Raw genomic sequence first — 55,663 nt, forward strand, 5'->3', positions numbered from 1 at the left:
ACACGGTGGGCCGCCCCGACCCGTTCCCGCCCGCGCATCCGCAGCCGCCCGGCCCCGCCTGTTCCTGCCTGCGGGCTCATGACTGCCCGGTCACGCCTGCCCGGTCACGCCTGCCCGGTCTCGAAGCGGGTCACCTTGCCGTCCTCGACGGTGAACCGCCAGGCGGTCCGCATCTCGCCCCAGGTCTCGTTGCGGAAGTTCGCCACCAGCGCCCGACCGCCGTCCGACTCCGACTGCACCTCCATGTGCCCGTGCGAGTCGAAGATCTCCCGGTCGATCCACGCCTCCAGCTCCCGGTCCGAGCCGTCGTCCGACATCGTCGCGTCCGGCGCCAACAGCTCCAGGAACGCCGCCCGGTCACCGGCGTTGACCGCGGTCACCACCGCCCGCACGATGGGGTCGGACAGCTTGGCTGGTGCGATGGTCATCTGACGCCTCCTCAGGTCCTCGTGGTACGGCAACCATGACACGGCGGCGCCCGATCCCCCGCGGATCACCGAGCGCTACCGGTCATCCCACGCCGTCAACAACTCCTCCGGCCCAACGTGCCGCACCCCGGGTGCGCTGCACCCGCTCCGCGCGACCGCGAGCAACGGAACGTCCGCATCGGCGCCGGGCAACCGGGAGCGGTGAACCGTCAGCTCTGCCAGGTCGTGCGCGTCGAACGGCCGACGCTCCTGCCACTTGATCGACCCGACCGCGGTGATCCGACCGGCGACCGGGGAGCGGTCGGCCGCGACCAGGTCGATCTCGACGTCGTTGCTGCGGGTCCAGTAGCCGCCGACGGCACCGGTGCCCTCCGGCAGCACGTCAGGTCCGAGCCGGTGCAGCGCTTCCCGGATCACCGGCTCGATCGCGCGTCCCCGCCACGCCGTCCAGTCCTTCTTGATCCGCGCCAGCACCAAGTCACCGCGTCCGCGCTCGATTTCGGGGAGGTACGGCCCCAGGAAGCGCAGCCAGAAGCGCAGATGGGGATCGGCGACCAGGTAGCGGGTCTCCTTGGAGGGCTGCGTGGAGAGCGGGCTGGTCGCTGCCACGACCCGCTTGGCGGCCAGCAGTTGGAGCGCACGCGCGAGTGAGGCCTGCGCGAGTCCGCCGGCGGCCCGCCCGATCAACGTGAAGGTCCGCTCGCCCGAGCCGACGGCGGACAGCACCTGCCGCGCCTGCGCCTCCACCGGGAACTCCGCGGCCAGTGAGCGCTCCGCGCTGACCAGCAGGGCGGAGGTCGGATCCCGCACCGCGTCCTCGAGGTAGTCGAAGACGGTCGCCCCGGTCGGCCACTCCTCGAGCACCAGCGGCAGACCGCCGCTGACCAGGTAGGCGTCGAAGGCATCCTGGGCGGGCAGTCGCAGTATCCGCCCGACCGCAGCGGGATCCAGCGGCAACACCACCATCTCACTCGCCCTCTGGTGGAACGGCCGCCCGTACTGGTTGAGCGATTCCATCATCGCGAGGTCCGAGCCGATGCCGATCACCAGCACCCGGCGCCTGGCGAACTCGCGATCGAACAGCTTCTGCAGCGCGCCCTCGAACCCGGGGTCATTGGCGATCAGGTACGGCAACTCGTCGAGAACCACGATGCTCGGGCCATCGGCCGGAAGCGCAGTGGCCAGGAGAGCGAACGCCGCATCCCAATCCCGCGGCGCCTGCCCCTGGAAGATCTCCGCTCCGGGAAGCGAAGAGACCGCCACCGCTTCGGTGAACAGCCGGAGGTCATCGGCCAGGGTGGGGCGCGCTGATGCGGTGAAGAACAGGTGGGGCACCTTGGCGCGCTCGACGAACTCCTCCGCCAGCCGCGATTTGCCGACCCGCCGCCGGCCCCGCATCAGCACAGCCCGCCCTGGGCGCCCGGCCCTGCCTCCCTCCCGGACACGCTGGAGAAGGCCGGAGAGCTGCCGAAGCTCGCGGTCGCGGCCGATGAAGTCGTCCATGGCCACATACTCCCAGAAAAGTTACTCTCACCAGCGAGAGTATCATTGGTGAGAGTGTTGCACCCCACAGCGGATGGAAGGAGTGCTCGGCCAGGCCTACCCCAGCTGGCCGACCTGGTAGTCGCCGGCGGGCTGCTGGACGATCACGTTCAGCCGGTTGAAGGCGTTGATGACGGCGATCTGGGCGACCAGGGCGGCGAGCTGCTCCGCGTCGTAGTACTTGGCCGCGTTCGCCCAGACCTCGTCGGGGACCCCACCCGCCGCATCGGCGAGCCGGGTGCCCTGCTCCGCCAGCTCCAGCGCCGCCCGCTCGGCGTCGGTGAACACCGTCGCCTCCCGCCACGCCGCGACCAGGTTGAGCCGCACCGAGGTCTCACCGGCGGCCGCGGCCTCCTTGGTGTGCATGTCCAGGCAGCCGCCGCAGCCGTTGATCTGGCTGGCGCGGATCTTCACCAGCTCCTGCGTGGCAGCCGGCAGGGTCGAACCCGCCAGCTCCTTGCCCGCCGCGATGAGGTGCTTCACGGCCTTGCCCGCCACCGGGCTGCCGAGGATCTCCATGACGTTCAAACGGGCGCTCATCGTCTGCTCCTCATGTCGTCGCCACTGTCGCTCGCCACTTGGTTCGCGACTGCCTTGCACACACGAGACACCGCGGCTCGGCCGGCTGTGACAAGTGCGAGCGTGTGACGTGCGTCTCTCCCCCGGTTCACGGCGTCGGCGTACGCCGCCGGCATCGGTGGACGACTCGTGGTCGACAGGCATCAGCTTGGTTCCATGGCGGACGCGACGAGCAAGGTCGTCCAGCAGGCCCGCGACCGGCTCGCCGCCCTGGCCGCAGCCGGCGGAACGACCACCGGCGGCCAGGTCGCCATGCTCGTGGAACGGCAGCCCACGCCGGAGCAGATGGTGGAACGCGTAGCCGAGGGCCGTCGACTGCTGCGGGCGCACTTCGGCATGACCCTCACCGACGATGAACTCGACCACGGACCCGACCTGCTGCGGCGCGTGTACGACATCGCCGCAGAGGACGTTCGGGACGAGCTCCCCCCGAGGCCTACCGGGTGATCCTTCCCAGCAGCAGCTCCCTAACCACGCCGGCTGCCGGCCACCGGTCGTGCCCGTCTCCACCCTGATCGTCGCCGGTGGCCGGCCTGGTTAGCGATGGCCATGGCGGCCCCGACATCGCTCAGGCCATCGCGACCTGCCTGCCCACCCCGCTGCGCCCCACGCAGCACCTCGTCCTGACGGCCGACCAGGAGCTCTACCCCCCGGGCATCGCCACCGTCGACATCGACGACCCGCGCCTGGAGTCGTAGCAGCCCCGCTCCCGCCGGGCCCCGGACTAGACGATCGTCGCCTTGGTGATCACGATGTCGTCGACCGGGACGTCCGAGTGGCCGCCCTTGCTGGTGGTTCGGACGGTCCCCAACTCGTCGACCACGTTCTTCCCCTCGACCACCTTGCCGAAGACGCAGTAGCCGAAGCCCTGCGGGTTCGGCGCGGTGTAGTCGAGGAAGTCGTTGTCGCTGAAGTTGATGAAGAACTGCGCGGTCGCGGAGTGCGGGTCGGGTGTCCGGGCCATCGCCACGGTGTACCGGAGGTTCTTCAGACCGTTGCCGGCCTCGTTCTTGACCGGCGGTTTGGTCGGCTTCTGCTTCATGCCGGGGAGGAAGCCACCGCCCTGGGCCATGAAGCCGGGGATGATCCGGTGGAAGATCGTGCCGTCGTAGTGCCCGTCGCGGACGTAGGCCAGGAAGTTCTCGACCGTCTCGGGGGCCTTCGCTTCGTCGAGCTCAAGGACGATGGCGCCTTGGGTGGTGTCGAGTTGGACCTTGGTGGACATGGGCGTTCCTTTCACGAGCCGTGCGACGTGGTTCGGCTCGAAGCCTGACCCCGCCGGGTGGGGCAGTCGACGACATTGCTCCGATCGTGGCGTGTCGTTCGGCCGGCCCCACCGAATCCCTTTTCAGGCCTCGCCGAGGAACCCCGGGTCGGCCGGGCCCAGGCGGCGAGCGAAGTCGGCGGCGATCCCGAGGAGCTCGCTCATCGGCACCGGGCGCCGGGTCGTGCCGGCGAGATCGGCGTGCGCCTCCTCGGACCACAGGAACGGGTACACCGCGATGCCCTGCGCGTGCGTCAGCGCTGCGGTCTCCTCGCGCCAGCCCGGCCAGCGCAGGCCTTCGTAGAACTGCTCCGACTTGCCGGCCAGCAGCCAGGAGACCCACGCGGAGTGGCCCATGTCCAGCGCTTCCCAGGCCAGCGTGTCCGGGGCGAAGTAGGTCAACTGCCCAGGGGCACCGGGACGGCCGGACGCCGCCGGGTCGTGGCCGTTCAGCGCGAACACCCCGCCGAGCACGTCCTGCCCGACGACCAGGCCGGCCGCGGGGTGCCACGCCGGGTCGAACGAGCCCGGGAACCCGTTCACCTGCGCCAGGCTCGGCAGCCCCCCGTCCGCCCGCGAACCGCCGCCGAACACCCGCACCCACCCGTCGTCCAGCACCAGCCCGCCGGTGTTCAGCGCCAAGCCGCCGAGCACCGAGCGCGCGGTGACCTGCATCTGCAGCAGGCTCCGGGCACCCTCCACCGGGTCGGCAGGCAGCACCCGCACGGGCACGGCACTCGCAGCCACCGCCCGTTGCAGCTCGGGCCACGCCGGGCCATCCACGTTCACCAGCTCATCGATCGCGCGCATCACGGCATCATCGCAACACCGTCAGCCCGGCCTCCTCGCCGGGCGGCGACAAGGCCCGGCTCCGCCCCGCACAGCTGCAGGACGGAGCCGCCCGACAGCTACGCGGCAGGGCTCACCGAGGGTGCCAGGCCATGGAGTTCGGCCAGGTGCTCACGCCACAGGATGCGGACGTCGACCGCGAACGACTCGTCGTCGTTCGCGAGGACGATCCTCTCCAGCGTTCGGAACCTCTGGCAGTCGGAGCACCCGGGCTGGGCCTCCGGGGGCAGCAACTCGCCACGCACGGCGGCGGCGATCGAGGGGGCGGGTTCCTGGGACATGGGCACTCCTCAGTGCGATCACGACCTGGGGTGGGCGCTTCTTGCGCGCCCGGAGACTTACTGCCGGGCAGCATCGGCTCACGTTGGTGCTGCCAAGACAGGACCTGACGAGACATCAGTGATTCGCGTCACTCCCACGGTAGAGCCAAGGGAGCACTATTGCTACCCATTGCGTAGTCACTCATTAGTGGAGAGCTGCCACGCTGGTTTGACTCAAGGACCTCAGTGGACCTCGTCGACGATCACGCGGCAGACTGGCGACACCCACAAGAAGGGGCTGGAACACATGCCGCCGCGATCAGCACCGACCCAGCGCCAGCTGCGCATTGGGGTCGAGATGCGAAAGATGCGCATGCTCGCGGGGATGACTCCACGGGACATGGCCGACGCCCTCGATACCGATACGACGAAGATCAGTCAGATCGAACTCGGGAGGTTCGGCGTCAGCCCGGATCGCATCCGCTCCTGGGCAGACGCCGCCAAGTGCACCAATGGACAGCTCATCGATGCCTTGGTGTCGATGGTTCAGGAGCGCCGAGGGAGGCGATGGTTCGACGAGTACCGCGAGCAGCTCCCATCCGGCTTCATCGACATCGCCGAGCTCGAGTACTACGCCGATCCTCGTCGTGGGCTCACTACCTGGGGAACGACCTACATCCCGGGGCTCGTCCAGACCAGCGGATACGCAGGCGGCGTCTTCGCCAGGGTCAGGCCCGCACTTCCGCGCCATGATCTGGAGGTCCGAACGGCGTTCCGAGTCATGCGCCAGCGCCTCGTCCTCGATGGCAAGCCGTACACCGCGTACATCCACGAAGCCGCGCTCCGCATGCAGTTCGGCGGACCGATCGTGCTCCGCGAACAACTGGCAAGCCTGCTCGACGACTCTGAGCGGCCGAACGTCTGCATCCGCGCAGTGCCGTTCGACATCGCCACCTTCCCGGGTGCCGGAGAGAACCACACCCTGGCGGCCGGCGCGATCCCCGAGCTCGACACCGTGCAGATCGACCTGACACGCGGCCCGCAGTTCATCCACCACGAACCCGATCTACGGGCCTACCGCACAATGATCGCGGAGATTGAGGAGAGCGCGCTCTCGCCTGAACGGTCCCGCGACTTCATCCACAAGCTGATGAAAGAACTGAAGGGCTAGGACCGCCATGTCCGACTGGCAGAAGTCATCGTTCAGCGGCAGCGCCAACGAGTGCGTCGAGGTCCGCACCGTGGAGGGCATGGTCGAGCTGCGCGAGTCCGACTCACCCGAGGTCATCGCCCGGACGACTCCCAAGAGGTGGGCGCGGTTCCTCCAGGGCGTCCGCGCCGGAGAGTTCGACCGGCACGGGGACTTCTCAGGTTGATCAACTCAACCAGTGCTGCGGGTAAAGCTTCAACGCGGGCGCCAAGTTGGTTCAACCGCACGAGAAGTCGACTCGACCGACGTTTCCGTGCCCCAGACGCAGGGCCTCACGGCTGTCATGCATCGCGCTGGATACTCCAACTGCCACCGCGCTGGTCCCACTACCGGGCGTTCGCGTCGACGTGGCGTGCCTGCTACCGCAAGCCGGTCCACCAATCGGTGCACTCGGCGATCAGTTGCGACAGCAAGCTGCATCGGCTTACTCAACTCGGATGGCATGACGATGCGGGCTGGAGACGCAGACAGCTACTCGAGACCCAGAGCACCCAGTCCGGTCAATATGAGAGCAAAACAACCTATTTACCCGACATTTGTACCAGGCTCTAGCATCCGCTCATCAGTTCAACTCGAGACCGCAACTGCCAGCCCCGGAAGCACGGAAAGCCCCAAGGAGTTCCCGGGGCTCCGTGCGCGTATCGTTGCCCAGACAGCTGGACGATGAGTTCAGGCCAAAGTCAGCTCGTGCAACACCGCAGGTCAGTGAGTGCTGATGATGGCACCCTTGGGGCCCACGGAGCTGAGATCAGGCTCCTCGGTGGAGGTCGGAGCAGTGACTGTGGGCCGGTGGGCCGCATCAGTAGTGGGCTCATCAGGCTCAATGTGCTGGTCGGCAGCCTGTGCTGTCGTCTGGACGGCACCGGCCAGAGTTGCCTCCGCCTCATCGGTCTGCTCGGGGAGAGCGATCGAAGTCTCGTTGTCGGCCATAGCCGGACCACCTCTCAAGGGGTGTGCACTGAACCGCCCCGGTCGGTCTGCCCGCGGCGTGGGGACAGTATCGTAGGGCTCGTTAAATGTCTTATAAACGGCCCTCCTAGTGCACAATCTGCCCCTTTTGCCCTTCCTGACCTGGCATTACAGCCTGAGCATGGAGGGCAGCACTTCGAGGTTCGAAGTATCCGGCCTTCGGGGGACCCTCATGGAGCTTCAGGTAACGCCGCACAATGCCGTGCTGCGCTTCCAGGTGCTCGGACCCGTCCAGGCATGGCGTGACGGGCAGTCACTCGCACTTGGTTCACCGCAGCAGCAGGCCGTGCTCAGCACATTGCTGCTGCACCGTGGTCGACCCGTCACCACTCAAGAGTTGGTGGACGGCCTCTGGGGCGACCGCCCGCCGCCGCAGGCGGTGGCTGCTCTACGCACGTACATCTCCCGCTTGCGAACCGTCATCGAGCCTGGACGAGAGGCACGGACCCCCGCGCGGCTACTGGTTTCAGTGCGAGACGGCTACGCCTTGCACATTCCGGACGAGTCGCTCGATCTAGCGGTCTTCGAGTCGCTGCTCGCCGAGGCGGCTCTTGGCCGTCAGGAAGGCAGCCTGGAGAAAGCTCACCAACTGCTGAACTCCGCAGTCGCACTGTGGAGTGGCCAACCACTGGCCGGCCTCCCTGGCCCGTACGCAGATGCCCAGCGGCAGAGCCTGATAGAGCTCCACATAGCAGCCCGAGAGGAGCGCTGCGCGGTTGCACTTGAGATCGGGTTGCACGCCGAGATCGTCTCGGAACTGAACCACCTCACCTCGGAGCATCCACTGCGTGAGCGCCTGCGGGAGCTGCTCATGCTGGCGCTGTACCGCGGCGGCCGGCAGGCTGATGCGCTCAACGTTTATTCGGCAACCCGGAAGCTACTGATCGACGAGCTCGGCGTGGAGCCCGGCGCCGGTTTGGCCGCTATGCACTCGCGGATCCTCTCGGCCGATCCGACACTGATGAATTCACTTGGGGAGTCGCGAATTCCGGTCAGTGACTCCGCAGCAGTTGCAACCCCCACCCCACCAGCCCAGCTGCCCGCTGACGTCTCCGACTTCAGTGGACGAACCGCGCTTGTCTCGGATCTACGCGCGCTGCTACAAGGCGCCTCCGGCCAGGCGGTCGTGGTGACTTCGCTGGCAGGCATCGGAGGCGTCGGCAAGACCACTCTGGCCGTTCACGTCGCCCACAGCGTGCGCTCCGAGTTCCCAGACGGGCAGCTCTACGTGGACCTCCGTGGGGTCAGTGCGACCCCTGCCGACCCCGCCGTCGTCCTGGGCGACTTCCTCTTCGCCCTCGGCACGACCGAACCCCCGGAGTCCTTCGAGCAGCGCGTCGCGCTCTACCGCTCGACACTGGCTGACCGGCGCATGCTGATCATGCTCGACAACGCCCATGACGTTCAGCAGGTCACCCCGCTGATCCCCGGTGTAGCCGGGTGCGCGGTGCTGGTCACCAGCCGTTCCCGACTGGCCGGCATCCCGGGCGCCCACCTGTTCGACGTCGAGGAGCTCACCCCCGAGGAGGCGCTTCAGCTCTTCGGCGCAATCGCCGGGCAGCACCGGGTGGAGGCCGAGCCCGACGCAGCCATGGCCGTGGTCACCTCGTGCGGGTTCCTGCCACTCGCGGTCCGTATCGCGGCCGCCCGACTGGCCAGCCGCCCGCGCTGGACTGTCGCGGATCTCGCTCGACGGTTAGCTGACCAGCGGCGCCGCCTGGACGAGTTGCAACTGGGCAACCTCGCGGTCGAAACCACTCTGGGTCTCGGCTACGGGCAGCTCAGCCCTGCCGAGGCGCGCGCCTTCCGCCTGCTCGCCCTGGTGGACTGCCCCGATCTGCCGCTCTCCGCCGTTGCCGCGCTGCTCGGCACCTCCGAGGACGAGGCCGAGGAGATCGCCGAGGCGCTGGTTGAAGCGAACATGCTGGAGTGCTTCACCCCTGGGCGCTACCGGTACCACGACCTGCTGCGGCTGTTCGCGCAGAAGCAGCGGGAGAAGTTCCCCGATCTGGCGGGGACTCAGGCGGCGCTGCTGCGGCTGCTCGCATTGCTAGTGTCAACGGTGCGCAACGCCGCACAGGTTCTGGAGCCGGATGATCTGCCGATCGAATTGCTGCAACCTTCCCTGCATCCCGGCGAGCGCCTGTCGAGTGCAGACTCAGCCCGCGCCTGGCTGAGGACCGAACTCGCGCTCATGCTTAGCGCCATCGACGGCTCCTTCGAGGGTTCACCGGAGCTGCTGCGTACCGCAGTGGACCTCCTGATGACACTCAACACGTTGGTCGAGGAGCCGAACCACGCGGCGCGGATCCGGCGGACACTGGCAGCAGCCAACAGCGCGGCAGCCGAATGCTCCGACAACGCGGCGCTCGCCCGTGTGCGTTACTCCCTCGCCTTCTTCGCCTACATGACGGGCGACTACAAGGAGGCCGAACAGTCCTTCCGAGAGTGTCTTGCGCTGCTTGACGATGAGACCCATGGCATCCGCTCAGCTGCCAGCAGCGCGCTCGGCACTGTCCTGACAGCCAGTCGGCCCGCCGAGGCGCTCCCATTCCTGACTGATGCCCGTGACCTCTCAAATGCGCTGGCGGCGAATGGGAGCTCGGCACGTATCCAAGGCAACATCGCCCGCGTACACCTGATGCTCGGCCAGGAAGGCGCCGCCGTCGACTCGGCACGTGCCGCTGTAATACTGGCACGTGAGTCCGGAACCGCGCCGGCGCTCGCCGACACGCTGTACCAGCTTGGCGTGGTGCTCCGGGCCACCGGCTCGCCGGCCGAGGCCGCGCAGCACCTGGGTGAGGCTTACCGGCTGTACCAGGGCCAGCAGCAACGACTGCGCGAGGGACTCTCGCTCGCTCGCCTTGCCGACTGCCTGCTGGCCGATCAGCAGGTAGCGGAGGCCGCGGCGGCTGCTGAGGAAGCCCTGAAGATCGCTCAGGAGCTGGACTCCGCCGCCTACTGCCAAGGCCTGGCCAACGCCGCCCTGGGCGAGGCCCTCCTGCGCCTGGGCCACCCGTCCCGGGGGCTGGCGTGCCTCACCGAGGCCTACGAGGTGTTCACGCGGCTCGGTGTGCCCGAGGGCCAAGCAGTCCGGGTCCTCATTGACGAGCAGCACACCGAGCCTCCTTCTTCCTCCGCAGCGCCGTAGCCACCAGGGTGTCCCCCGACGGAGCCCCCGCGCTCCGCCCTCCCCCGATTCCCTGGTGCTCCCCCGGTCCCCCCTGGGAAGCGCTGTTCCCCCCGATGAGTGGAGCCCCCGCAGCCCCCCGGCTGCGGGAGCACCTCTCCGCGCTTCCCCGGCGCTGAGAAGACTCTGACACTCGGGGATTGACGTTCAATAAACGACGGCGGCAACCCGTTCGGTCAGGCGTGCGGGGCGCGTGAGCAGGGGCGCACCACCCTGATCGCCCCGGTGTGCTACCGCGAGCAGGCCCGATGAGCCGTCCGGGTGGCCGCAATGCAACCCGAAAGGGGGGATCAGCCACGGATTGGCCGGAAACGGCCTCCATCACCGGGTGATCACGCATATTCTCAAAGGCCAGGTGGCACGCGCGGGCGTCAATACACAGGTGGCACGCGCGAGTGCCCCGTGCCCCGAGCAGGTGAGGACCGTTCGAGCGGGGCCAGCTGAGCAGGGACGGAGCGGGCGAAGGTCGGAGAGACGGGTGCGGCGGCGGAAAGGTGCCTCTCGAATCGTGACGACGGGACAGATATCGGATCCGGCCCGGGGTGTGGCGCGGCCTGGGCCCATGCGCCGCAGTGCTGCGCGCGCGCTGCAGGCGGTGGCCTTCGACGCGATCGGTACCCGGTACGGCGAGGCGTTCCCGGCCAAGAACGGCCAGCTCGCGGCGGGCCGTCGGCTGCTCGACGAGTTGGCGCCCGGCGACCGGGTGCTGGACATCGGCTGCGGCACCGGCGACCCGACCGTCCGCCAGCTCGCCGAGGCCGGCATGGCGGTGACCGCGATCGACCTGAGCGACGGCATGCTCTCGCTGGCTCGCCGCACCCTGCCCGGTGCCGCCGCCTACCACCGGATGGACCTGTACGACCTGTCCACCGACCGGGCCGAGAGCGCCTGGGGCGTGCCCGAGCTCGGGCCGGCCGGGGCGCGGAGCTTCGCGGCGGCCACCGCCTTCTTCTCGCTGATCATGCTGCCGCAGCAGGAGATAAGGGTGGCGCTCGGCCGGATCCGCAAGCTGCTGCGGCCGGGCGGCCTGCTGGTGCTGGGGTTGGTGGAGGCGGATCTGGACGACTGTCCGATGGTCTTCCTGGACCAGCAGCTGCGGATCAGCGGGTTCCTGCGCGAGGAGCTGGCCACGGCGCTGCACCGGGTGGGTTTCACCGTGGAGCAGCTGAACGGACGGCCGTACGCGCCGGCCTGCACCGCGCTGCCCCCGGAGGAGCAGCTCTTCCTGCACTGTCGACGGACCAACTGAGCCACTCCGAGCAGCACCTGGCACCCAGCACGCGACAGACCGCCAACGTCACCCACGCCACCAACGTCAGCCACGCCACCCACGCCACCACCGTCACCCCGACCAGTAAGAACAGGCAGCCGTGCTCGACCTTCCCTCCCCCCAGGCCGGCCGCTCCCCCGCCGTCCCGACCCAGCGTCACCCACCACCCGTCGCCGGCCTGCCCGCCGCCCCTGCCGGGACCGCACCCGACACGACGGCCACTCCCGCCACGACCGCACCCGCCACGACCGCCCCCGACCCCGCAGCGACCGCACCCGTCCCCGCCGCCCCTGCCGTCCCCGCCGTGCCCACCGGGATCGCACCCGACGCCTCCCAGCACCTACGGGTCCGGCAGGCGCTCACCGAGCGGCTGGCCTATCTGAACAACGCCACCCGGCAGATCACCACCAGCCTGGATCCGGCGGCCACGGTCCGCAGCCTGACCGGGGCCCTGGTCCCGTCGCTGGCCGACGCCGCGCTGGTGCACCTGTGCAGCTGGCGTCCCGACCCGGTGCGGGACCGGGAGCGCGAGGAGCCCCCGGAGCTGTCGCTGCACCGGGCCGTGGGGACCCGGTTGGGCGTCGGCAAGCCCGCGGTGGCGGTGCGGCCGGGTGGTGCGCTGGAGCGCCTGATGCGCGGCGAGACGGTGCCCGTTCCGGTGGTGCTGGGCAGCGCCGAGGGCGAGGAGCTGCGGCCTGCGCTGACCGAGCTGTACGGCGCCCGGTCGCTCGCCGCCCTGCCGCGCGGCACCGCCCTGCTCGCGCTGCCGCTGCAGGGCCGGGCGGCCGGAAAGGCGACCCAGCCACGGACCAGGAGGGCCGCCACCCCCGACCCGGAGTCGCTGCTCGGCGTGCTGGTGCTGCTCCGCCGGCCGGTGGCACCCGGCAAGGAGCCGGCCCGGTTCGATCCGACGGACACCCAGACGGCCGCCCACCTCGCCACCGTGGCGGGCCTGGCGGTGGACACCGCGCACCGCTACACCCGCGAGTCGGAGATCGCCGACGGCTTGCAGCGCAGCATGCTCCCGACCCATCTGCCGCAGCCGCACGGCGTCCGGCTGGCGCACCGGTACCTGCCGGGCGAGAGCGAGGCGCAGGTGGGCGGCGACTGGTACGACGCGATCCCGCTGCCCGGCAACCGGGTGGCGTTGATCGTCGGCGACGTGATGGGCCATTCACTGACCTCGGCCGCGATCATGGGGCAGCTGCGGACCAGTGCGCAGACGCTGGCGGCGCTGGACCTGCCGCCGCACGAGGTGCTCTACCACCTGGACGAGCAGGCGCAGCGGCTGGGCCGCGAGGAGCATCTGGCCACCTGTGTCTTCGCGGTCTACGACCCGATCGCCAACCGGATCGTGGTGGCCAACGCGGGGCACATGCCGCCTGCGCTGATCCATCCGGACGGCCGGGCCGAGCTGCTGGAGAACCTGCCGGCGGGCGCGCCGATCGGGGTGGGCGGGGTGGACTTCGCCTCCGCGGAGCTGGACGCACCGCCCGGCTCGGCGCTGCTGCTGTTCACCGACGGACTGGTGGAGAACCCGCGCCGGCCGATCAGCACCGGCCTGGAACGGCTGCGCCGACGGCTCTCCGCCACCCATCACCACTCCCCCGAGCAGATCTGCCAGGAGGCGCTGCGGATCCTGCCGCAGGCCGAACGGGCCGATGACATCGCACTGCTGGCGGCGGCCTTCGACGGGATCCCGGCGGAGGACGTGGCCTACTGGTACCTCCAGCCGCGCAATGAGACGCCCGGGCGGGCCCGCCGGCTGGCCGGTCACGCGCTGCGCCGCTGGGGCTTGGAGGAGCTGGCGGAGAGCACCGAGCTGATGGTCAGTGAGCTGGTGACCAACGCGGTGCAGCACGCCAAGAAACCGGTGACGCTGCGGTTGGTCCGCACCTCGGTGCTGCGCTGCGAGGTGGGGGACGACAGCCCGGCGCTGCCGCGTCGGCGGCGGCCCGGACCGCACGACGAGCGCGGGCGGGGCCTGGAGTTGGTGGCCAAGTGCGCGGACGGCTGGGGGGCAACCCGGTTGGGCGGTGGCAAGGTGGTCTGGTTCGAGCAGCGGTTGCCGTTCCGCCTGAAGCGCGGCTGACGGGCCGCCGACAAGACGGCCCGTCAGCCGGCAGTCAGCACGCGAAAAATTCAGCGGCGCAGCTTTCGCCCATCGAGCGGCGCCGCCTTCGCCACTTCAGCGGTGCCGCTTTCGCCACAGCGGGTGCGGCACCATCCGCGGGCCCAGGCGAATTGTCACCCGAACTGTCACCCGAACAGCGGTTTGCTAAGGGTTCACGATCCGCACCGGCAGATCGCAAAGCACACTCCGCAGCGAGTCGGCGAACCGGTCGTACTCGGCGGCCCGGGCCGAGCCCGGGCGGGTGGCCAGGCCGATCCGCCGGCCGGGCGCCGGGTCGGCGAACCGGACGGCGGCCAGCCGGTCGGCCCGCCCCGCCTCCACCTCCAGGGCGGTCGCGGGCAGCAGGGTCACCCCCAGGCCGCCGGCCACCAGCTGCACCAGGGTGGAGAGCCCGGCGGCCCGGGTGGAGCCGCCCGAGGGTTCCGCCCCGACCTCCCGGCACAGGTCGAGCGCCTGGTCCCGCAGGCAGTGCCCCTCCTCCAGCAGCAGCACCTCGAGGTCGAGCAGCGCGTCCCTGGGCACGTCGGTGCGCCCGGCCAGTTGGTGGTCAGGCGGAGTGAGCAGCACGAAGTCCTCGTCGAACAGCGGGATGTCCCGGGTCGGCGTGGTGCCGCCGGCCGGCAGGGCGAGCAGCAGCACGTCGAGCCGGCCGGCCGCCAGGCCGTCCAGCAGCGAGGGGGTGCGCTCCTCGTGCACGTGCAGGTCCAGGTCCGGGTAGCTCTCCCGGACCAGCCGCAGCACGGTGGGCAGCAGGTAGGGCGCGACGGTCGGGATCACCCCGAGGTGCAGCGGGCCGGTGAACGGCAGCCGGGCGGCCTCGACCTCCTCGGTGAGGCTGTTCAGCGCGGCCAGGGCCCGGCGCGCGTGGGCGGCCACCCGCTCCCCCAGTGGAGTGATGATGACTTTCCGTGTCGTACGCTCCACCAGCTGGGCGCCGAGCGCCTCCTCCAGGGCGGCCAGTGCTCCGGAGAGGGCCGGCTGACTGGTGCCGATGGCGTTGGCGGCCGCTCTGAAGTGCAGGTGTTCGGCCACGGCCACGAAGGCGCGCAGCTGGGCGACGCTGGGGGTGCGGGGTCTCTGCGAGGGGGTATTGATAGCTCTCTCCGATCAGATGCATCGAGTCTAGCTATTTCCCTGATCAGTTGGGGCTATGGCATGTTTGATCACGTCTGGATTCCGAACCAGAGGCAATCCAGGCCTTCGACCTCAGAATCCCGACCCAGGAGTCACGAGCATGCTCACGATCGGTGACAAGTTCCCCGAGTTCAACCTCACCGCCTGCGTCGACCTGGACGCTGCCAAGGCCTTCGCCGAGATCGACCACAAGACCTACGAGGGCAAGTGGAAGATCGTCTTCTTCTGGCCCAAGGACTTCACCTTCGTCTGTCCGACCGAGATCGCGGCGTTCGGCAAGCTGAACGACGAGTTCGCCGACCGTGACGCGCAGGTCCTGGGCGTGTCCGGTGACTCGGAGTTCGTGCACCACGCCTGGCGCAAGAACCACGACGACCTGCGCGACCTGCCGTTCCCGATGCTGGCCGACATCAAGCACGAGCTGATGCAGGCCTGCGGCGTGCAGGCCGAGGACGGCACCGCCCAGCGCGCCGTCTTCATCGTCGACCCGAACAACGAGATCCAGTTCGTCATGGTGACCGCCGGCTCGGTCGGCCGTAACCCGAAGGAGGTCCTGCGGGTGCTGGACGCCCTGCAGACCGACGAGCTGTGCCCCTGCAACTGGAACAAGGGCGACGACACCCTCGACGCCGCCTCGCTGCTGGCGGGCTGATCACCATGGCGCTCGACGAACTGAAGGCCGCGCTGCCCGACTACGCCAAGGACCTGAAGCTCAACCTGGGCTCGGTGATCGGCAACTCCGACCTGCCGCAGCAGCAGCTCTGGGGCACCGTGCTGGCGTGCGCGATGGCCACCGGCAGCAAGTCGGTGCTGGGCGAGCTGGAGCCGCAGGCCAAGGAGCTGCTGTCGGCCGAGGCGTACACCGCCGCCAAGGCGGCCGCCGCCGTGATGGCGATGAACAACGTCTACTACCGCACGCTGCACCTGCTCTCCGACAAGGAGTACGGCACGCTGCGGACCGGTCTGCGGATGAACATCATCGGCAACCCGGGCGTTGAGAAGGTCGACTTCGAGCTGTGGAGCTTCGCGGTCTCCGCGATCAACGGCTGCGGCCAGTGCCTGGACTCGCACGAGCAGGTGCTGCGCAAGGCCGGCGTCGAGCGCGAGGTCGTCCAGGCCGCGGCGAAGATCGCCGCGGTGGTGCAGGCGGTGGCGTCGGTGCTGGACGCCGAGGCCGCGATCGCCTGAGGCGCCGCTACCTCCTGACGGGGCCCCACTTGGCCGAGTGGGGCCCCGTCAGCACGTTCAGGCCCGCCACCGCCTCGGCCCCGAAGACCAGCACGGCCCGTGGCGCGGTGCGCAGCCGCAGCATCTCGTAGAGCACGTCGGCGAACGGCTGCACCGCCAGCGCCTGCGCCACCTCGCGGGCTTCGGTCACCTCGCCGTGCTCGGTCAGCCGGGCCAGGTCGCGCAGCATCGAGCGGCAGCGCACGTAGGCGTGGGCCCGGCCGCGCTCCAGCACCGGGCGGTCCAGGCCGAAGATCCGGATGGTCTCCCGACCCTTGGCGGTGCGCGCCCGGTAGGCGCCGGTGGCCAGCACCAGGTCCAGGTGGTCGGCCGGCTCGTCGCTGGTCGGGTCGATCAGCAGGGCCCGGCCCTGGCGGTCGGTGGGGTAGAGGTCGCGCTTCTGGTTGCTGTTGCAGAAGGCGCAGGCCCACAGGTGGTTGAGCCAGTCGAAGGCGCGCTGCGGGGCCATCGCGATCGGCTGGAAGTGGTCGATGCTGGTGCCCTCGCTGTCCCCGCAGTACATGCACCGGGACAGGCCGGCCGACATCGCGATCAGGTGGACGGCCAAGTCCCGCCGGATGGTCCTGGCATCCCGCCAGGACTCCCGGGCGCCGCCGCGGTGTTCGCCGATCCGCTCGGTGCGGGCCGCCATCCGGGCGGTCAACTCCGCCGGTAACGGTCCGCGTTGCAGCGGGATCATCTACGGTCTCCGGCCGAGCCGGGCCGACACCTCGTCGACCCGGGCGCTCAGCGAACTCATCAGCCGCTCGGTCAGCTCCTGGTACTCCGCCAGCTCCGCGTCGTCGGCCGCGCCGGAGAGCACCCGGCCCTCCAGGTCGCCGATCCGGCGGCGGGCGTCCTCGGCCCGCGCCGAGTAGGGGGACTCCAGGCCGAAGAGGGCGGAGAGCACGGCGTCGTCCCCGCTGCCGTAGACGACGCGGTGGTAGAGGTCCTCGCTCACCGGCTCCGGCCCGGCCGTCTCGTCCGGTCCCGGTATCCGGATCAGCCCGCCCGGGTCGGCCGCCTGGCAGATGTACGGGCTGTGGGTGGAGACGATGAACTGCACCAGCGGGAAGTGCGCCTTGAGCCAGGGGCCGATCCGCTGCTGCCAGCTGACGTGCAGATGGGCGTCGACCTCGTCGATCAGCACCACGCCGGGCAGCTGGACCGCGCCCGAGGGGCCGTCCGGCAGCCGGCCGTAGCAGCTCTCGAACTGCCGCACCAGGTCGAGAACCAGGGCGGTGACCGTGCGGTAGCCGTCGCTCAGCTCCCGAAGCGGGAAGTCGGGGCCGTCGCCACGGCGCACCCAGAGGCCGTCGGCGTCGACCCGGCCCACCCGGTAGCCGTCCGGCAGCAACCCGTCGGAGAGCAGCGCGGTGACCACGTCCAGGGTCCGCTGCGCGCCCGGTCGGCCTTCGAGGCGTCGGACGTGCTGGTCGATCAGCCAGCTGACGCCCTCGGCCAGCGAGGCCTCCTCGTGGAACAGGGTGGCGAGCCGGCCGACCGGACCGGCCGCCAGCATCAGCCGCCGGCTCTCCCCCGCGCCGCCGAGCAGCCGGCGGAACGGACCGTAGCCGGCGAAGAACCAGCCCTGCGGGTTCTCCGCCCAGGGGCCGAGCTCGGGGTTCGGCGAGCCGAAGGCCTCCAACTCGGGCCGCGGGCCGTCACTCGGCCGGCTCCAGCGCAGGCCCAGCTCCAGTTCGGGCTCGGCCCCGGCCGGCTGGTCGGCCGCCGCGTCGGGCCGCACCCAGGCCCGCACCCAGCCGGTGTCCTCACCCGTGGTCAGCCAGCCGGAGAAGTCGCTGACCAGGCTGCGCGCCACCGAGGGCCCGCCGAGCGCCAGCGCCAGCGCCCGCAGCAGGGTGGTCTTGCCGGAGCCGTTGCGCCCGGCCAGCACCGTCCAGCCCGCCCTGGGCAGCTCCAGCTGCCGCACCTCCCGGACCGGGGCGAACCCCCTGACCCCCGAAATGCCCAGCCTGGTCACATACATGACGGCAGTTTAGGAGGTGACCGCCTGGTCGCGGGAGAAGTCGGCGGAGGCGGAGTCCGGCACGGCCTCCGTGGCGGCAGCCGTCTCGGCGGCCTCGGCCGCCTCCTGGGCGGCCTCCACCGCCGCGAACACCTCGTCGGCCGCCGCGTGCCGCTGCCGCAGGTGGCCGACCACGGTGTTGGTGACCGCGATCAGCGGGACGGCGACGACCGCGCCGCCGATCCCGCCGACGATCGACCCGGCGGCCACGCCGAGCACCACGGCCAGCGGGTGCACCCGCACCGCCCGGCCCAGGATCAGCGGCTGCAGCAGGTGCCCCTCGATCTGCATCACGGCCACCAGCACCACCAGCACCATGCCGGCGGTGTAGATGTCCTTGGTGACCAGCGCGATCAGCACCGCCAGGGTCCCGGTGACCAGCGCGCCGACCAGCGGGATGAAGGCACCCAGGAAGATGAGCACCGCCAGCGGCACGGCCAGCGGTACCCCGAGCAGGTAGATCCCGATGCCGATGCAGAGCGCGTCGATGAAGGCGACGGCGACCGTGCCGCGCACGTAGGCGGTCAGCGTGGTCCAGGCCTTGGGGCCGGCCCCCGCGATCGCGTAGCGGGACTGCCGGGGCAGCCCGCGCAGCACCCAGTTCCAGATCCGGGCGCCGTCGTAGAGCAGGAAGTAGGTGGTGAACGCGGCCAGCAGCACTCCGGTCACCACCTCGATCACGAAGCTCACGGTGGTGAAACCGAGCGAGGTGATCTGGCTGGTGTTGTTGCCGATGGCGGTCTGCAGCTGTTTGGTGAAGTCGGTCAACTGCTGGTGCGTCAGGTGCATCGGGCCCCTGAGCAGCCAGTTGTGGATGTTCCCGATGCCCGTCTGGGCCTTGCTGGAGACGGCCGAGATGTTGTCGCTCACCTGCCAGACCACGAACCAGCCGACCAGCGCGATACCGCAGAGGCCGGCCAGGAAGGTCACCAGCGCGGCCAGCGACCGGGGCACCCCGTGCCGGCGCAGCCAGGAGACGGTGGGTTCGAGCAGCGCCGAGATCAGCACTCCGGCCAGCAGCGCGTAGGCGACCAGCCGCAGCTGGTCCACCACATTGAAGATCACGTAGAGCGCGCCGCCGATCAGCAGCAGCCGCCAGGTCGACTCAGCCGCCACCCGCAGCCCCCAGGGCACGGCCTCGGCGGGGGTGGCCGGCCGCGGGCCGCGGTACCGCTCGCGCGGCAGCGGGGGCGGATCGGCATGGGTGGGGTGCGGAGGGTCGGCCACCACGGCGGGCCGGACGGCCGGCGGTAGCGGCTCGTTCACCGGTTCGCCCTCTTCGCGGGCTGCCGCAGCCCGCCGGGCCAACGCGGTACTCCACCTCGCGACCGTGGAGAGTACCCGGTCGCGCCGTTCGCCGCGTGCCATCTGCGCTCCATCCTGCTGGTGCGCCGCGCACCACGGCACGGCCCTGTGGGCTCACCGTACCCAAACCGGTCACCCGTTCGGCGCACCGGCCCGCAAAACGGCCGAAGCCCTCGGCTGAGAAGGCCGAGGGCTGTCGGTGATCCGGTCCGGATCAGTACCAGCTGTGCGCCTGCCAGAACGACCAGGCGCCGCACGGGCTGCCGTACCGGTCGTTCATGTAGCCGAGGCCCCACTTGATCTGGGTGGCGGGGTTGGTGCGCCAGTCCGCACCGGCCGAGGCCATCTTGGAACCGGGCAGCGCCTGCACCAGGCCGTAGGACCCGGACGACGGGTTGACGGCCGTGTAGTTCCAGCCGCTCTCGCGCGTCACGATGTTGCTGAAGCACTGGAACTGGGTGTTGTCGCCGATGATGCCCGCGGCGAGCGCCTGCACCGAGCCGGCGCTGTACGAGGCGGCGGGCGTCGAGTCGGAGGAGCTCGACGAGTCCGACGAGTCCGACGTGCTCGTGACGGCCAGCTGGGAGCGGGCCTTGGCGCGGTTGGCGGCCTCCTGCTGCGCCTGGGCGGCAGCCTGGGCCTTGGCGGCGGCATCGGCGGCGGCCTTGTCGGCGTCGGCCTTGGCCTGCGCGTCGGCGGCGGCCTTCACGCGGGCGGCCTCGGCGGCGGCCTGCTTGGCCGCGGCGTCGGCCTGCTGCTGCTGAGCCGTCGCCTGCTGGCCGATGTTGTCGCTGATGACCTGCGCGTCGGTGCCCGACGGCACGTCGGCGAGCAGCGTGGCACCCGTGATGTCCGCGGCCTGAACCGGCTTGGCTTCGCTACCGGAGGCCATGCCGACCACGGCACCGACAGCGGTGACCGCGGTGGCGGAGGCCACGGCAACTCCCCGGACCGAGATCCGAGTCACATGGATTCCTTCCAGCGTCGCCCCCGCGTGACCGTGAGGACGCAACATGCCCCTGGTCACTGGCCTCCACCTGCTGCTGGTCACGGGAGACACTGGCCCGGTGTCCTCCCCGGCAGGCCGGAGCTGACATGAAGATCGGGCGGCGTACGGTCCGTCCATATTCAGTTGACGCCCAATACAGGGGCCGTACGCGGGGCCTGACAGAACCCACACCATGCCCCAAGGGGACGCGGCTGCGCAATTCCCGGTTGCGTGGCGAAGCTCACACGGCATCCCGATAGGTGAATTGACAGTTCGCCGGACAGTACGCGCCCCGATGTGCTGACAATCCGCCCGGCGCGGGCCGAAACCCTTGCGCCGGACGGATCGTTCGACTACCCGACGATCGACTGCGGAGCCGTCAGGGCTGGATGTCCTCCAGCATCTCGGTCACCAGTGCGGCGATCGGGGAGCGCTCGGAGCGCGTGAGGGTGATGTGCGCGAACAGCGGATGCCCCTTCAGCTTCTCCACCACCGCCACCACTCCGTCGTAGCGCCCCACCCTGAGGTTGTCCCGCTGCGCCACATCGTGGGTGAGCACCACCCGCGACCCCTGGCCGATCCGGGAGAGCACCGTGAGCAGCACGTTCCGTTCCAGCGACTGGGCCTCGTCCACGATCACGAAGGCGTCGTGCAGCGACCGGCCCCGGATGTGGGTGAGCGGCAGCACCTCCAGCATCCCGCGAGCGATCACCTCCTCTATGACCGCGGGCGTGGTGACCGCCCCGAGGGTGTCGAAGACCGCCTGGGACCAGGGGTTCATCTTCTCGGCCTCGGTGCCCGGCAGGTAGCCCAGCTCCTGGCCGCCGACCGCGTACAGCGGCCGGAACACCATCACCTTGCGGTGCTGGCGGCGCTCCAGCACGGCCTCCAGCCCGGCGCAGAGCGCCAGGGCGGACTTGCCGGTGCCGGCCCGGCCGCCGAGCGAGACGATCCCCACCTCGGGATCGAGCAGCACGTCGAGCGCCACCCGCTGCTCGGCGCTGCGCCCGCGCAGCCCGAACGCCTCCCGGTCACCGCGCACCAGCTTGACCCGGCCGTCCACGGTGACCCGGCCCAGTGCCCGGCCGCGCTCCGAGCTGAGCACCAGTCCGGTGTGGACCGGCAGCTCCTCGGCGCCGTCGACCACGACGGCGGTGTCGTGCGGCGCGCCGAACAGTTCGTCAACCTGGTCGGCCGAGACGGACAGTTCCGACATTCCGGTCCAACCGGAGGTGATCGCCAGCTCCGCCCGGTACTCCTCGGCGAGCAGCCCGACCGCGCTCGCCTTGATCCGCATCGGCAGGTCCTTGGAGACGACCGTGACGTCGTACCCCTCGGCCTGCAGGTTGCGGGCGACCGCGAGGATCCGGGTGTCCGCCTCGCCGCCGCCGAGCCGGTAGCCGGCCGGCAGCACCGAAGGGTCCGAATGGTTGAGCTCGACCCGGATCGAGCCGCCGAAGTCGCCGACCGGGATCGGCTCGTCGAGCCGGCCGTGGCGGATCCGGTAGTCGTCGAGCAGGCGCAGGGCCTGGCGGGCGAAGTAACCCAGTTCTGGATGGTGGCGCTTGGCCTCCAGCTCGGTGACCACGACCACCGGGAGCACCACCTCGTGCTCCGCGAACCGGGTCATGGCCAGCGGGTCGGCCAGGAGCACGCTGGTGTCAAGGACGTACGTGCGCCGGTCTGGTGTCCGGCGGCTCTTGGTACTGACCACTAGGCCTCCAGGGCGGGTGACCCTGCGTCACCCGCAGCTCACCGGCCCCCGCGCCCCTGTTGGTCAGGGGTGCCGGTCTGCCATAGGTATGCCCTGACGACTTGTCGGACATGCCCGCGAGAAGCCAAGACGTTGATCAGTGCACGTGAATTCTTGGTGACGCGGCGGACCGGACGCCGAGGTCAGCGGCTCTGCGGACGAGGTCAGCCGCCGTAGCGGCGGTGCCGCTGCTCGTAGGCGCGCAGCGCGCGCAGGAAGTCCACCTTGCGGAAGGCCGGCCAGTATGCCTCGCAGAAGTAGAACTCGCTGTGCGCGCTCTGCCAGAGCAGGAAGCCGCTGAGCCGCTGCTCGCCGGAGGTGCGGATGACCAGGTCGGGGTCGGGCTGGCCCTTGGTGTAGAGCCGCTCGGCGATGTGCTCCACGTCCAGGATCTCCACCAGCTCCTCGATCGAGGTGCCGCGGTCGGCGTGCTCCTGGAGCAGCGAGCGGACGGCGTCGGCGATCTCGTGGCGACCGCCGTAGCCCACCGCCACGTTGACCGTGATGCCCTCCAGGTGCTCGGTGGCGCCCGCGGCCTCCTTGAGGATCTTCGCGGTCCTCGCCGGCAGCAGGTCCAGGGTGCCGATCGGGTTGACCTTGTACCGCTTCAGCTCGGCCAACCCGGTCACCGCGTCCTCGATGATGCCGAGCAGCGGCACCAGCTCGTCCGCCGGGCGGGAGAGGTTGTCGGTGGAGAGCATCCAGAGGGTGACGACCTCGATGTTGGTCTCGTCGCACCACCCGAGGAACTCGACGATCTTGTCGGCGCCGCGCTGGTGGCCGTAGGCGGTGGTGCCGCCCGCCTCCTTGGCCCAACGGCGGTTGCCGTCCATGATCACGCCCACGTGGTGCGGCGTCTTGCCGAGGTTGACCTCGACCCGCTGGCCGTACAGCCGGTACAGGCCGCCGAGCATGGTGCGCAGCCCTGGAGTGCGCTCGGCGACATCGCGCAGACCCATGTGTTTCCAGCTCCTCCGAGCACTACCCCCTGGACCCCGGCCCTGGCTGCCGCGGGTCCCGGGGCAGCGTACTCCCGACCGCCCACCTGCGGGAAAGTCACCGGTCGAACGCCCGGCCGAGCACCGTCCCGTTCAGGGAGACGATCAACCACCCGACCGCTCGGCCGCCGGGCACCCCCTCTTGCGGTCCCGTCGCCCGCTGGGTGTATGACTGTCACACTGATTCTTCATCATGTGGGGGGCACGCAACCATGCGTCACACCATGCTCAAGCGGCTCGGCATCGGGCTGCTGGGTGCCGCCGCAGCACTCGGAACGGTCGCCGCGCCGGGTGCGTCGGCCGGCGCCGGGCCGTCGACCTGTCCGACCAAGCCGGCCCCGGTCCGGATCGCCACCGGCCAGGCGTTCGGCGCCGGCCAGCGGCTCACCTCCGGCGACACCGCACTGACCATGCAGTCCGACGGCAACCTGGTGCAGTACCTGGTGCGTCCCGACTGCCAGAACGGCCCGGTGCTCTGGGCGAGCAACACCTACGGCAACCCCGGCGCCTACGCGATCATGCAGTCGGACGGCAACTTCGTGGTCTACCGCGCCGGCGGCGCCGGTGCCCTGTGGTCCTCCGGCACCTGGAACCAGAGCGGCGCGACCGCCTCGCTGGACGGCGGTGCCCTGCGGGTGCACAACGGGACCGGCGTGTCCTGGCAGGACGTCAGCGGCTACCTGCCCGCGCACGACGCCGACAACAACCCGCTGCCGCAGGTCAGCAGCCGGCTCCAGCCCGGCTTCCAGATGGGCAACGGCAGCTGGGCGGAGTCCGGCTCGGTGTGGCTGGTGCAGCAGAACGACGGCAACCTGGTGCTCTACCGCAAGCGGGACGGCGCCGCGCTGTGGAGCACCAACACCTGGGGCCACCCGGGTGCGCACACCGACGTCACCTCCGCCGGCAGGCTGGAGGTCGCCCAGAACGGCTCGCAGGTCTGGGCGGAGGGCGCGCCGCCCGTCCCCGGTTCCTACCTCCAGGTGCAGGACGACGCCAACGTGGTGCTCTACCGTCCCAACGCCACCAGCAGCGCCGACGCCCTCTGGTCCACCGGGACCTACGGCAAGGGCTGACCGAGCCTCAGCCGACTGAGGCCAGGACCCCCAGCAGTGCGCCCAGCAGCATGCACGGGCCGAACGGCAGGGGGTCCTTGGCCTTGGCCCGGCCGGTCACCAGCAGCGCGACGCCCCACAGGGCCGCCAGCAGGAAGCCGGCCAGCCAGCCCTGGAACAGGGTGCGCCAGCCGTACCAGGCGAGCAGCGCGCCGAGGGTGGGGGCCAGCTTGGCGTCGCCCAGGCCCATCGGGCCGGCCAGCGCCATCGCGCCGTAGACCAGCAGGAAGAGCAGCGCACCGAGCAGGCAGCGGGTGAGCGCTCCGGTCCGCTGCGTCAGCAGACCGGCCGCCACCAGCAGCACCGCCGTGCCGACCGCCAGCGGCAGGGTCAGCGCGTCGGGCAGCCGGTGCACCGCGACGTCCACGAAGCCCAGCACCACTCCGAACAGCGCGACCCAGCAGAGCACCGGCGCGATCGGCCAGCTCGCCGCCGAGCCGATCGCCGCACCCGCCGCCACCGCGGCCAGCTCCACCGTCGCGGGCCGGGCCCCGACCGCCGTCCCGCAGCCGCGGCAGCGCCCGGTGGGTGGCAGCGCCTGCAGCCCGCGCCCGCAGCCGGGACAGCGCGCCGACGGCTCCCCGTACCCGACGGCGTGGCGCGCCGCCGCCCCCCGCAGCCAGGGCGCGGCGACCGCGCCCGCGAGCATTCCGCCGACCAGTCCGATCACGCAGACCCCTCTACCCGTCCGGGCGCCGGCCACGCCCGCCGGGCGGCGAACCGTGATCCGTGTCGCTCCCGCTCCGCGAACCGCGCGGCGCCGCCCGGCGGGCCCGTACAGTTTGCGCATGCAGGTCACCCAGTCCAGCAAGCTCGCCAATGTCTGCTACGACATCCGCGGCCCGGTGCTCGACGAGGCGATGCGACTGGAAGGCCAGGGGCATCGCATCCTCAAGCTCAACACCGGCAACCCGGCCGCCTTCGGTTTCGAGGCCCCGCCCGAGATCCTGCACGACATCCTGCAGAACCTCGCCTCGGCGCACGGCTACGGCGACTCCAAGGGCCTGCTGGCGGCCCGCCGCGCGGTGGTGATGCACTACGAGGAGCGCGGCCTGCAGGGACTCCGCGTCGACGACGTCTTCCTGGGCAACGGCGTCTCGGAGCTGATCCAGCTCGCCATGACGGCGCTGCTGGACCACGGCGACGAGGTGCTGGTGCCCGCACCCGACTACCCGCTGTGGACCGCCTCGGTCTCGCTGGCCGGCGGCACCGCGGTGCACTACCGCTGCGACGAGCAGGCCGAGTGGTACCCGGACCTGGACGACATCGCGGCCAGGATCACCCCTCGCACCAAGGCGATCGTGGTGATCAACCCCAACAACCCGACCGGCGCGGTCTACCCCCGCGAGGTGCTGGAGGGGATCGTCGAGCTGGCCCGCCGGCACCGGCTGGTGATCTACGCGGACGAGATCTACGACAAGATCCTCTACGACGGCGTGGAGCACGTGCCGCTGGCCACCCTGGCGCCCGACCTGTTCTGCGTCACCTTCAACGGCATGTCCAAGTCCTACCGGGTGGCGGGCTTCCGCTCCGGCTGGATGGTGCTCTCCGGCGACCGGCAGCGGGCCGCCAACTACATCGAGGGCCTGAACGTGCTGGCCAGCATGCGGCTGTGCGCCAACATGCCGGCCCAGCACGCGGTGGCGGCGGCGCTCGGCGGCCGGCAGTCGATCAAGGACCTGGTGCTGCCCGGCGGGCGGCTGCTGGAGTCCCGCGACGCCGCCCACCGGCTGCTCAACGAGATCCCCGGGGTGAGCTGCGTCAAGCCGCGCGGGGCGCTCTACGCCTTCCCGCGGCTGGACCCCTCGGTCTACAAGATCAAGGACGATGCGCGGATGGTGCTGGACCTGCTGCGCTCCCAGCGGATCCTGATCGTGCAGGGCACCGGCTTCAACTGGCCCGAGCCGGACCACTTCCGGCTGGTCACGCTGCCGCGCCCGGAGGAGATCGAGGACGCGGTCACCCGGATCGGCGAGTTCCTCGCGGGATACGTCCAGACCTGACCCCGCACGGCCTTTCCGGGGGCGAGCCGCCACGGGCCTCAGCCCAGGCGCTTCACCAGCGCGTTGTACTCGTCCCAGAGCGCCTCGGGGGTGTGCTCACCGAACATCTCCAGGTGGGCCGGGATCAGCGCGGCCTCCTGGCGCCAGATGTCGGCGTCCACCGAGAAGAGCAGCTCACGGTCGGCGTCGGAGATCTCCAGGCCGTCCAGGTCGAAGCCCTCGACCTTCGGCAGCACGCCGATCGGGGTCTCGACGCCCTCGGCGGTGCCCTCCAGGCGGTCGACGATCCACTTCAGCACGCGGCTGTTCTCGCCGTAGCCCGGCCAGACGAACTTGCCGTCGCCGTTCTTGCGGAACCAGTTGACGTAGTAGATCTTCGGCAGCTTGGCGGCGTCGGCCTCGGCACCGATCTTCAGCCAGTGGGCGAAGTAGTCGCCCATGTTGTAGCCGCAGAACGGCAGCATCGCGAACGGGTCGCGGCGCAGCTCACCGACCGTGCCCTCGGCGGCGGCGGTCTTCTCGGAGGCGATGTTGGCGCCCAGGAAGACGCCGTGCTGCCAGTCGAAGGACTCGGTCACCAGCGGGACGGCGGTGGCCCGGCGGCCGCCGAACAGGATCGCCGAGATCGGCACGCCCGCCGGGTCCTCCCACTCGGGGGCGATGGTCGGGCACTGCGCGGCCGGGACGGCGAACCGCGCGTTGGGGTGGGCGGCCGGGGTGTCGGAGGCCGGGGTCCAGTCGTTGCCGCGCCAGTCGGTCAGGTGCGCCGGGGGCTCCTCGGTGAGGCCCTCCCACCAGACGTCACCGTCGTCGGTCAGCGCGACGTTGGTGAAGACGGTGTTGCCCCAGAGGGTCTTGATCGCGTTGGCGTTGGTGTCCTCGCCGGTGCCCGGAGCCACGCCGAAGAAGCCGGCCTCCGGGTTGATCGCGTAGAGGCGGCCGTCGGCGCCGAACCGCATCCAGGCGATGTCGTCACCGATGGTCTCCACCTTCCAGCCCGGGATGGTGGGCTGGAGCATGGCGAGGTTGGTCTTGCCGCAGGCCGACGGGAAGGCGGCGGCGACGTACCTGGCCTCGCCGCTCGGCGGGGTGAGCTTGAGGATCAGCATGTGCTCGGCCAGCCAGCCCTCGTCGCGGGCCATGGTCGAGGCGATCCGCAGCGCGTAGCACTTCTTGCCGAGCAGGGCGTTGCCGCCGTAGCCGGAGCCGAAGGACCAGATCTCCTTGGTCTCCGGGAAGTGCGAGATGTACTTGGTGGTGTTGCAGGGCCACGGCACGTCCTGCTCGCCCTCGGCCAGCGGGGCGCCGACGGTGTGCACGGCCTTGACGAAGTCGCCGTCCTCGCCGAGCTGGTCCAGCACGGCCTGACCCATCCGGGTCATCACGCGCATCGAGACGGCGACGTAGGCGGAGTCGGTGATCTCGACGCCGTAGGCGGCCAGCGGGGAGCCGACCGGGCCCATCGAGAACGGCACGACGTACATCGTGCGGCCCTTCATGGCGCCCCGGAACAGGCCCTGCTCACCGGAGAAGACGGCCCGCATCTCGGCGGGGGCCTTCCAGTGGTTGGTCGGGCCGGCGTCCTCCTCCTTCTCGGAGCAGATGAAGGTGCGGTCCTCGACGCGGGCGACGTCGCGCGGGTCGGAGGCCGCGTAGTACGAGTTGGGGCGCTTCTCCTCGTCGAGCTTGGTGAAGGTGCCCTGCTCGACCAGCAGGTCGGCGAGCCGCTGGTACTCCTCCTCCGAGCCGTCGCACCACACGACGCGCTCCGGCTGGGTGAGCTCCGCGATCTCGTTGACCCAGGCCAGCAGGCGGGCGTGGCGGGTGGGGGCAGCCGTGCTGACGGCAGAGATCTCGTTCGACACGATCGCTCCGTTTCACGCCTGATCGACCGCGATCAGGGGGTCCGGGGGTTGAGGGTGGTTACACCGTAGCTCCGGCCTTCAAGCCGTAATTGAGCTTCCTGGCGCTCTTGCCGCAAGCTTTGCTACATCATGGCCAAAAACTGGCAGTTTTTCCCCTGAGAGCGGCAGACCTCAACGTTGCCTCGATCACATCCGACTACTCCAGATTGTCCAAAACCTTCGAAGGTCACTTTCTACCAGTAGGTAACCTACGGAGGCGTAGGTAGCATGTCGCCCATGACTGCGGATCAGAACGCGTGCGCGGCACCCGCGCTCGCGCTTGCGGACGGCTCACCGGGAGTTGCGGGGACGGCCGGGACGGAACCGGCCCCACCGGTGAAGCCGGTCTGGCGGGGCTGGCTGCACGCCGGGATGTTCCCGGCCGCGGTGGCCGCCGGCATCGTGCTGATCTGCCTGGCCGACTCCACCGAGGGCCGGATCGCCTGCGCGCTCTACTCGGTGACGGCCTGGCTGCTGTTCGGGGTCAGCGCCGTCTACCACCGCTTCACCTGGGGGCCGCGCGGCGAGGCGATCCTGCGGCGGTTGGACCACGCGAACATCTTCCTGATCATCGCGGGCACCTACACGCCGTTCACCATCCTGCTGCTGCACGGCGGGCGGCAGCAGCTGCTGCTCTGGCTGGTCTGGGGCGGCGCGCTGGCCGGCATAGCGTTCCGGGTGTTCTGGGTCGGCGCGCCGCGCTGGCTCTACACGCCCTGCTACCTCGCGCTGGGCTGGGCCGCGATCTTCTTCATGCCCGACTTCCTGCACACCGGCGGCGTCGCGGTGATCACCCTGATGATCGTCGGCGGTGTGCTCTACAGCGTGGGCGGCGTGATCTACGGGCTCAAGCGGCCCGACCCGTCACCGCGTTGGTTCGGATTCCACGAAGTCTTCCACGCCTTCACCCTCGGGGCCTTCATCGTGCAGTACGTGGGGGTTTCCCTGGTGGCCTACACCACCGCCTGACATCCCGTACCGGACCTGGGAGTTGTGCACCGCGGCACGCGACTCCCGGGCCCGCGCGCAGCGGTCGCAGTGCGCCGCGTCGGTCCGGTGGGCCGAGAGGTGCGCATCGTCCCGGTGGGCGAAGTGCCGGAACCGGCGGCCGACATGGATCATCACCAACAGCGCCTCGACCCCGGCCACCGCCCACACCAGGGGCGCACCACCGCCGAGGTAGGCGGCCACCACCGCGAGAGCCGCGCCGACCACCGCGACCGTGCCCCAGAACTGCAGATCCTGAGCATCCTTCACGGCCATCGCCACCTCTCCCCGTCCTGACCCAGTGGCACATCCTATCCACTGACAGTAACAGGGAGTAGTCGCTATCGGGCGAACACTGCGTCAATGTTTCATCAACTCCCGGTGCCCGCACGGTTCGCACGGCCACCAGCCGTCCTGTCAACGGAAGTTGATGATCACACTGTCCGCAACCGGCCGGAACCCGATCTTCTGGTAGATCGAATTGCTGGTCGGATTGGCCAGGTCGGTGTAGAGCAGCACCTCGGTGGCCCCGCGCTCCCGGGCCACCTCGCACAGACCGGCCGTCACCGCGCTCGCGTATCCGTGACCGCGCGCCTCGGGCGGGGTGTAGACCGGGCCGATCCTGGTCATCCCGACGATCACCTGGGACAGCCCCGCGAACGAGACCGGGCGGCCGTCGCCGTCCTCCCAGATGAAGAACTCGCCGGCCTGGATGCGCTGGACGGCCATGCCCGGGGCGTCGAAGTCGGGAAAGCCGACGTAGTCGAAGAAGTCCGCCAGCCAGGGCACCAGCAGCCCGTAGTCGTCCGGGGTGGCCGGGCGCAGCCGGCCCGGCACCGCGGGCACCGCCAACTCGCCGAGCCGGTAGAGCCGCTGCTCCTCGTGGACGACCGCGGTGGCACCGGTGCGCCCGGCCCAGGTGTCGGCGAAGGCCCGCGCCTCGGCCGTCCCGCCGCCGACTCCGGTCACCTCCCGGTCGCCGGCCAGCAACCCGGCCAGCTCCACCGCGGCCCGCACCGGCATGGTGCTCAGCCGGATCCCCTGCGGCGGCGTCTGCAGCCACGCCCCCGCCACCGGCGCGTCCGCACTCGGCCGCCACCAGCCGTGGCGCGGCACCGACCCCGGGCCACCGCTGGTCAACTGCCCCTGCTCCAGGCGGTGCAGCAGGGTCAGCAGCACGGTGTTCTCGGCCGGGTGGGCGGTCAGGAAGTCCCCGGCCTCGGTGCGGTACTCGGGCAGCGAGTCGCTGAAGGTCCACGTCATCCCCCGATCCTGGGCCATCGGTGAACGCCCGTGCACCCGGTTTTGCTACTGCCGGGCCGCCACCTTGGCGGCCAGCTCGGTCGCGCTGGAGGTCGGCGCCTCGCAGGCGAAGTGCCGGCAGACGTAGGCGGCCGGGGCGCCGTCAAGCAGCGGGCGGTCGGCCAGCAGAGCCACCTCCGGCTCGCCGTCGGGCACCCCGCGGGCCACCACGGCGCCCGGTGCCGTGCCGAGCAGCGCGGTGCGGTGCAGCTCGGCGGTGCGCGGGTCGTCCGCCGGGCCGACCACGGCCACCTCGCGCGGGCCGTCCAGCAGCGCCTCGACGGCGGCCAGCCCCCAGCCGATGAACCGCGGCGCCCGGGTGCCCAGCACGCCGACCACGCCCAGCGCCCGCTCGGCGGCGGTGCGGTGGCGGTCCGAGCCGGTGTACGCGGCGTAGGAGAGCAGCGCCTGGGCGGCGGCCGTCCAGCCGGACGGGGTGGCGTTGTCGGTCGGGTCCTGCGGCCGGCGGATCAGCTTCTCGGCGTCGTTCGCGGTGTCGTACAGGCTCCCCGAGGCCTCGTCGGTGAAGTGCAGCAGGACGGTGTCCAGCAGTCCGCCGGCCAACTGCAGCCAGGAGGCCTCGCCGGTCACCGCGTACAGCGCCAGGAAGCCCTCGGCGGTGTCCGCGTAGTCCTCCAGCACCCCGGCGTTGCCGCCCGCCCTGCCGTCCCGGGAGGTGCGCAGCAGGCGTCCGGCGGCGTCCAGGTGGACCGAGAGCAGCAGGTCCGCGGCCCGGGTGGCGGCCTCCACCAGGTCCGGGCGGTCCAGCAGCGCGCCGCACTCGGCCAGCGCGGCGATCGCCAACCCGTTCCAGGCGGCCACCACCTTGTCGTCCCGGGCCGGGGCGGGGCGCTCGGCGCGGGCCGCCAGCAACCGCTCCCTGATCCGCCCGTACTCCGCCGGATCCGCCGGGTCTTCGAGGAGTTGGAGCACCGACGTGCCGTGTTCGAAGGTGCCGCCGGCGGTCACCGAGAACAGCCGGGCCGCGCTCGCGGCGTCCGCGGGCCCGAGCACGTCCACCAACTGCCCGGGTTCCCAGACGTAGTAGGCGCCCTCGGCGGTCTGCCCGGTCTGCGGGTCGACACTGTCCGCGTCCAGCGCCGAGGCGAACCCGCCCTGCGGGGTGCCGAGTTCGCGCACCATGAAGTCCGCGGTCTCCAGCGCGACCCGGCGGGCCAGCGGATCGCCGGTGGCCCGCCACAGGTGCAGGTAGACCCGGCACAGCAGCGCGTTGTCGTAGAGCATCTTCTCGAAGTGCGGCACCACCCACTCGGCGTCCACCGAGTACCGGGCGAAGCCGCCGCCCAGCTGGTCGTAGATGCCGCCGCGGGCCATCGCCTCGGCCGTCCGCGCCACCGGCTCCAGCGCCTCGGGCGCCCCGGTCCTGGCGTGGTGGCGCAGCAGGAACTCCAGCGCCATGGACGGCGGGAACTTCGGTGCCCCGCCGAAGCCGCCGCGCGCCGAGTCGAAGCCGCGCCGCAGCTCCGCCACCGCCTGCTCCAGCTCCGCCGCCCCGGGCACCGGCAACCCGATCCCGGCCCCGAACATCCCGGCCCGCTCGGCCAGTTCGGCCCGGATCCGCCCGGCCACCTCGGTCACCTCGCCCCGCCGCTCCCGCCAGGCGGCGTCCACGCCCTCCAGCACCTGCCGGAAGCTAGGCATCCCGTGCCGGGGCTGCGGCGGGAAGTACGTGCCGAAGTAGAACGGCTCCTTCTCGGGCGTGAGGAACACCGTCATCGGCCACCCGCCCTGCCCGGTCGCCGCCTGCACCGCCTCCATGTAGACGGCATCCACGTCCGGCCGCTCCTCCCGGTCCACCTTGACGGCGACGAAGCGCCCGTTCAGGTAGTCGGCAAGCCGGGCGTCCTCGAAGCTCTCGTGCGCCATCACATGACACCAGTGACACGCCGCGTAGCCAACTGATAGCAGAACGGGCACATTTCGCCGTTGCGCTTCCTCGAAAGCCTCCGGTCCCCAGGGCCACCAGTCGACCGGATTGTCAGCGTGCTGAAGCAGATAAGGCGAGGTCACACCAGCCAACCGGTTCATACGCTCCAGCCTCTCACAGCGTTCCCGCCCCGGCCCTGAGACCCGCGCACCTCCGTCCGCTTGGCCGATTCACACGCATGCGCCTTCACGTGGCGCACGACGATCGTCCCAGGCGGCCGGTGCCTGCCGAGTCGACGGTCCGCCGACTGCCCTGTTGCCACCCGACGGTCTGTCAGTGCCTGTGCGGCGGGCGGGGAGGGCCAGGTCCGGCCGTCTCCGCCGGCTGCCAGGATGAGCTCGGCCTCGGTGTTCTCCACGGGGACCAACGGATACAACTCCCATGAGCGCGCCGGGTGCTCTGGCCTGGAGTCAGACCCGCCGCATCCGGTAGACGCAGGTCCGGTAGGGCATTTCGACGCTGTCGCGGCCGGCCAGGACCGGGTCGGTGGCGGCCAACCCGCCGATCTCCCGGTCCAAGCGGGCCTGCTCGGCGGCGTCGGCGGTCAGGTAGGAGGAGCGGGACCGCACCAGGTCGATCAGCCGGTCCGTCTGGACGGTCACGGTGTGCTCGATCAAGCCACGTTCGGGTTCGGTGAACCATGGCGTCACCGGCCCGTATTGCCAGGCGCCTTCCAGGCCGTATCCCTCGGTGCCGACGATGCCGGAAAGCGCGGCCACCCACGGGGTCCGATCGTCACGGATATTCCACAGCGCAGCGAAGACGCCGTCCTTGCGCAGCACTCGGTGAATCTGCGGCAGGGCGTCCTGCGGAGCGAACCAGTGGTACGCCTGCCCGACCACGACCGCGTCGACGGACTCGTCCGGCAACGGGATGTCCTCGGCGCTGCCGGCGAGCACCTGCGTGCCGAGGTGGCGTTCGGCGGCCACGGCGCGCATCTGCTCGTCGGGCTCGACCGCGATCACCTCGTGGCCGAGGGCGCGCAATACACCGGCCAGTAGCCCAGTGCCCGCCCCCAGGTCCAGTACGCGCACCGACTTTGCGCCGACTGCCCAAGTGACCGCTCGCACCGGGTAGGTGGGCCGGATCGAGTCGTACAGGCGGGCAGCGGAACCAAAGGACAGTGCAGAGGTGGACATGCTTGTGAGCGTACCCAGATCCGGGCCGGCAGTGCGGCGCATTGCAGCTGCGACCACAGCGATGAGCCCACCGGGGGCGAGCCTAAAAGTACGTGACCTGGACGATGTAGATCTGCTCGTGCCGCACGACGGTCAGGTACTCGAACATGCCACCCGGGACGTCGGCTGTCTTGCTCTTGGGGTTCTCGCCCCGGTACGGGGTCCCGTCGAGGTAGAGGACTTCCGCAGCTCGCACCAACTCGTCAGCCTTTTTCTCAACTTCAGCGACGAAGGCCGGCGGCGCTTCGCTCATCACGTAGTCCTCACTGGGGAGGTACTCCCAGGACCACGTCATGCGCCCAGTACCCGGTACGCGGCTCGGACGATCTCGGCAGCGGTGAGGGCGTGACGCCGGGAGTCGCCGGGATCCTCCGCCACCTGCATGAGATATTCGGCTCGGCGGAGCCTGGAGGCTGTCTCCGGATGCCGTTCGATCTCGACCACGACAGCCCATCGCAGGAGGAACCCTCGGAGAGGGTCGAGGGTGTCGGAGTCGATAGCTTTGGTGATCGCGTCAGCCTGCTCGGTCTGCATCTCCAGCAGACGGTCCGGGGCTACGACGGCAAGGGCAGCTTTGAGGGCGGTGATGGTCCGCTCCGGGCGCGGGATCAGCTCTTCGGCGTGGTGCTCCGGCTGTGCGGTCACGTCTCCTCCGTGCAGTTGGGCCGACACCACGCTACAACGCGGCAGGCCCGCTGATCCTCCGATTCGGGGGGCCTGTCCAGTAAACGGTGGCTTTGGTTGGTGGGTTGGTTAGCGGCGGCCGATGGAGAAACGGGACCCGAAACCTCCAAGGCGCCGTCACCTGGGAGTCCATCGCCCTGGCTCGTTACGCGGACGTCACTGCCCCCTTCTCGCAGGCCATCGTCAAGGCCCACGACGTCAGCTATGCCGACCACCTGCTCGACGTCCTTCCCCGCCTGGAGCAGTTCGGCTTCCTCCTGGTCAGGGACCAGACGAAGCAGTTCGCCGGAATCATCACTATCGCCGACGTGGCCGCCGAGTACGGCGCGACGGCTCGGCCGTTCCTGCTCATCGGCGCCCTCGACCAGCTGCTACGCCGGGTCATCTCGGAGGAACTCGACCTGGCGGAGGTGGTCGCTCTCTGCGACCCGGACGGACGCCGCAGGCTCGCTTCCTTCGAGCAACTGTCCTTCGGGGACTACCAGCAGGTCCTAAGCAACCAGAAGCAGTGGGACCGGCTGGGCTGGCCGCTGGACCGAAAGTCCTTCGTCGACCGCCTCAACGAGCTACGTGAGGTCCGCAACGAGCTGATGCACTTCAACGACAAGGACAAGGCCGGTGACGCGGCGATACCGATGCTCCGCAACATGATCGAGCTGCTGGGTCAGTACGCAGGCTGAGACGCTCAGCTCGCCCGGCGCGACACAGCCGGCACTGTCCCTCAGCGAACGTCGCTCTCGGGCTGGGGGAGTTCGTCCAGGTCGAGGGTGTAGGTGCGTCCATCGGCCAGCTCGATGGGCAGTCTGCCCGAGCCGTACTTGTGCGTGTGGGCCGCGATGTAGCCGGAGCCGGTGGGCTGAGTGTGGACGACGACCTCCGCGGCGTACGGGTCCACCACCATGTAGACCGGGATGCCGTAGCGGCCGTACTTCGCGGTGCAGTCGTCGTAGTCCTTGCGCGCGGAGGAGACCGACACCACCTCGGCGATCAGCAGGACGTCCTCGAAGCTATAGCGCTTGCCCTGCCGCTGCGCGTCCTCCCGCAGGATCGCGAAGTCCGGGGCCGAGTTCTCGTCAGCGGGAAAGTCCAGGTAGACGTCGGAGGCAGTCTTCGCGTGGCGGCCGAGCGAGAGCGAGTCGATCTGCATCGACTTGATCGTGCTGGAGTGCTCGAAGCTCTGCGGAGTCATGATCACCTTACCGTCGGTACCGAAGAAGATCACGTACCCAGCGGGGAACTCAGTGTGCATGACCGCGTCTACGCTCATCAACGGCTCCTTCCTGTCGCCTCTCAGGATATGGGGCCACGGTCCCGCATGGGGTCCACTACGAGAGTGCCGGCCACGATGGCGTCGTACACATGAGCAGCGGCAGGGGGTGTGCTCTCTACATCCTCTCCGCGCTGCCCGGCATGAGGTGGGATTCCCAGGCCCAGGCGGTGATCTCGCTGCGGTTGCGGGCTCCGAGCTTGTTCTGGATCGCCGTGAGGTGGCCCTTCACGGTGCTGACCGAGATGAAGAGGGCGGCGGCGATCTCCTGGTTGGTGCGGCCCCGGGCGACAGCGCGGACGACGTCGGTTTCCCGGTCGGTGAGCGGGGTGTCGGGCCGGCGGGCGGAAGGGGGTTTGACGGGGACGAGATCGCGGAGCAGGCGCCGGGTGATCGACGGGGAGATCAGGGCGTCGCCGACGCTGGCGGCCCGCACGGCGGCGGTGAACAAGGTGGGGTCGCCGTCTTTGAGGACGAATCCGAGGGCTCCGGCCTGAAGGGCGCCGTGGACGTACTCGTCGAGTCCGAAGGTGGTGACGATGACGACCCGGAGCGGGTCGGCGATGCCCGGGCCGGCGAGTGCGCGGGTGACGTCGATGCCGTCGAGGCGGGGCATGCGGATGTCGATGAGGCAGACGTCGGGCCGCAGTCGGCGGGCGAGGGCGACCGCCTCGGCACCGTCGCGTGCTTCCGCGACGACGGTGATGTCGGGCTCGTCCTCCAGGATGAGGCGCAGGCTGGTGCGGATCATCGCCTGGTCGTCGGCGACCAGCACGCTGATGCTCATCGGCGGTCTCCGACTCGCAGGGGCAGGGCGGCCCGTACCGACCAGCCGGCGCCGGGCCGCGGACCGGCGCCGAGCGTACCGCCCAGGGCCTCGACGCGCTCCCGCATGCCGACCAGGCCGTAGCCGCCGCGCGGGGAGGGACGGTTCGGGGGGTACGACGGAGCATCGTCACCGACCTCGACTGTGATGTCCGTACGGTCCTGGTTGACGGTGACGGTGACAGCGCGAGCGCCGCGGGCGTGGCGGACGATGTTGGTCAGGGATTCCTGGACGACCCGGTACACGGTAGTGGTGACCACGGGCGGCCAGCTCGTCGCCCCCGTGGACAGCCGGAGGTCGACGGCCGGTCCGTGCTCTTCGAAGCGGCGGACCAGGTCGATGAGTTGCTCCGGTCCCGCGGTGACGGCGGCACCGTCCTCCGCGTCGCGGAGCAGGGCGACCACCCGTCGCATGGCGTCCATGGCGTCGGTGCCCGAGCGCTCGATGTCCGCCAGGGCGGTGGCGAGGTGGTCGGGCTGCTTGCGGAGCAAGATCTGGGCGGCGTGGGTGTGCATCACGATGCCGGAGACGTGATGGGCGACGACATCGTGCAACTCCCGGGCCAGGGCCAGGCGTTCGTCTCGCCGCACGGCCTCGACGGTGGCCTGGCGGCGATGCTCCAGGAAGCGCAGCACGAGCCCCGTGCCGAGGCCGACCAACCAGCCCTGGACGCCCTGGTGGACCGTGCTGGCGGCCTGGGAGATGGTCACCAACCAGCCGAGCGCCGTCACCGCGAGTCCGGCCGCGGCGACCGCGGCGGCCTGCCGGGACGGCAGTCCCCGGACCGCGGAGCCGGCCAGCACGGTCAGCGCCATGGACGCGGCGAGGCCGGGCTGGCCGGTCAGGTACCCCAGGGCGGCGGCGAGCACGGTGGCGGCCGCGACGGAGAGGCCGACGGCCGCGGCGACCAGCCGGTTGCGCTCCCGCAGCAGCGCCGCGACACACACCACCGCACCGGCGCCGCAGTCGAGCCACCAGCCCGGGCGGCCCCCGTGGGCGGAACGCCAGTAGGCCGTCGCTGCCAGCACCGCCGCGAAGGCAAGCCCGAGCAGGACGTTGATGCGTCTGGCGGCCAGTGCGGCGAGCCGTTCCATCACACTCACGGTGCTCAGGCTACGGAACCGCTCGCGACCGCTGTACCGGCCGAAAGGACCGCTCCGATCCGCCGGAACAGTACTTTTGGCCCGTACCAACCGAAGCCGCTGCCACCAGGCTTGACGGCATGCAACGAGACCTCGACACACCCTGCGGCGACGCGGGGCCCGTACCGGCCGGCAGGTGGCCGTGAACACGTCCATCTGGGACCGCCTCCTCATGGAGCTGCGGGTCATCGGCATCGCCCCGCCGGTGACGGCACTGGCGGCCACGCTGGGCGGCGCGATCCTGGTGATCGCCATGCATGCCACCGGGGCCGGCGCGGAGCACCTCGACATCGCCGCCGGCGCGGCCCTGGCGGGCTTCGCCCCGCTCGGCACCGCCGTCGCGGCCTCCTCGATCGTGGGGCGTGACTCCGGCGCCGAGCTGGTCATGACCAGCACGGTCTACCGCCGGGTGCTGTTCCTGCGTGTCGGCCTGGTGGTGGTCCCAGCGGCCCTGGTCACGCTGGTGGACGCCGTCGTGTTCCGCGCCTTGAACGCCTGGCCCGTGGGGCAGGGCACGGACGGTTACGTCCTGGTGTGGGCCCCGCCGATGCTCTGGCTGGTCGCACTGGCGATGCTCCTCGCGATCGGCCTGCGCAGCCCGGGCGCTGCAAGCGGCCTGATCGGGGGCATCTGGGTGGCCCAGGAGCTGATGAGGCAGGACATCATGAAGAACACGGTGCTGCGGGCGCAGTACCTGTTCATGGGCATCGACACCAAGGTCCCGGCGCACGAATGGACCGTCAACCGGATCGCCCTGTCCGCCGTCGGCGTCGCCGTCGTCGTCGCGGTCGGCCTGCTGCTGGGGCGTCCCGAGCGATTCGTGGGGAGCGATGCCGCATGACCGCCGTCCTTGAGCGAACCGCCCCGCCGGCAACGGCTCAGGGCGACTGGTGGGCGAAGACCGTCGCGGCCGCCCGCTACGAGTACCTGATGCAGGTGCGCCGCCCGGCGGTCTGGGTGGTCGTGCTCGCGCTGATCGGGCTGCGCTGCACATCGCCCTACCCGGACTTCGACGACAGCACCACGGCCCTCCCCAAACTGGTCGCGGACTGGGCGGGCAACTTCATCATGCTGTGCCCGATCGGCGTCGGCGCCGTCCTCGCCGACCGCGTCCGGCGGGAGGCCCGGCTGGGGCTGAACGACCTCCTGACCTCGACGCCCACCGGCATCGGCCCGCGCCTGTGGGGCAAGGCCATCGGCGCGGGAGCTGCGACCACCACGCCGGTCGCCGTCGCCTGGGTGGTCCTGCTCGGCTACCTGACCGCCCGGCGCGGGGCCGGGGCGATCCCGGTCGGCCTCGCGGCGTTCGCCGCCATCCTCCTGCCCGGGCTGGTCTTCGTCGTGGCCTGCTCGGTCACCGTCCCGTACCTGACCGGGCCCGTGCCGTACCGGATCGGTCTGTTCGGCTACTGGTTCTGGGGCAACATGCTCGGCCCGCGCTTCGGGATCCTCACCCCCGCCGGCACGCCCTTCGAAGCCAACGGCGAGTACCCGGCCGGTGCCTGGTTCCACGGCATGCTGTTCGACGCCAGGCAGCGGGGAATCGTCCCGACCGGCGTCGAGGCCGTCCTCAGTGTCGCCTTCCTGCTGCTCATGGCGCTCGCCGCCCTCGTGATTACCCAGCTCGTGCTCACCAGGAGGAGCCCGTCGTGACCGCGCCCAACGTGACCATCACCGATCTGACCGTCACCTTCCGGCGCGGCGAGGTCCGCGCCCTCGACGGCATCGATCTCCGCCTGCCCGCGGGCATGGTCGGTCTGCTCGGCCCGAACGGAGCCGGCAAGACCACCTTCATGCGGGTCCTGACCGGGGTGCTGCTGCCGACCTCGGGCAGCGTCGCGGTGGACGGGACCGAGCTCACGTCGCGCAGCCGGCGCCGAGAGGTCAAGTCCATCATCGGCTACCTCCCCCAGGAGCTCGGCCTCTACCCGGACCTGACGGCCAGGCAGTTCCTCGACTACATGGCGCTGCTCAAGGGCATCACCGACCGGCGCGCCCGCCGCGCCCGCGTCAACGAGGTCCTCGAACTGGTCTCGCTCGGCGATGTCGCCAACCGGAAGGTGAAGGGCTACTCGGGCGGCATGAAGCGCCGCGTCGGCATCGCCCAGGCCATCCTGAACGATCCCCGGCTGCTGATCGTCGACGAGCCCACCGTGGGACTGGATCCCGAGGAGCGGCTGCGGTTCCGCAGCCTGCTCGCCAGGCTGGCCGGCGACCGGACGGTGCTGCTCTCCACCCACATCGTCGACGACATCGTGCAGACCTGCCCGAACGTCGTGGTGATCGAGCGCGGGCACATCGCCTTCCAGGGCGCCATCGGCGACCTCGCCACCCGCGCCGAGGGCATGGTGTGGCACGTCACCCAGCCGGTCACCGCCCCGCCGCCCGACCTGCCCACCGTCAACGTCACCCCCGGCATGACCGGCACCACGTACCGGGTCATCAGTTCCGTCATGCCCGCCCCGGACGCGGAGAGCGTCAGCGCCACCGTCGAGGACGGCTACATCGCCCTGATGCACGACACCGCCCCGGAGCGGGCCCAGCACCCCGGCTCCACCCTCCGCGCCAGCTGACCCCCGCCCCGTCAACAGCCAAGGACCAGCAGATGCCCAACCAGCCACTCACCGCCGTCTTGGCCGCCTCCACCACCACCGGCTCCCACCCCGGCCCCGCTTACTTCGCGCTCTGGGCCCTCGTCGTCGGCGCCGTCATCGGCGGGCCCGTCTACGTCGTCCGCCTTGTCCGCGACCGCCGCAAGCGCCGTTGAACACCGCCTGAGCACTCGGCGCCGCCCTCCAGGCGCCGGTGAATGCCGGCGTACCGCTCGGGCGCCCACGCGGGAGGGGCGGCCCGGGTGGTCGTCGACCCAGGCGCCCGTGTCCCTGCGGCGCCGTGCTCTACGGCACGCCCAGCTGGAACAGGACGTAGCCCGCGTACCAGCCGGAGGCGGCGGCCGCCACGCCCAGGATCAGCGCCAGGTTCAGCCACGAGAGCCGGCGCAACGCGAACGCCAGTGGGATGTAGAGCGGGAACGCCGGCAGCAGGTAGCGCGACATGTTCCCGTACAGCCCGTGGTTCGGCACCACCATGACGATGGTGACCAGGGTGAACACGACCAGCACCAGCGGCGGCCGCATCCGCAGCAGCAGCACCAGCAGGATCGGCACGGCGAACAGCACGAACAACGCGATCTGGTTCGCCACCGGGTGGTTGTTGTTGTGCTCCGGGGTGCGGCCGAGCATGGTCGTGAGCGTCATGTGCCAGGTGAACCGGCCCCAGTCGAAGTAGTGGTACCACGGGTAGCGCTCGATCGCGAAGTACCCGCCGTAGCTGCCCATCTTGTGGCCGACCCAGGCGACGTACGCCAGCATGCCCCAGGGGGACATCAGGATGGCGGCCAGCGGTCGCCAGCCGTCCTTCCGCTTGATCAGGGCGAGCAGACCGACGACCCCGAGCGCGGCGATCAGTGCGCCGGCGGTGGGCCGGTTGAGACCGGCGAGGAAGGTCAGCACCCCGGCGGTGAGCCAGCGCCGCTCCATCACGCTGTAGCAGGTGAAGGCGGCCAGGGCGACGAAGAGCGAGTCCGAGTAGACCGCCCACTCGACGCCGGAGCCCGGGAACACGGCCCAGATGACGGCAGCGACGATCCCGGCCTTGTGACCGCGGAGCTTGGCGGCGACCAGGTAGATGCCCACCGCGGCCACGAACGAGGAGAGGACCGAGACCAGCATGCCGGCGCCGAAACTCCCCAGCCCGGTGCACTCCATGGCCAGCCGGATCAGAGCGGGGAAGAGCGGGAAGAACGCCGCCCCGTTCTCGTGGAGGTGCTGCACCCCGCCGACCGCCGCGATCGACTCGGGGTGGTACCCGTGGACGGCCACTTGCTCGTACCAATAGCCGTCCCAGCTGGCGAGCACGTCCCACGGGTGGGCACCGCCGCCCCAGCGGGGACGCATGTGCTTGAAGTCCCCGGACCAGTGCAGCAGGTACATGAAGACGACGAAGCCGATGAGCTTCGCGACGCCGAAAGCCCCCAGCACCGGCGAGACCTTGACGGCCCATCGCCTGGTCCGGGACCACCTGCTGTCGGCCCCCGGGGCCGAGGGGGAGCGCTCCGAGCCTCCCGCTCGCGCATCCTGAACTGTGCCAGCGATCGTGGTCAAGGTGTGGACTCCGCTAGTTGATGGCATGGCACCTGTGCCGGACTGGGTGCGGCAGCGGAGTTTACGCTACGGACCCTCGAGCAACCGGCCCTGGGGCCACGAAGGACTTCCGAGCAACGGGCCCTGGGGCCACGAACCTTCCCACGCTGCGGGGACGGCACCGGAGGCCGTCGCAGGCCGGGGGTATTTTCAGACCTCCGCCTGATGATCAGCCCTGAAGGAGCCGGCCATGGACCAGTCCCTCGTCGACCTGTTCGCCCTGAAGGGCCGCACCGCCCTGGTCACCGGCGGCAGCTCCGGCATCGGGCGGGCGATCGCCGAGGCGCTCTGCCGGGCCGGCGCGCAGCTGGTGGTCGCCGCCCGGCGCCCCGAGCCACTGCGGCAGACGGTGCGGGAGCTGCGCGCACTGGGCGGCACGGCCGACTGGATCAGCGCCGACCTCGGCAGCCGGGCCGGCGCGCACGCGCTGGCCGATGAGCTGGCCGCGAAGGTCGACCGGGTCGACGTCCTGGTGAACGCGGCGGGTGTCAATCTGCGGCCCCCGCTGCCGGAGCTGACCGAGCGGGAGTGGGACACCACCATGGCGGTCAACCTGGACGCGCCGTACGTGCTCGGCCAGCGGCTCGGCCCGGCGATGGCCGAGGCCGGCTGGGGACGGATCATCAACCTCGCCTCGCAGCAGACCATCCGGGCCTTCGGCAACAGCGGGGCCTACGGGGTCTCCAAGGCGGCCCTGGCCGGGCTGACCCGGTCGCAGGCCGAGGCCTGGTCGGCGCGCGGGGTGTGCGTCAACGCGCTCGCGCCGGGCTTCGTGGCCACTCCGCTGACCGAGGCGGTCGTCCGCGACCCGGCGCGCACCGAGGCGCTGGCCCGCCGCACCATGGCCGGCCGCAACGGCGAGCCCGCCGACTTCACGGGGGTCGCGGTCTTCCTCGCCAGCGACGCGTCCGCCTACGTGACGGGCCAGACCATCTTCGTGGACGGGGGCTTCTCGGCGACCTGAGTCGCCTCAACCGGCAGACCCCCGGATTCCTCGGGCTCCCCGGGGCCGAGGCCGCCTCAGCCCCCGGGCTCCCCGGGCCCTCCGGGCTGCTCCCGCTCCTCCGCCGCCAGCATCACCCGGCGCAGCAGGTCGGAGAGCTGCCGGCGCTCCTGCGGCGCCAGCGCTCCCAGCAGCCGGTGCTCCTCGCGGCCGACCCCGCCGATCGCCTCCCGCCAGGCCTGCCAGCCGGCCTCGGTGAGCTCGACGTCGACGCGGCGGCGGTCCCCGGTGGACTGGGTCCGGACGATCAGCCCCCGCCGCTCCAGGGTCTCCAACCGGCCGGTGACGGAGGCGGGGGCGATCGCCAGGTCGTCCGCGAGCTCGCCGGGACGGGCCGCGCCACGGCGCCCGGCCAGCGCGTGCAGCGTGTCGTACTCGTGCTGCTGCAGGTCGAAGTCGACCAGCCATTGCTCCTTGAACCGGCGCAGGTGCTTGGTGAGGAACTGCATCCGGGTGACGGCGCCCTCGACGTCACGATCCAGCTCGGGCAGCACCGGGAGCCAGCGGTCCACATGGGCGTCGACCCGGTCGCGGGCCGGTTCGGAGCGGTTTTGACGCATGGCCACCCAGTCTAAGTGGTCGGCTTCGTAAGTCCTTCGGGGGTTGATCATGCTGCGAGCGCGACGGAGGATTCTTCCTGGTGATCGGTGGTGTGCCGGTCGAGTCTGGCCAGCAGATCGTCCAGGTCGGAGGTGGTGAACCTCCACTGGAACGGCTGTGCCGTGGCGTTGTAGCGGTCTTCGAAGACTCGGAGCCGATCTCCGACCTGGGCAAGGTCGGTGAAGTCGTTGGGCGAGACGACCTTGCGCTGGACGACGGAGAAGTAGATCTCCACCTGGTTCAACCATGAAGCGTGTACCGGGGTGTGGACCATCACCGCGTTCGGGAACGCCGCGGCAAGCCGGTCGGCGGCCTTCTTACCGCGGTGGGAGGAACCATTGTCGACGATCCAGAACACGCGCTTCGCGCTGGCATACGGCTCCTGGGTCATGACCTGGGCGACCAGATTCATGAACGGGTCGATGCCGGTGCGTGGTTCGGTGCGGCCGGACACCTTGGCGGCGTGGACGTCGTAGGCAGCCAGGTAGGCCAGGGCACCGCCGCGGCCGTACGTGTGGTTGACGCGCATCGCTCTCGCCTGGCCGGGGGCGAGGGTGGGATGGCAGCGGCAGCGGGCCTGGATGGAGGTCTTCTCGTCGGCGCTGATCACGTACTCGTCGGGGCCGAGCGGCTGACCTTGCCAGGTGCGGGCGTACAGGTCCAGCACCCGTTCGGCCTTGGCGCGGAAGTCGGGATCGGTGATGAAGATCCAGGACCGGTGCTGCCAGGGCTTGATCACGTCGTCCTTGAGCCAGCGGCGCACGGTGGAGGCGGAGATCGAGCCGACGATCGCCCGAGCCACGGCCTCGCCGGCCAGTTCGGGGCATGACCAGCGTGCGAGTGGCACGCCGGTCTCGGCGGGTAGTTGACAGGCCAGGGCCTTGACTCGGGCTGCCTGCAGCGCGGTGAACACCGGCGGCCGCCCTGACCGCTCGCGGTCGGTCAGACCGCCGAGACCGTGCTCGGCGAACCGGCCGCGCCAGCAGCGGACAGTGTCCAGGTGCAAGCCGGTCTCGCGGGCGATGCGCGCGTTGGAGCGTCCGCGTGCGGCATGCAGCACCACCTGCGCGCGCATTCGTAACCGGTGCTCGGTCTTGTGGCCGAAGGCCATCTGCTTCAGTCGCTCGCGCTCGGCGGCGCGCAGGGTTATCGGACAGGCGGCTGCAACGGGCAAGGCAGGCCAATCGGGAGAGTGGATCACGGCAGGCCGAAGCCTGCCGCATCCGAGGACCCGCCGATCGGGCAGGATGGGCGCCATGCCCACGCCTTCGGAACACACCCGGCTCTCGCTGGAGGCGCGCCTCGGTGAGCACGCCCGCACCGCCTGGCCGCAGCTGGAGCAGGTGCACGTCCGCCACCGAGGAGCCTTCGCCTACGTGGAGGCCGAACTGGCCGACGGCGAACGGGCCAAGCTGATGCGCCTGCGCTACACCGGCGCTGTCAGCAAGTGGGGCTTCGCCCTCTACTACGCCAGCAGCGATCGCTACGAGGACTCCCTACTGCTTACCGGCAGCACCGTCGGCACCGCCGCAGAAGCACTGGACTGTGCCTGCCGGCTCCACTTCGCCGCCTCCGACATCTGACCAGGTGCCCGCCACATCACCGCCTCCGCCGTCAACCCCCGAAGGACTTACGAAGCCGACCACTAAGCGCTGCCCGCCCCGCCAGTTTTTCGTTGACGAAAGTTTCGGTGCCGAAATACTCTCCTTGCCGTGACCCCGCTGCGCATCCGCTCCTTCCGGCTGGTCTTCATCGGCCGCACCCTGTCCACCGTCGGCGACGCCGTCGTGCCCGCCGCCCTGGCCATCGCCGTGACCCGGGCCACCGGTTCGGCCGGCGCCCTCGCCACCGTGCTGGCCTGCGCGATGATCCCCAAGGTGGCGCTGCTGCCACTCGGCGGCGTGATCGCCGACCGCTTCGACGCCCGCCGGGTCGCCCGGCTCACCGATCTGGTGCAGTGCCTCTGCCAGTTGGCCATCGGGGTCGAACTGCTGCACGGAAGACCGCAGTTGGCCGCGATCGCGGTGGCCTCGGCGGTCGACGGCGCGGCGGCCGCCTTCGCCGTGCCGACCCGTTCGCCGCTGGTGACCGGTACCGTCGACGGGCCGTCGCGCCAGCGGGCCAACGCGCTGCTGGCCTCCGCCGCCAGCCTGGCCCGGCTCGTCGGACCGGCGCTGGCCGGCGCCCTGATCTACACCCTCGGCGCCGGCTCGGCCTTCCTGCTGGACGCCGCCTCGTTCCTGCTCAGCGCCTCGATGCTGAGCCTGGTCACGGTCCGCCGCACCCCGATCCCGCACCGCTCGCTGTGGGCCGACCTCGCGGAGGGCTGGTCCGAGGTGCGGTCGCGCAGCTGGTACTGGAGCAGCCTGGTGGCGCACTCGACCTGGAACGGCGCGGCCGCCGTGCTCGCCACCGTCGGCCCGCTGATCGCCACCCGCCGCCTCGGCGGTGACGGCTCCTGGGTCGCCATCCTGGAAGCCGGCGCGCTCGGACTGACCGCGGGCTCGCTGCTCGCCGGCCGGGCCCGGCCGCGCCGCCCGGTGCTGGTCGGCAACCTGGCCCTGGCGTCCTACGCCGTGCCGCTGCTGCTGCTCGCGGCGGCCGCCCCCGTGCCGGTGGTGGTGGCCGGGTACGCCCTGGCCCTGGCGGCCCTGGGCTTCCTCAACCCGGTCTGGGAGACGGTGGTGCAGCAGCGCATCCCGGAACAGGTGCTGGCCCGGGTGGTCTCCTACGACTGGCTGCTCTCCTTGGCCGCGATGCCGGTCGGCTACGCGCTCACCCCGGTGGCCGCCGACGCCTGGGGGCCGGCCGTGCCCCTGGTGATCGCGGCCGCGCTGGTGGCGGGCAGCTGCCTGGCCACGGTGGCGGTGCCCGGGGTGCGGCGGGTGGGCTTCGAGCCGGCCGCACCCGAGCGCGTCGAACGGGCGGCGCGGGCCGAGTCCGCCGAGCAGCCGGAGCGGGGGGCGCAGGCGCAGCACGCCGAGCGGCCGGAGCAGGCGGCGCAGGCGGAGCACGCCGAGCGGCCGGAGCGGGTGGAGTCGGCCGGTCAGCGGGTGGAGTCGGCCGGTCAGTCGCGGCGGGCCAGCAGATAGGCCCGCCGGGTCTCCGCCTCCGTCGGATAGGGATCGCGCTCCACCCGCGCCTCCACCCGGAATCCGGCCCGGTGCAGCTCGTCGGCGACCGGGGCCGCCTCGAAGAAGGTGAAGTCCACGTCCACCCGGTGCCCCCACCAGTCGGTCAGCCGCCGGGTCTCGTTGCCCACGTGGAACGCCAGCAGCGCGCGCCCGCCGGGACGCAGCACCCGGTGCAACTCGCCGAAGGTGGTGGGCAGTTCGGCGGCGGTCAGGTGGATCACCGAGTAGAACATCACCGCCGCGCCGAACTCGCCGTCGGCGGCGGGCAGCCGGCACAGGTCGCCGACCCGGAACTCGGCCTGCGGATGGGTGCCGCGGGCCAGCGCGACCATCCCCGGGGAGAGGTCCACCCCGACGGCCCTGGCGCCGCGATCGGCCAGCCAGCCGGTGACGTGGCCGGGGCCGCAGCCCAGGTCGGCGAGCGGCGCGTCGGGACCGGCCTGCTCCAGCAGGGCCGCCAGCAGCGCCCGGTCCAGCGGCTTGTCGGCCAGTTCGCCGCCGATCCGCCGCTGGTACTCCTCGGCGACGGTGTCATAGCTGCGCCGCACTCGCCCGCGCGGGCCCGCGTCCGCCAGGTGCGCGTCCGCCAGATGACCGTGATCCGACATGGCGCCAGCATGGCACGGGCCGGTGTCGAACGACAGTGCCGTCCCGAAGCGGGCCGGGGCAGCACGAAGTCCGGCCGCGGGCGCCGGGGCGCCACAGCCGGACCGGCCCGGTGGCTACTCCTTGGCGGAGTCGCCCTCCTCGACGAAGTCGATCTTCTTGAACCGCGAGTTCATCGACTTCAGCAGGAACCAGGTGGCCACACCCAGCACCGCGAAGACGACGAAGCCCAACAGCCCCGGAGTCACCTTGTTGTCGTCCACGGCCAGGGTCACGACGGCGTGGCTGAGGTTCACTGCGTTGCTCATTCCTCCATGGTGACCCGGCTGTCTTACGACCGGGTCACCGGGGTGGGGCGTGTCGCCCCCACCCGGGACTCCGACTGCCCGACCCGGCTACTTGACGTCGCCGGCCAGGCTGGCCACGCGCAGGCCGGCGAACAGGTCGCTCTCCGGCAGGTCGGTGTCGACCAGCGAGCGGGCCAGCTCGTAGTCCTCGGTCGGCCAGACCTCCCGCTGCACGTCCAGCGGCACCCGGAACCACGGGCCGTCCGGGTCGATCTGGGTGGCGTGGGCGATCAGCGCGGCGTCCCTGGTCTCGAACCAGTCGGCGCACTGCACCCGGGTGGTGATCTCGCGCTCCTTGCGGCCGCTCTTCTCCCAGCCCTCGATCCAGTCGCCGTAGGGCGAGTCGAGGCCGTGCTCGGTGAGGTAGGCGTGCAGCGCGCGGATCCGGCCCATCGGGAAGCCGTGGTTGTAGTAGAGCTTCAACGGCTGCCAGGGGTCGCCGGCCTCCGGGTAGGCGTCCGGGTCACCCGCCGCGTCGAAGGCCCGCATGGTGATCTTGTGGGTCATGATGTGGTCCGGGTGCGGGTAGCCGCCGTTCTCGTCATAGGTGGTGATCACCTGCGGCTTGAACTCGCGGATCAGGCGCACCAGCGGCTCGGCCGCCGCCTCCACGTCCTGCAGGGCGAAGCAGCCCTCCGGCAGCGGCGGCAGCGGGTCGCCCTCGGGCAGCCCGGAGTCCACGAATCCCAGCCAGGCCTGCTCCACGCCGAGGATCTCGCGGGCCCGGTCCATCTCCTTGCGGCGGACCTCGTGGATGTTCTCCTCGATCTCCGGCTTGCCCTGGAGCTTCGGATTGAGCACGGAGCCGCGCTCCCCCCCGGTGCAGGTCGCCACCAGCACCTCAACGCCCTGGGCGACGTACATGGCCATGGTGGCCGCGCCCTTGCTGGACTCGTCGTCCGGGTGCGCGTGCACCGCCATCAGCCGCAACTGCTCAGTCAACGCCTGGTTCCTTCCGGGAATGTCCGGCATCGGCAAACTTGGGGGACGCGGCTACCTGGTCCACAGCCCCGTCCCCCTATAGTGACGGACTGGAAGACTCCCGCATTCCCCGAGGAACGATCAGCCATGACCGCGACCAGCGCATCCCAGCCGGGCGAGCTGCCCGAGGGCCGCTACGGCGGTCGGAGCGACCAGGAGGCGGACCGCCGCCTGAAGGCGGTCGGGGCGGTCCTCGGCGTCCTGGTGCTGGCCCTGATCGCCTGGCTGGGCGGCTCCTACCTGATGCGCGAGAGCAAGCTGAACGGCGCCGTGGCGGAGTTCCAGGTGGTCTCCGACAGCGCGGTGCAGGCCCAGCTCTCGGTCAGCAAGGACTCGGGCACCGGCGGCACCTGCACCATCCGCTCGGAGGCCAGTGACCACTCGGTGGTCGGCCAGCTCGACGTGCCGGTCCCGACGGCCGGCACCAGCTTCGTCAAGGTGGTCACCATCCGCACCACTGCCCGCGGGACCACCGCCGAGCTGCTGGGCTGCACCCCCTCGAAGTAGTCGCGAAGTGGTCCGCGCGTGGCATGACCACCCCTTCCAGCGGGCAGATCATGCTGAACGGAGCGCTGACGCGCCGACAACGCCACTCCCGTCCGCAGCCGGAGATTGTTAGGCTCGTGGTTTCGCCCCTTCCGGGCCCGAGGCCTCGGAAGCGGGCGTTCGTTTGTAGGACCCGTCGCAGTAACCCCAGAAGCAGTACCCCAAGCACCATCGCCCAGTACCGACGAGGAGCACCCGTGACCCAGACCAGCGAGAACGTGACCTGGCTCACCCAAGCCGGCTACGACAAGCTCAAGGACGAGCTGGATTACCTCACCGGTCCCGCACGCTCCGAGATCGCCCAGAAGATCGAGCAGGCCCGTGAGGAGGGCGACCTCAAGGAGAACGCGGGCTACCACGCCGCCCGCGAGGAGCAGGGCAAGATGGAGCTGCGGATCCGCCAGCTCACCCAGCTCCTGGAGCGCGCCAAGGTCGGCGAGGCGCCGGCCGACTCCGGTGTGGTCGCCCCCGGCATGTTCGTGACCGTCGCCTTCGACGGCGACATGGACGACACCATGTCCTTCCTGCTCGGCTCCCGTGAGGAGGCCGCCGACAGCGTGGACGTCTACTCCCCGCAGTCGCCGCTCGGCCAGGCGATCAACGGCAAGAAGGTCGACGAGAGCGCCAGCTACGAGCTGCCCAACGGCAAGAAGGCGACCGTGAAGATCGTCTCCGCCAAGCCGTACACCGGCTGACGACGGGCCGGCCGACCAGGGGCCCCGCGGCGCGCGCCGCGGGGCCCCTCGCGTCGGCGGGGCCCTGCCGTCCGCGGCGCCCTGGTGTCCGCGGCGCCCCGGCGTCCGCGGCCGCCCTTTACGCGCGGCCGGACGCCGAGCGGTACTTGCGCACCGAGAGCCAGGAGAAGAGGGCCATCACGACCAGCGACGAGACGATCGACACGCCGATCGCGTGCTGCATCGGCCAGGCCTTGGCCACCGGCCCGACCTGGTTGCCGAACAGGTTGCGGCAGGCCTGCACGGTGGCGCTGAACGGGTTCCAGTAGGCGATCGGCTGCAGCCAGCCCGGCATGCTGCTGACCGGGACGAACGCGTTGGAGATGAAGGTCAGCGGGAAGAGCCAGATCAGTCCGGCCGAGGTGGCCGCCTCCGGACTGCGCACCGACAGCCCGATCAGCGCCCCGATCCAGGAGAACGCGTAGCCCAGCAGCAGGAGCAGCGCGAAGCCGCACAGCGCGAGCGGCACGCCGTGGTGGATCCGCCAGCCGACCGCCACCGCCACCAGGGCCAGCACCAGCAGGGTGAACGAGGTCTGGCACAGGTCGGCCAGGGTGCGCCCGACCAGCACCGCCGAGCGGGTCATCGGCAGCGAACGGAACCGGTCCACCAGGCCCTTGGTCATGTCCTCCGCGATGCCGGCCGAGGCGCCGGCCACCGCGAAGGTGACGGTCTGCGCGAAGATCCCGGCCATCAGGTACTGGGTGTAGACCTCGGAGCTGGCTCCGGCGTGCGGGATCTGGATGGCGCCGCCCATCACGTAGGTGAAGAGCAGCACGAACATCACCGGCTGGAGCAGCCCGAACACCACGATCTCGGGAATCCTGGTCATCCGGCGCAGATTGCGCCGGGCGATCACCCGGGAGTCGTGGGCCATCGCGGCGAGTCCCCGGCGCTGGCGCGGCACGGCGGCGCCGATCGCGTGCCCGGTCGCGGTCATCCGGCGACCTCCTGCTGCTCCTCGGCGGCGGGGGCCTCGGTGAGGTGACCGGTCAGCGAGAGGAAGACGTCGTCGAGGGTCGGGCGGCGCAGGCCGATGTCGTCGATCTCGACGTCGCGGGCGTCCAGGTCGCGGATCACGTCGGCGAGCACCTTGGCGCCGCCGGTGACCGGGATGGTGATCCTGCGGGTGTTGGACTCCACGCTCGGCCCGCCCACCGCGTAACGCGTCAGCGCCTCGACGGCGGCGCCGATCCGGTCCCGCTCGTGCACCACCACCTCGACCCGCTCGCCGCCGATCTGCGCCTTCAGCTGGTCGGCGGTGCCGCGTGCGATCACCCGGCCGTGGTCCACCACCGCGATGTCGTTGGCCAGCCGGTCGGCCTCCTCCAGGTACTGGGTGGTGAGCAGCAGCGTGGTGCCCTGGGCGACCAGGGTCTCGATGACCTCCCAGAGCGCCATCCGGTTGCGCGGGTCCAGGCCGGTGGTCGGTTCGTCCAGGAACATCACCGGCGGGCGGACCACCAGCGCGGCGGCCAGGTCGAGGCGGCGCCGCATGCCGCCGGAGTAGGTCTTGGCGGTGCGGTCGCCGGCGTCCGCGAGGTTGAACCACTCCAGCAGCTCGTCGGCCCTGGCGCGGGCGTCCCGGGCGCTCATCTGGTAGAGCTCGCCGACCATCCGCAGGTTCTCGCGGCCCGTCAGGTACTCGTCCACGGCGGCGTACTGGCCGGACAGGCCGATCCGGCTGCGGACCACTCCGGGCTGCTTGAGCACGTCCACCCCGGCCACCGTGGCGCGGCCCGAGTCGGGCCGCAGCAGTGTGGTGAGCACGCGGACGGCGGTGGTCTTGCCCGCCCCGTTCGGGCCCAGCAGGCCCAGCACCGTCCCCTCCGGGACGTCCAGGCTCACCCCGTCCAGTGCGCGTACGTCACCGAAGGTCTTCACCAGATCCTCGGCGTGGATGGCCGACACCATGAGCCCCGCCTCATCTTTCGCCAGTGGTCGCCTTCCGACCGAACCTAGCGCGACGCGGCGGCCCCCGCAGTGCTCAACTCGCCGACCGGCGGGCGCCCTGGTGGGACCAGGGCGCCCGGGGCGGGCGGTCAGTCCAGTGCCTGCGCCAGGTCGGCGACCAGGTCGTCGGCGGACTCGATGCCCACCGAGACCCGCACCAGGTCGGCCGGCACCTCCAGCAGCGAGCCGGCCACCGAGGCGTGGGTCATCCGGCCCGGGTGCTCGATCAGCGACTCCACGCCGCCCAGCGACTCACCCAGGGTGAACAGCTTGGCCCGGTTGCACACCTCGACCGCGGCCTGCTCGCCGCCCTCGACGCGGAACGAGACCATGCCGCCGAAGGCCTTCATCTGCTTGGCGGCCACCTCGTGGTTGGGGTGGTCGGCCAGGCCCGGGTAGTAGATCTTGGTGACCTTGGGGTGGCGGCGCAGCAGCGCCACGATCTGCTCGGCGTTGGCGCTGTGGCGGTCCATCCGCACCCCCAGCGTCTTGATGCCGCGCAGCACCAGCCAGGAGTCGAAGGGGCCGGCCACCGCGCCCATGGCGTTCTGGTGGTAGGCCAGGTCCTCACCGAGCCTGGCGTCCGCCGCGATCAGGGCGCCGCCGACCACGTCGGAGTGGCCGCCCATGTACTTGGTGGTCGAGTGCACCACCACGTCGGCGCCGAGCGCCAGCGGCTGCTGCAGGTAGGGGCTGGCGAAGGTGTTGTCGACCACCAGCAGCGCGCCGGCGGCGTGCGCGACCTGTGCCACCGCGGCGATGTCGGTGATGCCCAGCAGCGGGTTGGACGGGGTCTCCACCCAGACCGCCTTGGTGTTGGGCTTGATCGCCTCGCGCACCCGCTCGGGGTGCTGGGTGTCGGCCACGTCGAAGCTGACGCCCCAGCGGGTGAGCACCTTGTCGAACAGCCGGAAGGTGCCGCCGTAGGCGTCGTTGGGGATCACGATGTGGTCGCCCGGCTTGAGGATGGTGCGCAGCAGGGTGTCCTCCGCGGCCAGCCCGGAGGCGAAGGCCAGCCCGCGCTGCCCGCCCTCCAGCGCGGCCAGGCACTCCTCCAGCGCGCTGCGGGTCGGGTTCGCCGACCGGCTGTACTCGTAGCCGCCGCGCAGGCCGCCGACACCGTCCTGCTTGTAGGTGGACACCTGGTAGATCGGAGGGACGACCGCGCCGGTAACGGGGTCGGCTTCCTGACCCGCGTGGATGGCGATGGTCTCGAAGCCCTGAGGGTGCTGGTGATCGGTCATAGGCCGAGCGTAGTGGAATCCCCGGCTCACCCCACCTCGAGCGGACGGGCCGTTGGCCGCCCGCGGCACCGCGTCCCCGCGGCCGAATCCGGGACGGAGCTCTTGATCTTGGAATGCCGCGGTGCTTGGGTGTGGTCTGGGCTCAGCACGGGGGCGGCCGGGATGAAGCGCGGGCGGGCGGTCGAGGACCGTCGCGGGACCGAGGGGTGCGGCAGAGCGGAGACGCGGGCGGCCCGGGTTTGCCGGTTCACCGCGGTGACGCTGCTGGTGCTGGCCGCGGCGCGGGTCTGGTCGCACTTCAGCGCGCCCCGACCGGCCTGGCTCGCCATCGCCCTGTTCGCCGGCGCGGCCGCCGCCGGGGTCGGCTGGCGCTTCGCGCTCCGGCCGGCGGCACAGCCCCGGCCGGCCCCACCGGTTCAGGCCGTCCCCCTGCCGCCCGGCCGCCTGCCGCTGCCGCCCGGACAGGCCGGCTGGCGGCATCGCACCTACACGGCAACCATGGTCGCCATCGCCCTGATGCTGCTGGCCGGCCTGCCGCAAGGCGCGGCGGCGCACCGCGTCAACGCCCTCCAGCGGGCCGGGGCCACGGTCGACAAGGGGTCGATCGCCCAGGTGCTGGCCCTGCACACCAGCTCGTCCACCAACAAGAACGGCGCGGTGTCCTACTCGTACACGGCCGATCTCCTGCTGGACGTGCCGACGGCCGCGGCGGCCGCGAGCAGGTCCGGGTGCCCGACGCGACGCCGAGCGACCGTCCGCAGCCGGGCCGCACGATCACGGTGCTGCACGCGCCGGGCCACCCGGAGCTGGGCGGGCTGGCGAGCGGTTCGCGGTGTCTGGCCTGCCTCGTGCCCGGGCCGTTCCAACCGCCCGCCGGCGTGGGCGGGTCCGTCCTCGGCCTGTACGGGCTCCTCGGACTCTTCTGGATCGCCAGCACCCTCGCCGAGCGGAACCGGGCCAAGGCCAGGGTCGTGCGCAAGGACTGCGCCAACGGGCGGATACTCGCCGCGCGGGTCGACCGGCTCACCGCCGTCCGCGAGGACGTGACCGGCCCGGGCCTCAAGCCCGGGAAGGCGCAGACCACGACCAACCGCTGGTTGGAGGCCCGGATCGGAGGTCGAGCGGTACGCCTCCACCGCGCGGACCCGATGTCCGACCCGTTCCTCGCCGCACAGCTGGACGGCCACGCCGGATGGCTGCTGATGGCCACCCGGTGGAAGTTCATCAAGGGCGCCCAGCCGGTCGCCTTCGTGGCGGACGAGGGCACCGTCATCTGGGCGGAGTGCTACGACGTGGGGCAGCTGCCGCCCCAGGACACCGACCCGAACCGCCGGGTGCGCCTGGCCCCCCGGGTGGTCCACCCCAACCCGGCCATGGACATCGCGGTGCCCGCGCTGCTCGCGCTCCTCGCGCTGGTGTCCGTGCCGGCCCTGCTCAGCCCCGACGCGCCGTTCGCGCACCCCTTCCTGCTCGGCGTTCCACTGCTCGGCGGCGCGCTGGCGGCCCAGTGCTGGGGCTGGTCGCGCCGGGTCGACAAACTGCCGGCCTCGGTGCGTCGGCGCGACGCCTGAGGTCACCGAACCGGAGTCGGACGGGCTCAGGCCCGGCGGACCTCGTGCTGGAAGCAGCCGTGGCCGACGGCGCGGACGTGGACCACGGCGACCTCGGGGTCGCTGAACATCGCGGTGAGGACTTCGTGCGCGAGCTCGGCGCCCGGCTCGACGAGGACACCGCGCAGGATGTGGCCGTTGCGGTCGTAGGCGCGGAAGACCCGGTCGCCCTGGTGCATGGCGGCCGGATAAGCGGTGTCCGCGGGGCCGAAGCAGTCCGCGGGGCAGGCGTGCACGAAGACCGGACCGACCTCGTCGTAGGGGCCGGGGTGGGCGCCGGTCTCGTCGGCCCAGCGGCGCAGCGGGGCGTAGGAGAGCAGCAGCAGTTCGGCCCCCGGTTCGGCGCGGCGCAGGCAACAGCGCAGCGGGCTGCCGCCCTCGGCGTCGTGCACCTTCACCGGCACGTTGTCGGCGTCGTCGACGCGCCGCAGTTCGGCCAGCACGACCGGGGCGATGGGGAGTACGGCGTATCCAGTGGTCATGCCGCCAGCCTGCCTGGCCGCCGGGCCGAGCACCGGCGGGATTCGGTCGCGGCGTTCCGCGCGGGCCGGGGAGGCGGGGCCCGGAAGAACGGCCGCCCGCACGGCGAACCGTGCGGGCGGTACGGGGAAGCCGGCAGCCGGTGCTACTCGGTCTCGAACTCGTAGGCGTCGTCCTCGGGGTCGAACGCGGTCTGCGCGGACTCCCAGGTGGCCTGGGTGAGCTCGACGCCCGGCACCTCGCCGAGCAGCGCCACCGGGTCGATGAAGTGCGCGAGCGAGCCGGTCGGGTCGAGCTCGATCGCCTCCACGGACTGGGCGCGCTCGTCGTCGTCCAGGTACTCGTCGGCCTCGACCTGGGCCAGGGCGGCGGCCTTCAGGGCGTCCTCGTCGGTGATCTCGGCGATCAGCTCGATGCTGAGCCGGACGTAGCGGGGGGCGCCGGATTCCTGGGCGCCGGTGTCGGTGCTGGTCATGGGCCGAGCCTAGGCGAGAGGGGCGCTCAGCGGCGAAACGGCGAAACGGCGAAACGGCGAAACGGCGAAACGGCGAGGGCCGACCCCGTGGCGACGGGGCCGGCCCTGCCGGTGCTCCGGTTCACTCCCCCACCCGGGAGCCGCGGAGCCGCGCCCGAACGGCGCGAGGTGTCGCGGGAGCCGCCGCTCCCTGGTGGTCGACCGAGGACCGGACCAGGGACGGGACGACGACGAGCCCCCACGCGGGGCGCCTCCGGTTCCCGGCC

The 55,663-nt window shown here is 71.1% G+C and carries 58 protein-coding genes; 23 read left to right on the top strand and 35 right to left on the bottom strand.

What is annotated here, in order from left to right:
• Positions 1–104 precede the first annotated feature (104 nt).
• From LN042_RS27585 to LN042_RS27595, 3 genes are all read right to left on the bottom strand, one after another.
• Complete coding sequence (locus LN042_RS27585) at positions 105–428, bottom strand: nuclear transport factor 2 family protein (RefSeq protein WP_230054104.1); 324 nt, start codon at positions 426–428, stop codon at positions 105–107.
• Positions 429–503: 75 nt separating this feature from the next.
• Positions 504–1,931 carry an ATP-binding protein gene (locus tag LN042_RS27590; protein WP_230054105.1) on the bottom strand — a complete coding sequence of 476 codons (1,428 nt, stop codon included), beginning with the start codon at positions 1,929–1,931 and terminating at the stop codon, positions 504–506.
• A 96-nt stretch (positions 1,932–2,027) separates the two neighbouring features.
• Entirely contained in the window at positions 2,028–2,510 is a 483-nt protein-coding gene (locus LN042_RS27595) for a carboxymuconolactone decarboxylase family protein (protein ID WP_230054106.1), read from the bottom strand.
• A 195-nt stretch (positions 2,511–2,705) separates the two neighbouring features.
• Here LN042_RS27595 and LN042_RS27600 point away from each other — a divergent pair, with 195 nt between their 5' ends.
• Together LN042_RS27600 and LN042_RS27605 are read left to right on the top strand one after the other, a co-directional pair.
• Positions 2,706–2,996, top strand: a complete 291-nt coding sequence (locus LN042_RS27600) for a hypothetical protein (RefSeq protein WP_230054107.1) — start codon at positions 2,706–2,708, stop codon at positions 2,994–2,996.
• Positions 2,997–3,073: 77 nt separating this feature from the next.
• Complete coding sequence (locus LN042_RS27605) at positions 3,074–3,247, top strand: hypothetical protein (RefSeq protein ID WP_230054108.1); 174 nt, start codon at positions 3,074–3,076, stop codon at positions 3,245–3,247.
• 26 nt (positions 3,248–3,273) lie between these two features.
• Here LN042_RS27605 and LN042_RS27610 read toward each other — a convergent pair whose 3' ends face one another.
• The 3 genes from LN042_RS27610 to LN042_RS27620 all read right to left on the bottom strand — a co-directional run bounded on the left by LN042_RS27610 (position 3,274) and on the right by LN042_RS27620 (position 4,943).
• On the bottom strand, positions 3,274–3,774 hold the full coding sequence (locus LN042_RS27610) for a peptidylprolyl isomerase (RefSeq protein WP_230054109.1): 501 nt from the start codon (positions 3,772–3,774) through the stop codon (positions 3,274–3,276).
• 123 nt (positions 3,775–3,897) lie between these two features.
• Complete coding sequence (locus tag LN042_RS27615) at positions 3,898–4,623, bottom strand: DUF2625 family protein (RefSeq protein ID WP_230054110.1); 726 nt, start codon at positions 4,621–4,623, stop codon at positions 3,898–3,900.
• A 98-nt stretch (positions 4,624–4,721) separates the two neighbouring features.
• Entirely contained in the window at positions 4,722–4,943 is a 222-nt protein-coding gene (locus tag LN042_RS27620; protein WP_230054111.1) for a hypothetical protein, read from the bottom strand.
• A gap of 187 nt (positions 4,944–5,130) precedes the next feature.
• On the opposite strand from LN042_RS27620, the gene LN042_RS27625 reads away from it, so the two are divergent.
• Both LN042_RS27625 and LN042_RS27630 read left to right on the top strand, forming a co-directional pair.
• Positions 5,131–6,093: a helix-turn-helix domain-containing protein gene (locus tag LN042_RS27625; RefSeq protein WP_230054112.1), complete on the top strand. Its 963-nt coding sequence runs from the start codon at positions 5,131–5,133 to the stop codon at positions 6,091–6,093.
• A 7-nt stretch (positions 6,094–6,100) separates the two neighbouring features.
• Positions 6,101–6,298, top strand: a complete 198-nt coding sequence (locus LN042_RS27630; RefSeq protein ID WP_230054113.1) for a DUF397 domain-containing protein — start codon at positions 6,101–6,103, stop codon at positions 6,296–6,298.
• Between the two features lie 536 nt (positions 6,299–6,834).
• Here LN042_RS27630 and LN042_RS27635 read toward each other — a convergent pair.
• Entirely contained in the window at positions 6,835–7,062 is a 228-nt protein-coding gene (locus tag LN042_RS27635) for a hypothetical protein (protein WP_230054114.1), read from the bottom strand.
• Between the two features lie 127 nt (positions 7,063–7,189).
• On the opposite strand from LN042_RS27635, the gene LN042_RS27640 reads away from it, so the two are divergent.
• The 3 genes from LN042_RS27640 to LN042_RS37835 all read left to right on the top strand — a co-directional run bounded on the left by LN042_RS27640 (position 7,190) and on the right by LN042_RS37835 (position 13,653).
• Positions 7,190–10,252 carry an AfsR/SARP family transcriptional regulator gene (locus tag LN042_RS27640; RefSeq protein ID WP_230054115.1) on the top strand — a complete coding sequence of 1,021 codons (3,063 nt, stop codon included), beginning with the start codon at positions 7,190–7,192 and terminating at the stop codon, positions 10,250–10,252.
• A gap of 601 nt (positions 10,253–10,853) precedes the next feature.
• Positions 10,854–11,540 (top strand): class I SAM-dependent methyltransferase, encoded by a 687-nt coding sequence (locus LN042_RS27645; protein ID WP_230054116.1) that lies wholly within the window; start codon positions 10,854–10,856, stop codon positions 11,538–11,540.
• 121 nt (positions 11,541–11,661) lie between these two features.
• A complete protein-coding gene (locus LN042_RS37835) occupies positions 11,662–13,653 on the top strand; it encodes an ATP-binding SpoIIE family protein phosphatase (RefSeq protein WP_230054117.1) in 1,992 nt (663 codons plus the stop codon).
• Positions 13,654–13,839: 186 nt separating this feature from the next.
• Here the strand turns inward: LN042_RS37835 and LN042_RS27655 are convergent, their stop codons facing one another.
• On the bottom strand, positions 13,840–14,790 hold the full coding sequence (locus LN042_RS27655; RefSeq protein WP_230054163.1) for a hydrogen peroxide-inducible genes activator: 951 nt from the start codon (positions 14,788–14,790) through the stop codon (positions 13,840–13,842).
• 139 nt (positions 14,791–14,929) lie between these two features.
• On the opposite strand from LN042_RS27655, the gene LN042_RS27660 reads away from it, so the two are divergent.
• Positions 14,930–15,481, top strand: coding sequence for a peroxiredoxin (locus LN042_RS27660; protein WP_230054118.1), 552 nt, complete (start codon positions 14,930–14,932; stop codon positions 15,479–15,481).
• Positions 15,482–15,486: 5 nt separating this feature from the next.
• Complete coding sequence (ahpD, locus tag LN042_RS27665; protein WP_230054119.1) at positions 15,487–16,017, top strand: alkylhydroperoxidase, AhpD family; 531 nt, start codon at positions 15,487–15,489, stop codon at positions 16,015–16,017.
• Positions 16,018–16,024: 7 nt separating this feature from the next.
• Here ahpD and LN042_RS27670 read toward each other — a convergent pair whose 3' ends face one another.
• The 6 genes from LN042_RS27670 to LN042_RS27695 all read right to left on the bottom strand — a co-directional run bounded on the left by LN042_RS27670 (position 16,025) and on the right by LN042_RS27695 (position 23,090).
• The gene (locus tag LN042_RS27670; RefSeq protein WP_230054120.1) at positions 16,025–16,756 is read right to left on the bottom strand and encodes an HNH endonuclease family protein; all 732 of its coding nucleotides are present in this window, start codon (positions 16,754–16,756) and stop codon (positions 16,025–16,027) included.
• The gene (locus tag LN042_RS27675) at positions 16,757–18,046 is read right to left on the bottom strand and encodes an AAA family ATPase (RefSeq protein ID WP_230054121.1); all 1,290 of its coding nucleotides are present in this window, start codon (positions 18,044–18,046) and stop codon (positions 16,757–16,759) included.
• A gap of 9 nt (positions 18,047–18,055) precedes the next feature.
• The gene (locus LN042_RS27680; RefSeq protein ID WP_230054122.1) at positions 18,056–19,453 is read right to left on the bottom strand and encodes an AI-2E family transporter; all 1,398 of its coding nucleotides are present in this window, start codon (positions 19,451–19,453) and stop codon (positions 18,056–18,058) included.
• Between the two features lie 151 nt (positions 19,454–19,604).
• Complete coding sequence (locus tag LN042_RS27685) at positions 19,605–20,357, bottom strand: aggregation-promoting factor C-terminal-like domain-containing protein (RefSeq protein WP_230054123.1); 753 nt, start codon at positions 20,355–20,357, stop codon at positions 19,605–19,607.
• A 400-nt stretch (positions 20,358–20,757) separates the two neighbouring features.
• Positions 20,758–22,092, bottom strand: coding sequence for an RNA 5'-3' helicase PhoH2 (gene phoH2 / locus LN042_RS27690; protein WP_230054124.1), 1,335 nt, complete (start codon positions 22,090–22,092; stop codon positions 20,758–20,760).
• A gap of 203 nt (positions 22,093–22,295) precedes the next feature.
• Positions 22,296–23,090, bottom strand: coding sequence for an isoprenyl transferase (locus LN042_RS27695; RefSeq protein WP_230054125.1), 795 nt, complete (start codon positions 23,088–23,090; stop codon positions 22,296–22,298).
• Between the two features lie 251 nt (positions 23,091–23,341).
• Between LN042_RS27695 and LN042_RS27700 the strand changes: the two genes are divergently transcribed.
• Complete coding sequence (locus tag LN042_RS27700; RefSeq protein WP_230054126.1) at positions 23,342–24,202, top strand: hypothetical protein; 861 nt, start codon at positions 23,342–23,344, stop codon at positions 24,200–24,202.
• Positions 24,203–24,209: 7 nt separating this feature from the next.
• Here LN042_RS27700 and LN042_RS27705 read toward each other — a convergent pair whose 3' ends face one another.
• Complete coding sequence (locus tag LN042_RS27705) at positions 24,210–24,911, bottom strand: prepilin peptidase (RefSeq protein WP_230054127.1); 702 nt, start codon at positions 24,909–24,911, stop codon at positions 24,210–24,212.
• 118 nt (positions 24,912–25,029) lie between these two features.
• Here LN042_RS27705 and LN042_RS27710 point away from each other — a divergent pair, with 118 nt between their 5' ends.
• Positions 25,030–26,244, top strand: coding sequence for a pyridoxal phosphate-dependent aminotransferase (locus LN042_RS27710; protein ID WP_230054128.1), 1,215 nt, complete (start codon positions 25,030–25,032; stop codon positions 26,242–26,244).
• Positions 26,245–26,282: 38 nt separating this feature from the next.
• Here LN042_RS27710 and LN042_RS27715 read toward each other — a convergent pair whose 3' ends face one another.
• Positions 26,283–28,109, bottom strand: coding sequence for a phosphoenolpyruvate carboxykinase (GTP) (locus LN042_RS27715; RefSeq protein ID WP_230054129.1), 1,827 nt, complete (start codon positions 28,107–28,109; stop codon positions 26,283–26,285).
• Between the two features lie 267 nt (positions 28,110–28,376).
• Between LN042_RS27715 and trhA the strand changes: the two genes are divergently transcribed.
• Entirely contained in the window at positions 28,377–29,117 is a 741-nt protein-coding gene (gene trhA, locus LN042_RS27720; protein WP_283843929.1) for a PAQR family membrane homeostasis protein TrhA, read from the top strand.
• Positions 29,118–29,552: 435 nt separating this feature from the next.
• Here trhA and LN042_RS27725 read toward each other — a convergent pair whose 3' ends face one another.
• From LN042_RS27725 to LN042_RS27745, 5 genes are all read right to left on the bottom strand, one after another.
• Positions 29,553–30,398: a GNAT family N-acetyltransferase gene (locus LN042_RS27725; protein WP_230054130.1), complete on the bottom strand. Its 846-nt coding sequence runs from the start codon at positions 30,396–30,398 to the stop codon at positions 29,553–29,555.
• A gap of 45 nt (positions 30,399–30,443) precedes the next feature.
• Entirely contained in the window at positions 30,444–32,486 is a 2,043-nt protein-coding gene (locus LN042_RS27730) for a thioredoxin domain-containing protein (RefSeq protein ID WP_230054131.1), read from the bottom strand.
• A 309-nt stretch (positions 32,487–32,795) separates the two neighbouring features.
• Entirely contained in the window at positions 32,796–33,524 is a 729-nt protein-coding gene (locus LN042_RS27735) for a class I SAM-dependent methyltransferase (RefSeq protein ID WP_230054132.1), read from the bottom strand.
• Between the two features lie 82 nt (positions 33,525–33,606).
• Positions 33,607–33,858, bottom strand: a complete 252-nt coding sequence (locus LN042_RS27740; protein WP_230054133.1) for a hypothetical protein — start codon at positions 33,856–33,858, stop codon at positions 33,607–33,609.
• Positions 33,855–34,208: a hypothetical protein gene (locus tag LN042_RS27745; RefSeq protein WP_230054134.1), complete on the bottom strand. Its 354-nt coding sequence runs from the start codon at positions 34,206–34,208 to the stop codon at positions 33,855–33,857. Before LN042_RS27745 ends, LN042_RS27740 begins: the two co-directional genes overlap by 4 nt.
• A gap of 104 nt (positions 34,209–34,312) precedes the next feature.
• Between LN042_RS27745 and LN042_RS27750 the strand changes: the two genes are divergently transcribed.
• Positions 34,313–34,927, top strand: coding sequence for a hypothetical protein (locus LN042_RS27750; RefSeq protein WP_230054135.1), 615 nt, complete (start codon positions 34,313–34,315; stop codon positions 34,925–34,927).
• A 41-nt stretch (positions 34,928–34,968) separates the two neighbouring features.
• Here LN042_RS27750 and LN042_RS27755 read toward each other — a convergent pair whose 3' ends face one another.
• The 3 genes from LN042_RS27755 to LN042_RS27765 form a co-directional block, all read right to left on the bottom strand.
• Positions 34,969–35,514, bottom strand: coding sequence for a Uma2 family endonuclease (locus tag LN042_RS27755; RefSeq protein ID WP_230054136.1), 546 nt, complete (start codon positions 35,512–35,514; stop codon positions 34,969–34,971).
• 118 nt (positions 35,515–35,632) lie between these two features.
• Positions 35,633–36,301: a response regulator gene (locus tag LN042_RS27760; RefSeq protein WP_230054137.1), complete on the bottom strand. Its 669-nt coding sequence runs from the start codon at positions 36,299–36,301 to the stop codon at positions 35,633–35,635.
• On the bottom strand, positions 36,298–37,434 hold the full coding sequence (locus tag LN042_RS27765) for a sensor histidine kinase (protein ID WP_230054165.1): 1,137 nt from the start codon (positions 37,432–37,434) through the stop codon (positions 36,298–36,300). The genes LN042_RS27760 and LN042_RS27765 overlap by 4 nt, the downstream gene beginning before the upstream one ends.
• Before the next feature lie 190 nt (positions 37,435–37,624).
• Here LN042_RS27765 and LN042_RS27770 point away from each other — a divergent pair, with 190 nt between their 5' ends.
• From LN042_RS27770 to LN042_RS27785, 4 genes are read left to right on the top strand one after another with little or no spacing between them, the layout of a single operon-like run.
• A complete protein-coding gene (locus LN042_RS27770) occupies positions 37,625–38,323 on the top strand; it encodes a hypothetical protein (RefSeq protein ID WP_230054138.1) in 699 nt (232 codons plus the stop codon).
• Positions 38,320–39,135, top strand: a complete 816-nt coding sequence (locus tag LN042_RS27775; protein WP_230054139.1) for an ABC transporter permease — start codon at positions 38,320–38,322, stop codon at positions 39,133–39,135. Before LN042_RS27770 ends, LN042_RS27775 begins: the two co-directional genes overlap by 4 nt.
• Positions 39,132–40,055: an ABC transporter ATP-binding protein gene (locus tag LN042_RS27780; RefSeq protein WP_230054140.1), complete on the top strand. Its 924-nt coding sequence runs from the start codon at positions 39,132–39,134 to the stop codon at positions 40,053–40,055. The genes LN042_RS27775 and LN042_RS27780 overlap by 4 nt, the downstream gene beginning before the upstream one ends.
• 32 nt (positions 40,056–40,087) lie before the next feature.
• Entirely contained in the window at positions 40,088–40,249 is a 162-nt protein-coding gene (locus LN042_RS27785; protein ID WP_230054141.1) for a hypothetical protein, read from the top strand.
• Positions 40,250–40,379: 130 nt separating this feature from the next.
• Here LN042_RS27785 and LN042_RS27790 read toward each other — a convergent pair whose 3' ends face one another.
• Positions 40,380–41,522, bottom strand: a complete 1,143-nt coding sequence (locus tag LN042_RS27790; protein ID WP_230054142.1) for a putative hexosyltransferase — start codon at positions 41,520–41,522, stop codon at positions 40,380–40,382.
• A 352-nt stretch (positions 41,523–41,874) separates the two neighbouring features.
• Between LN042_RS27790 and LN042_RS27795 the strand changes: the two genes are divergently transcribed.
• Positions 41,875–42,648, top strand: a complete 774-nt coding sequence (locus tag LN042_RS27795) for an SDR family NAD(P)-dependent oxidoreductase (protein ID WP_230054143.1) — start codon at positions 41,875–41,877, stop codon at positions 42,646–42,648.
• A gap of 56 nt (positions 42,649–42,704) precedes the next feature.
• Here LN042_RS27795 and LN042_RS27800 read toward each other — a convergent pair whose 3' ends face one another.
• A complete protein-coding gene (locus tag LN042_RS27800) occupies positions 42,705–43,247 on the bottom strand; it encodes a MarR family winged helix-turn-helix transcriptional regulator (RefSeq protein ID WP_230054144.1) in 543 nt (180 codons plus the stop codon).
• Between the two features lie 47 nt (positions 43,248–43,294).
• Complete coding sequence (locus LN042_RS27805) at positions 43,295–44,461, bottom strand: IS630 family transposase (protein ID WP_230054145.1); 1,167 nt, start codon at positions 44,459–44,461, stop codon at positions 43,295–43,297.
• Positions 44,462–44,543: 82 nt separating this feature from the next.
• Here LN042_RS27805 and LN042_RS27810 point away from each other — a divergent pair, with 82 nt between their 5' ends.
• Both LN042_RS27810 and LN042_RS27815 read left to right on the top strand, forming a co-directional pair.
• Positions 44,544–44,870, top strand: coding sequence for a hypothetical protein (locus tag LN042_RS27810; RefSeq protein WP_230054146.1), 327 nt, complete (start codon positions 44,544–44,546; stop codon positions 44,868–44,870).
• A 129-nt stretch (positions 44,871–44,999) separates the two neighbouring features.
• On the top strand, positions 45,000–46,379 hold the full coding sequence (locus LN042_RS27815; protein WP_308191875.1) for an MFS transporter: 1,380 nt from the start codon (positions 45,000–45,002) through the stop codon (positions 46,377–46,379).
• Here the strand turns inward: LN042_RS27815 and LN042_RS27820 are convergent.
• The 3 genes from LN042_RS27820 to mca form a co-directional block, all read right to left on the bottom strand.
• A complete protein-coding gene (locus tag LN042_RS27820) occupies positions 46,355–47,029 on the bottom strand; it encodes a class I SAM-dependent DNA methyltransferase (RefSeq protein ID WP_230054147.1) in 675 nt (224 codons plus the stop codon). The two genes, LN042_RS27815 and LN042_RS27820, sit on opposite strands and share 25 nt — an antisense overlap.
• Positions 47,030–47,143: 114 nt before the next feature.
• On the bottom strand, positions 47,144–47,335 hold the full coding sequence (locus LN042_RS27825; protein ID WP_101381987.1) for a hypothetical protein: 192 nt from the start codon (positions 47,333–47,335) through the stop codon (positions 47,144–47,146).
• 87 nt (positions 47,336–47,422) lie between these two features.
• Positions 47,423–48,316, bottom strand: coding sequence for a mycothiol conjugate amidase Mca (gene mca / locus LN042_RS27830; protein WP_230054148.1), 894 nt, complete (start codon positions 48,314–48,316; stop codon positions 47,423–47,425).
• Between the two features lie 126 nt (positions 48,317–48,442).
• On the opposite strand from mca, the gene LN042_RS27835 reads away from it, so the two are divergent.
• Positions 48,443–48,862: a DUF4307 domain-containing protein gene (locus LN042_RS27835; RefSeq protein ID WP_230054149.1), complete on the top strand. Its 420-nt coding sequence runs from the start codon at positions 48,443–48,445 to the stop codon at positions 48,860–48,862.
• Between the two features lie 236 nt (positions 48,863–49,098).
• Positions 49,099–49,596 carry a transcription elongation factor GreA gene (gene greA / locus LN042_RS27840; RefSeq protein ID WP_230054150.1) on the top strand — a complete coding sequence of 166 codons (498 nt, stop codon included), beginning with the start codon at positions 49,099–49,101 and terminating at the stop codon, positions 49,594–49,596.
• A gap of 118 nt (positions 49,597–49,714) precedes the next feature.
• Here the strand turns inward: greA and LN042_RS27845 are convergent, their stop codons facing one another.
• The 3 genes from LN042_RS27845 to LN042_RS27855 all read right to left on the bottom strand — a co-directional run bounded on the left by LN042_RS27845 (position 49,715) and on the right by LN042_RS27855 (position 52,832).
• Entirely contained in the window at positions 49,715–50,575 is an 861-nt protein-coding gene (locus tag LN042_RS27845; RefSeq protein WP_230054151.1) for an ABC transporter permease, read from the bottom strand.
• Positions 50,572–51,549, bottom strand: coding sequence for an ATP-binding cassette domain-containing protein (locus LN042_RS27850; RefSeq protein WP_230054152.1), 978 nt, complete (start codon positions 51,547–51,549; stop codon positions 50,572–50,574). The genes LN042_RS27845 and LN042_RS27850 overlap by 4 nt, the downstream gene beginning before the upstream one ends.
• A 128-nt stretch (positions 51,550–51,677) precedes the next feature.
• Entirely contained in the window at positions 51,678–52,832 is a 1,155-nt protein-coding gene (locus LN042_RS27855) for a cystathionine gamma-synthase (protein WP_230054153.1), read from the bottom strand.
• 728 nt (positions 52,833–53,560) lie between these two features.
• On the opposite strand from LN042_RS27855, the gene LN042_RS27860 reads away from it, so the two are divergent.
• Complete coding sequence (locus LN042_RS27860) at positions 53,561–54,403, top strand: hypothetical protein (RefSeq protein WP_230054154.1); 843 nt, start codon at positions 53,561–53,563, stop codon at positions 54,401–54,403.
• A gap of 26 nt (positions 54,404–54,429) precedes the next feature.
• Here LN042_RS27860 and LN042_RS27865 read toward each other — a convergent pair whose 3' ends face one another.
• Positions 54,430–54,924 carry a DUF1203 domain-containing protein gene (locus LN042_RS27865; protein ID WP_230054155.1) on the bottom strand — a complete coding sequence of 165 codons (495 nt, stop codon included), beginning with the start codon at positions 54,922–54,924 and terminating at the stop codon, positions 54,430–54,432.
• Positions 54,925–55,067: 143 nt separating this feature from the next.
• A complete protein-coding gene (locus tag LN042_RS27870) occupies positions 55,068–55,397 on the bottom strand; it encodes a hypothetical protein (RefSeq protein WP_230054156.1) in 330 nt (109 codons plus the stop codon).
• Positions 55,398–55,663: the final 266 nt, after the last annotated feature.

Source organism: Kitasatospora humi, from assembly GCF_020907985.1.
Lineage (GTDB): Bacteria > Actinomycetota > Actinomycetes > Streptomycetales > Streptomycetaceae > Kitasatospora > Kitasatospora humi.

Coding starts and splice junctions, on each gene's coding strand:
- LN042_RS27645 (WP_230054116.1), top strand. CDS start 10,854: ATGCGCCGCAGTGCTGCGCGCGCGCTGCAGGCGGTGGCCTTCGACGCG.
- LN042_RS27725 (WP_230054130.1), bottom strand. CDS start 30,398: ATGACGTGGACCTTCAGCGACTCGCTGCCCGAGTACCGCACCGAGGCC.
- LN042_RS27710 (WP_230054128.1), top strand. CDS start 25,030: ATGCAGGTCACCCAGTCCAGCAAGCTCGCCAATGTCTGCTACGACATC.
- LN042_RS27795 (WP_230054143.1), top strand. CDS start 41,875: ATGGACCAGTCCCTCGTCGACCTGTTCGCCCTGAAGGGCCGCACCGCC.
- LN042_RS27695 (WP_230054125.1), bottom strand. CDS start 23,090: ATGGGTCTGCGCGATGTCGCCGAGCGCACTCCAGGGCTGCGCACCATG.
- LN042_RS27855 (WP_230054153.1), bottom strand. CDS start 52,832: ATGACCGATCACCAGCACCCTCAGGGCTTCGAGACCATCGCCATCCAC.
- LN042_RS27635 (WP_230054114.1), bottom strand. CDS start 7,062: ATGGCCGACAACGAGACTTCGATCGCTCTCCCCGAGCAGACCGATGAG.
- LN042_RS27700 (WP_230054126.1), top strand. CDS start 23,342: ATGCGTCACACCATGCTCAAGCGGCTCGGCATCGGGCTGCTGGGTGCC.
- LN042_RS27850 (WP_230054152.1), bottom strand. CDS start 51,549: ATGGTGTCGGCCATCCACGCCGAGGATCTGGTGAAGACCTTCGGTGAC.
- LN042_RS27615 (WP_230054110.1), bottom strand. CDS start 4,623: ATGCGCGCGATCGATGAGCTGGTGAACGTGGATGGCCCGGCGTGGCCC.
- LN042_RS27825 (WP_101381987.1), bottom strand. CDS start 47,335: ATGAGCAACGCAGTGAACCTCAGCCACGCCGTCGTGACCCTGGCCGTG.
- LN042_RS27680 (WP_230054122.1), bottom strand. CDS start 19,453: ATGGCACGCGGCGAACGGCGCGACCGGGTACTCTCCACGGTCGCGAGG.
- LN042_RS27620 (WP_230054111.1), bottom strand. CDS start 4,943: ATGTCCCAGGAACCCGCCCCCTCGATCGCCGCCGCCGTGCGTGGCGAG.
- LN042_RS27660 (WP_230054118.1), top strand. CDS start 14,930: ATGCTCACGATCGGTGACAAGTTCCCCGAGTTCAACCTCACCGCCTGC.
- LN042_RS27600 (WP_230054107.1), top strand. CDS start 2,706: ATGGCGGACGCGACGAGCAAGGTCGTCCAGCAGGCCCGCGACCGGCTC.
- LN042_RS27835 (WP_230054149.1), top strand. CDS start 48,443: ATGACCGCGACCAGCGCATCCCAGCCGGGCGAGCTGCCCGAGGGCCGC.
- LN042_RS27810 (WP_230054146.1), top strand. CDS start 44,544: ATGCCCACGCCTTCGGAACACACCCGGCTCTCGCTGGAGGCGCGCCTC.
- LN042_RS27755 (WP_230054136.1), bottom strand. CDS start 35,514: ATGAGCGTAGACGCGGTCATGCACACTGAGTTCCCCGCTGGGTACGTG.
- LN042_RS27610 (WP_230054109.1), bottom strand. CDS start 3,774: ATGTCCACCAAGGTCCAACTCGACACCACCCAAGGCGCCATCGTCCTT.
- LN042_RS27870 (WP_230054156.1), bottom strand. CDS start 55,397: ATGACCAGCACCGACACCGGCGCCCAGGAATCCGGCGCCCCCCGCTAC.
- trhA (WP_283843929.1), top strand. CDS start 28,377: ATGTCGCCCATGACTGCGGATCAGAACGCGTGCGCGGCACCCGCGCTC.
- LN042_RS27760 (WP_230054137.1), bottom strand. CDS start 36,301: ATGAGCATCAGCGTGCTGGTCGCCGACGACCAGGCGATGATCCGCACC.
- LN042_RS27845 (WP_230054151.1), bottom strand. CDS start 50,575: ATGACCGCGACCGGGCACGCGATCGGCGCCGCCGTGCCGCGCCAGCGC.
- LN042_RS27735 (WP_230054132.1), bottom strand. CDS start 33,524: ATGTCCACCTCTGCACTGTCCTTTGGTTCCGCTGCCCGCCTGTACGAC.
- LN042_RS27800 (WP_230054144.1), bottom strand. CDS start 43,247: ATGCGTCAAAACCGCTCCGAACCGGCCCGCGACCGGGTCGACGCCCAT.
- LN042_RS27820 (WP_230054147.1), bottom strand. CDS start 47,029: ATGTCGGATCACGGTCATCTGGCGGACGCGCACCTGGCGGACGCGGGC.
- LN042_RS27730 (WP_230054131.1), bottom strand. CDS start 32,486: ATGAACCGGTTGGCTGGTGTGACCTCGCCTTATCTGCTTCAGCACGCT.
- LN042_RS27785 (WP_230054141.1), top strand. CDS start 40,088: ATGCCCAACCAGCCACTCACCGCCGTCTTGGCCGCCTCCACCACCACC.
- LN042_RS27630 (WP_230054113.1), top strand. CDS start 6,101: ATGTCCGACTGGCAGAAGTCATCGTTCAGCGGCAGCGCCAACGAGTGC.
- LN042_RS27775 (WP_230054139.1), top strand. CDS start 38,320: ATGACCGCCGTCCTTGAGCGAACCGCCCCGCCGGCAACGGCTCAGGGC.
- ahpD (WP_230054119.1), top strand. CDS start 15,487: ATGGCGCTCGACGAACTGAAGGCCGCGCTGCCCGACTACGCCAAGGAC.
- LN042_RS27865 (WP_230054155.1), bottom strand. CDS start 54,924: ATGACCACTGGATACGCCGTACTCCCCATCGCCCCGGTCGTGCTGGCC.
- LN042_RS27595 (WP_230054106.1), bottom strand. CDS start 2,510: ATGAGCGCCCGTTTGAACGTCATGGAGATCCTCGGCAGCCCGGTGGCG.
- LN042_RS27585 (WP_230054104.1), bottom strand. CDS start 428: ATGACCATCGCACCAGCCAAGCTGTCCGACCCCATCGTGCGGGCGGTG.
- LN042_RS27765 (WP_230054165.1), bottom strand. CDS start 37,434: ATGGAACGGCTCGCCGCACTGGCCGCCAGACGCATCAACGTCCTGCTC.
- LN042_RS27740 (WP_230054133.1), bottom strand. CDS start 33,858: ATGACGTGGTCCTGGGAGTACCTCCCCAGTGAGGACTACGTGATGAGC.
- LN042_RS27670 (WP_230054120.1), bottom strand. CDS start 16,756: ATGATCCCGCTGCAACGCGGACCGTTACCGGCGGAGTTGACCGCCCGG.
- LN042_RS27675 (WP_230054121.1), bottom strand. CDS start 18,046: ATGTATGTGACCAGGCTGGGCATTTCGGGGGTCAGGGGGTTCGCCCCG.
- LN042_RS27590 (WP_230054105.1), bottom strand. CDS start 1,931: ATGGACGACTTCATCGGCCGCGACCGCGAGCTTCGGCAGCTCTCCGGC.